49 protein-coding genes (1 of these 49 running past the window's edge) are annotated in these 57,671 nt (G+C 62.7%); 22 read left to right on the plus strand and 27 right to left on the minus strand.

What is annotated here, in order from left to right:
- From ABIE20_RS19005 to ABIE20_RS19015, 3 genes are all read left to right on the plus strand, one after another.
- On the plus strand, positions 1-218 hold a 218-nt coding region (locus ABIE20_RS19005), incomplete at its 5' end, for a hypothetical protein (protein ID WP_429506556.1).
- Between the two features lie 93 nt (positions 219-311).
- On the plus strand, positions 312-1,199 hold the full coding sequence (rhtA, locus tag ABIE20_RS19010) for a threonine/homoserine exporter RhtA (protein ID WP_429506557.1): 888 nt from the start codon (positions 312-314) through the stop codon (positions 1,197-1,199).
- Between the two features lie 185 nt (positions 1,200-1,384).
- Positions 1,385-1,666, plus strand: a complete 282-nt coding sequence (locus tag ABIE20_RS19015) for a hypothetical protein (protein WP_429506558.1) — start codon at positions 1,385-1,387, stop codon at positions 1,664-1,666.
- Between the two features lie 62 nt (positions 1,667-1,728).
- Here the strand turns inward: ABIE20_RS19015 and ABIE20_RS19020 are convergent, their stop codons facing one another.
- Together ABIE20_RS19020 and ABIE20_RS19025 are read right to left on the minus strand one after the other, a co-directional pair.
- Positions 1,729-3,540: an aminopeptidase P family protein gene (locus ABIE20_RS19020; RefSeq protein WP_429506560.1), complete on the minus strand. Its 1,812-nt coding sequence runs from the start codon at positions 3,538-3,540 to the stop codon at positions 1,729-1,731.
- A gap of 56 nt (positions 3,541-3,596) precedes the next feature.
- On the minus strand, positions 3,597-4,757 hold the full coding sequence (locus ABIE20_RS19025; protein WP_429506562.1) for an aminotransferase class V-fold PLP-dependent enzyme: 1,161 nt from the start codon (positions 4,755-4,757) through the stop codon (positions 3,597-3,599).
- A gap of 218 nt (positions 4,758-4,975) precedes the next feature.
- Between ABIE20_RS19025 and ABIE20_RS19030 the strand changes: the two genes are divergently transcribed.
- A complete protein-coding gene (locus tag ABIE20_RS19030) occupies positions 4,976-6,085 on the plus strand; it encodes a DUF3182 family protein (RefSeq protein WP_429506563.1) in 1,110 nt (369 codons plus the stop codon).
- The gene (locus ABIE20_RS19035; protein ID WP_429506564.1) at positions 6,072-6,842 is read left to right on the plus strand and encodes an alpha/beta hydrolase family protein; all 771 of its coding nucleotides are present in this window, start codon (positions 6,072-6,074) and stop codon (positions 6,840-6,842) included. Before ABIE20_RS19030 ends, ABIE20_RS19035 begins: the two co-directional genes overlap by 14 nt.
- On the opposite strand, the gene ABIE20_RS19040 is transcribed toward ABIE20_RS19035, so the two are convergent.
- The gene (locus tag ABIE20_RS19040; RefSeq protein ID WP_429506566.1) at positions 6,825-7,202 is read right to left on the minus strand and encodes an antibiotic biosynthesis monooxygenase; all 378 of its coding nucleotides are present in this window, start codon (positions 7,200-7,202) and stop codon (positions 6,825-6,827) included. The two genes, ABIE20_RS19035 and ABIE20_RS19040, sit on opposite strands and share 18 nt — an antisense overlap.
- 88 nt (positions 7,203-7,290) lie before the next feature.
- On the opposite strand from ABIE20_RS19040, the gene soxR reads away from it, so the two are divergent.
- Entirely contained in the window at positions 7,291-7,755 is a 465-nt protein-coding gene (soxR, locus tag ABIE20_RS19045) for a redox-sensitive transcriptional activator SoxR (RefSeq protein WP_429506568.1), read from the plus strand.
- Here soxR and ABIE20_RS19050 read toward each other — a convergent pair.
- Together ABIE20_RS19050 and ABIE20_RS19055 are read right to left on the minus strand one after the other, a co-directional pair.
- Entirely contained in the window at positions 7,752-9,176 is a 1,425-nt protein-coding gene (locus ABIE20_RS19050) for an FAD/NAD(P)-binding protein (RefSeq protein WP_429506569.1), read from the minus strand. The genes soxR and ABIE20_RS19050 overlap by 4 nt on opposite strands.
- Positions 9,177-9,254: 78 nt before the next feature.
- Positions 9,255-10,235, minus strand: coding sequence for a GlxA family transcriptional regulator (locus ABIE20_RS19055; RefSeq protein WP_429506571.1), 981 nt, complete (start codon positions 10,233-10,235; stop codon positions 9,255-9,257).
- Between the two features lie 107 nt (positions 10,236-10,342).
- Here ABIE20_RS19055 and ABIE20_RS19060 point away from each other — a divergent pair, with 107 nt between their 5' ends.
- Positions 10,343-10,900, plus strand: coding sequence for a cysteine hydrolase family protein (locus tag ABIE20_RS19060; RefSeq protein WP_429506573.1), 558 nt, complete (start codon positions 10,343-10,345; stop codon positions 10,898-10,900).
- A gap of 21 nt (positions 10,901-10,921) precedes the next feature.
- Here ABIE20_RS19060 and ABIE20_RS19065 read toward each other — a convergent pair whose 3' ends face one another.
- Positions 10,922-11,485, minus strand: coding sequence for a helix-turn-helix domain-containing protein (locus tag ABIE20_RS19065; protein WP_429506575.1), 564 nt, complete (start codon positions 11,483-11,485; stop codon positions 10,922-10,924).
- 84 nt (positions 11,486-11,569) lie between these two features.
- On the opposite strand from ABIE20_RS19065, the gene ABIE20_RS19070 reads away from it, so the two are divergent.
- The 7 genes from ABIE20_RS19070 to ABIE20_RS19100 all read left to right on the plus strand — a co-directional run bounded on the left by ABIE20_RS19070 (position 11,570) and on the right by ABIE20_RS19100 (position 18,726).
- Positions 11,570-12,514, plus strand: coding sequence for a DMT family transporter (locus ABIE20_RS19070; RefSeq protein WP_429506577.1), 945 nt, complete (start codon positions 11,570-11,572; stop codon positions 12,512-12,514).
- Between the two features lie 148 nt (positions 12,515-12,662).
- Positions 12,663-15,578, plus strand: coding sequence for a monovalent cation/H+ antiporter subunit A (locus tag ABIE20_RS19075; protein WP_429506578.1), 2,916 nt, complete (start codon positions 12,663-12,665; stop codon positions 15,576-15,578).
- On the plus strand, positions 15,578-15,922 hold the full coding sequence (locus ABIE20_RS19080) for a Na+/H+ antiporter subunit C (protein WP_010224297.1): 345 nt from the start codon (positions 15,578-15,580) through the stop codon (positions 15,920-15,922). Before ABIE20_RS19075 ends, ABIE20_RS19080 begins: the two co-directional genes overlap by 1 nt.
- Positions 15,919-17,604 carry a monovalent cation/H+ antiporter subunit D gene (locus ABIE20_RS19085; protein ID WP_429506579.1) on the plus strand — a complete coding sequence of 562 codons (1,686 nt, stop codon included), beginning with the start codon at positions 15,919-15,921 and terminating at the stop codon, positions 17,602-17,604. The genes ABIE20_RS19080 and ABIE20_RS19085 overlap by 4 nt, the downstream gene beginning before the upstream one ends.
- Entirely contained in the window at positions 17,601-18,089 is a 489-nt protein-coding gene (locus ABIE20_RS19090; protein ID WP_123568353.1) for a Na+/H+ antiporter subunit E, read from the plus strand. The genes ABIE20_RS19085 and ABIE20_RS19090 overlap by 4 nt, the downstream gene beginning before the upstream one ends.
- Positions 18,086-18,364, plus strand: a complete 279-nt coding sequence (locus tag ABIE20_RS19095; RefSeq protein WP_038996132.1) for a K+/H+ antiporter subunit F — start codon at positions 18,086-18,088, stop codon at positions 18,362-18,364. The genes ABIE20_RS19090 and ABIE20_RS19095 overlap by 4 nt, the downstream gene beginning before the upstream one ends.
- On the plus strand, positions 18,361-18,726 hold the full coding sequence (locus ABIE20_RS19100; protein WP_429506580.1) for a Na+/H+ antiporter subunit G: 366 nt from the start codon (positions 18,361-18,363) through the stop codon (positions 18,724-18,726). Before ABIE20_RS19095 ends, ABIE20_RS19100 begins: the two co-directional genes overlap by 4 nt.
- Before the next feature lie 2 nt (positions 18,727-18,728).
- Here ABIE20_RS19100 and ABIE20_RS19105 read toward each other — a convergent pair whose 3' ends face one another.
- The 9 genes from ABIE20_RS19105 to exaC form a co-directional block, all read right to left on the minus strand.
- Positions 18,729-18,935, minus strand: coding sequence for a hypothetical protein (locus ABIE20_RS19105; protein WP_429506582.1), 207 nt, complete (start codon positions 18,933-18,935; stop codon positions 18,729-18,731).
- Positions 18,932-19,402, minus strand: coding sequence for a hypothetical protein (locus tag ABIE20_RS19110; protein ID WP_045202070.1), 471 nt, complete (start codon positions 19,400-19,402; stop codon positions 18,932-18,934). The genes ABIE20_RS19105 and ABIE20_RS19110 overlap by 4 nt, the downstream gene beginning before the upstream one ends.
- Before the next feature lie 541 nt (positions 19,403-19,943).
- Entirely contained in the window at positions 19,944-20,159 is a 216-nt protein-coding gene (locus ABIE20_RS19115; RefSeq protein WP_429506584.1) for a hypothetical protein, read from the minus strand.
- A gap of 115 nt (positions 20,160-20,274) precedes the next feature.
- On the minus strand, positions 20,275-21,912 hold the full coding sequence (locus ABIE20_RS19120; RefSeq protein ID WP_429506586.1) for a methyl-accepting chemotaxis protein: 1,638 nt from the start codon (positions 21,910-21,912) through the stop codon (positions 20,275-20,277).
- A gap of 126 nt (positions 21,913-22,038) precedes the next feature.
- Positions 22,039-22,443, minus strand: a complete 405-nt coding sequence (locus tag ABIE20_RS19125) for a TraR/DksA family transcriptional regulator (RefSeq protein WP_429506588.1) — start codon at positions 22,441-22,443, stop codon at positions 22,039-22,041.
- Positions 22,444-22,726: 283 nt separating this feature from the next.
- A complete protein-coding gene (locus tag ABIE20_RS19130; protein WP_429506589.1) occupies positions 22,727-24,394 on the minus strand; it encodes a PAS domain-containing hybrid sensor histidine kinase/response regulator in 1,668 nt (555 codons plus the stop codon).
- Positions 24,378-25,541 carry an alcohol dehydrogenase-like regulatory protein ErcA gene (gene ercA, locus ABIE20_RS19135; RefSeq protein ID WP_429506590.1) on the minus strand — a complete coding sequence of 388 codons (1,164 nt, stop codon included), beginning with the start codon at positions 25,539-25,541 and terminating at the stop codon, positions 24,378-24,380. The genes ABIE20_RS19130 and ercA overlap by 17 nt, the downstream gene beginning before the upstream one ends.
- 124 nt (positions 25,542-25,665) lie before the next feature.
- The gene (gene pqqA / locus ABIE20_RS19140) at positions 25,666-25,737 is read right to left on the minus strand and encodes a pyrroloquinoline quinone precursor peptide PqqA (RefSeq protein WP_009394664.1); all 72 of its coding nucleotides are present in this window, start codon (positions 25,735-25,737) and stop codon (positions 25,666-25,668) included.
- Positions 25,738-25,847: 110 nt separating this feature from the next.
- Positions 25,848-27,368, minus strand: a complete 1,521-nt coding sequence (exaC, locus tag ABIE20_RS19145) for an acetaldehyde dehydrogenase ExaC (RefSeq protein ID WP_429506592.1) — start codon at positions 27,366-27,368, stop codon at positions 25,848-25,850.
- Between the two features lie 202 nt (positions 27,369-27,570).
- Between exaC and ABIE20_RS19150 the strand changes: the two genes are divergently transcribed.
- The gene (locus tag ABIE20_RS19150) at positions 27,571-32,115 is read left to right on the plus strand and encodes a hypothetical protein (protein WP_429506594.1); all 4,545 of its coding nucleotides are present in this window, start codon (positions 27,571-27,573) and stop codon (positions 32,113-32,115) included.
- A 38-nt stretch (positions 32,116-32,153) separates the two neighbouring features.
- On the opposite strand, the gene ABIE20_RS19155 is transcribed toward ABIE20_RS19150, so the two are convergent.
- The 7 genes from ABIE20_RS19155 to ABIE20_RS19185 form a co-directional block, all read right to left on the minus strand.
- Entirely contained in the window at positions 32,154-32,927 is a 774-nt protein-coding gene (locus ABIE20_RS19155) for an enoyl-CoA hydratase (RefSeq protein ID WP_123568331.1), read from the minus strand.
- 14 nt (positions 32,928-32,941) lie between these two features.
- Positions 32,942-34,069 carry an acyl-CoA dehydrogenase gene (locus tag ABIE20_RS19160; protein WP_429506596.1) on the minus strand — a complete coding sequence of 376 codons (1,128 nt, stop codon included), beginning with the start codon at positions 34,067-34,069 and terminating at the stop codon, positions 32,942-32,944.
- A gap of 8 nt (positions 34,070-34,077) precedes the next feature.
- The gene (locus ABIE20_RS19165) at positions 34,078-35,271 is read right to left on the minus strand and encodes an acetyl-CoA C-acyltransferase (protein WP_429506598.1); all 1,194 of its coding nucleotides are present in this window, start codon (positions 35,269-35,271) and stop codon (positions 34,078-34,080) included.
- A gap of 18 nt (positions 35,272-35,289) precedes the next feature.
- The gene (locus tag ABIE20_RS19170; RefSeq protein WP_429506599.1) at positions 35,290-36,057 is read right to left on the minus strand and encodes an SDR family NAD(P)-dependent oxidoreductase; all 768 of its coding nucleotides are present in this window, start codon (positions 36,055-36,057) and stop codon (positions 35,290-35,292) included.
- 12 nt (positions 36,058-36,069) lie between these two features.
- Complete coding sequence (locus ABIE20_RS19175) at positions 36,070-37,722, minus strand: AMP-binding protein (RefSeq protein ID WP_429506600.1); 1,653 nt, start codon at positions 37,720-37,722, stop codon at positions 36,070-36,072.
- A gap of 90 nt (positions 37,723-37,812) precedes the next feature.
- On the minus strand, positions 37,813-38,856 hold the full coding sequence (locus ABIE20_RS19180; RefSeq protein ID WP_429506602.1) for an AraC family transcriptional regulator: 1,044 nt from the start codon (positions 38,854-38,856) through the stop codon (positions 37,813-37,815).
- Positions 38,857-38,929: 73 nt separating this feature from the next.
- Entirely contained in the window at positions 38,930-39,793 is an 864-nt protein-coding gene (locus tag ABIE20_RS19185; RefSeq protein WP_429506603.1) for a LysR substrate-binding domain-containing protein, read from the minus strand.
- A gap of 112 nt (positions 39,794-39,905) precedes the next feature.
- Here ABIE20_RS19185 and ABIE20_RS19190 point away from each other — a divergent pair, with 112 nt between their 5' ends.
- The 3 genes from ABIE20_RS19190 (at position 39,906) to ABIE20_RS19200 (ending at position 47,988) form a co-directional block, all read left to right on the plus strand.
- The gene (locus ABIE20_RS19190) at positions 39,906-41,012 is read left to right on the plus strand and encodes a 2-aminoethylphosphonate--pyruvate transaminase (RefSeq protein WP_429506604.1); all 1,107 of its coding nucleotides are present in this window, start codon (positions 39,906-39,908) and stop codon (positions 41,010-41,012) included.
- 55 nt (positions 41,013-41,067) lie between these two features.
- On the plus strand, positions 41,068-41,895 hold the full coding sequence (phnX, locus tag ABIE20_RS19195; protein WP_429506606.1) for a phosphonoacetaldehyde hydrolase: 828 nt from the start codon (positions 41,068-41,070) through the stop codon (positions 41,893-41,895).
- 222 nt (positions 41,896-42,117) lie between these two features.
- Positions 42,118-47,988: an NEL-type E3 ubiquitin ligase domain-containing protein gene (locus ABIE20_RS19200; protein ID WP_429506608.1), complete on the plus strand. Its 5,871-nt coding sequence runs from the start codon at positions 42,118-42,120 to the stop codon at positions 47,986-47,988.
- A 49-nt stretch (positions 47,989-48,037) separates the two neighbouring features.
- On the opposite strand, the gene ABIE20_RS19205 is transcribed toward ABIE20_RS19200, so the two are convergent.
- Complete coding sequence (locus tag ABIE20_RS19205; protein ID WP_429506610.1) at positions 48,038-48,592, minus strand: NADPH-dependent FMN reductase; 555 nt, start codon at positions 48,590-48,592, stop codon at positions 48,038-48,040.
- Positions 48,593-48,743: 151 nt separating this feature from the next.
- On the opposite strand from ABIE20_RS19205, the gene ABIE20_RS19210 reads away from it, so the two are divergent.
- Positions 48,744-48,962, plus strand: coding sequence for a hypothetical protein (locus tag ABIE20_RS19210; protein ID WP_038996154.1), 219 nt, complete (start codon positions 48,744-48,746; stop codon positions 48,960-48,962).
- A 6-nt stretch (positions 48,963-48,968) separates the two neighbouring features.
- On the opposite strand, the gene ABIE20_RS19215 is transcribed toward ABIE20_RS19210, so the two are convergent.
- The 4 genes from ABIE20_RS19215 to ABIE20_RS19230 all read right to left on the minus strand — a co-directional run bounded on the left by ABIE20_RS19215 (position 48,969) and on the right by ABIE20_RS19230 (position 53,394).
- Positions 48,969-51,224 (minus strand): Orn/Lys/Arg decarboxylase N-terminal domain-containing protein, encoded by a 2,256-nt coding sequence (locus ABIE20_RS19215; RefSeq protein ID WP_429506611.1) that lies wholly within the window; start codon positions 51,222-51,224, stop codon positions 48,969-48,971.
- Between the two features lie 78 nt (positions 51,225-51,302).
- A complete protein-coding gene (gene dnaQ, locus ABIE20_RS19220) occupies positions 51,303-52,049 on the minus strand; it encodes a DNA polymerase III subunit epsilon (protein WP_429506693.1) in 747 nt (248 codons plus the stop codon).
- A gap of 88 nt (positions 52,050-52,137) precedes the next feature.
- Positions 52,138-52,584 carry a ribonuclease HI gene (gene rnhA, locus ABIE20_RS19225; RefSeq protein ID WP_045202106.1) on the minus strand — a complete coding sequence of 149 codons (447 nt, stop codon included), beginning with the start codon at positions 52,582-52,584 and terminating at the stop codon, positions 52,138-52,140.
- Between the two features lie 51 nt (positions 52,585-52,635).
- Positions 52,636-53,394 (minus strand): class I SAM-dependent methyltransferase, encoded by a 759-nt coding sequence (locus tag ABIE20_RS19230; protein ID WP_115087894.1) that lies wholly within the window; start codon positions 53,392-53,394, stop codon positions 52,636-52,638.
- 79 nt (positions 53,395-53,473) lie between these two features.
- On the opposite strand from ABIE20_RS19230, the gene gloB reads away from it, so the two are divergent.
- The 3 genes from gloB to ABIE20_RS19245 form a co-directional block, all read left to right on the plus strand.
- Positions 53,474-54,253 carry a hydroxyacylglutathione hydrolase gene (gloB, locus tag ABIE20_RS19235; protein ID WP_429506613.1) on the plus strand — a complete coding sequence of 260 codons (780 nt, stop codon included), beginning with the start codon at positions 53,474-53,476 and terminating at the stop codon, positions 54,251-54,253.
- Positions 54,254-54,352: 99 nt separating this feature from the next.
- Complete coding sequence (locus tag ABIE20_RS19240; RefSeq protein WP_429506614.1) at positions 54,353-55,777, plus strand: LysM peptidoglycan-binding domain-containing protein; 1,425 nt, start codon at positions 54,353-54,355, stop codon at positions 55,775-55,777.
- 126 nt (positions 55,778-55,903) lie between these two features.
- Positions 55,904-57,671, plus strand: the 5' portion of a protein-coding gene (locus ABIE20_RS19245) for an extracellular solute-binding protein (RefSeq protein WP_429506694.1). 62 nt of this gene lie beyond the right edge of the window; 1,768 of the gene's 1,830 nt are visible here — the first part of the coding sequence; the start codon lies at positions 55,904-55,906; its stop codon lies beyond the right edge, outside the window.

The following is a 57,671-nucleotide window of genomic DNA, read 5'->3' on the forward strand; positions in this document are numbered from 1 at the left end:
TCTCTCGTAGCGGGAGGCGAATTCTACAGCGTTTCAAACCGCTGTCAACTGCCTTTTTCACCGCTGCCGATCTTTCGATCGAAGCCCTTCCGGATCACTCTGGAACTGCCAACTCTTTGAAACTCAAGGAGTTTTCAGTTCCGACTGCGCCGGAAGTGGGGCGAATTATAGAGAGATTAAATGGCGCGTCAAGGGTTAATTCAAAATGGCCCAAATAAAAGAATAATGCGCAGTATATTGCTCATTTTTTACCCTTTGCGCATCATAGGCAGCCCGTGCCTCTTCTTATATATAAGGATTGTCCTTTCGCAATGAACAACCAACCCCGCAGCCTGGCCGCCACGCTCTTCCCTATCGGCTTGCTGCTGATCGCCATGGCCTCGATCCAGTCCGGTGCCTCGCTGGCCAAGAGCATGTTCCCGGTTGTGGGCGCACAAGGCACCACCACCCTGCGCCTGATATTCGCCAGCGTCATCATGCTGTTGCTGCTGCGCCCCTGGCGCGCCAAGCTCAGCGCCAGCACGCTACGCACCGTGATCATCTACGGCATGGCTTTGGGCGGAATGAACTTCCTCTTCTATATGTCGCTGCGCACCGTGCCTCTGGGCATTGCCGTCGCCCTGGAGTTTACCGGCCCGCTGGCCGTGGCCCTCTATGCCTCGCGGCGGGCTGTAGACTTTCTGTGGATCGGCCTGGCGGTGATTGGCTTGCTGTTGCTGATTCCAATCGGCCAGACCAGCGCTGGCATCGACCTGGTTGGTGCCAGTTATGCACTGGGCGCCGGCGTGTGCTGGGCACTGTACATTCTATATGGGCAAAAAGCCGGCGCCGAGAACGGCATCCAGACCGCCGCCCTGGGCGTTATGATTGCCGCGCTGTTCGTCGCCCCCATCGGCATCGTCCATGCCGGTAGTGCGCTGCTGACCCCGTCACTGCTGCCTATTGCCCTGGGTGTGGCAATACTCTCCACGGCTCTGCCCTATAGCCTGGAGATGGTCGCCCTGACGCGCATCCCGGCCCGTACTTTCGGCACCCTTATGAGCATCGAACCCGCATTCGGTGCGCTATCAGGCTTGCTGTTCCTCGGTGAAGTACTCACCGTGGCGCAGTGGCTGGCTATCGCTGCAATTATCACCGCCTCTGTCGGCGCCACCCTGTCACTGCGCAAGGAAAGCCCGGCGCTGGTTCCTGCCGACTGATTTGAGAAATATTTGCATTTAAATAGACGCTGGTCATTGTGCCGGGCATCCACCATCTTTAAGCTGTCATCTAACATCAACCTTAAAGATATCTAATTGACAAGACAGGGACGCGAAGAGGCATCAGGGACGAGGCACGGGAAATTAGACACGGGCGATAGACCCGGTACGCATTAAGGACAGGAATGAAACGAATTTTGCTCATCCTAGCCATTTTGGCCATCGCAGGGTGTGCGGCGACGGCGAACACCGAAGTCAAACGAGGCAAGAAAGGCCTGCATATCAACTGCTCGGGCCTGTCTTCATCCTGGGACAAATGCTATGCCAAGGCCGAAGCCTCCTGCGGCAGCAAAGGCTACAAAGTCATTGCCCGCTCAGGTGATGGCGATGCCGAGCCCGGGGACTATCCGTTTGGTCTCAACCCGGCTGGCTACACCAGCCGCAGCATGATCGTCATCTGCAAGTGACCCCATCCAAAAACAAGGGCAGCCCGAGGGCTGCCCTTGTTGTCAGTGCCTGATTTCCTGCATCAGACCGGCTCGGTACGAACCTGTAGCCACTGCAGCGCAGCCCCTTCCAGCAACGGTGAAAGGCGCTCGCGCACCTGAGCATGGTAGCCATTGAGCCAGTCACGTTCCTCGAGGCTCAGACGCTCCGCCAGCAGGCAACGGGTGTCGATCGGACATAACGTCAAGGTTTCAAACTCGAGGAAATCGCCAAACGCACTGTTGCCTGCCTCACGGTTGAACACCAGGTTCTCGATGCGCACCCCCCACTCGCCTGGACGATAGGTACCCGGTTCGATCGAGGTGATCATACCCGACTGCATAGCTGTCTGCGGCGCGGCGGCGGCCTGGTAGGCAATCACCTGCGGCCCTTCGTGCACATTCATGAAGTAACCGACGCCATGCCCTGTGCCATGACCATAGTCGACCCGCTCCGCCCAGATTGGCGCGCGGGCAATGGCATCGAGCAGTGGTGACAGGATACCCCGTGGAAAGCGCGCCCGGGACAACGCGATAACACCCTTGAGCACCCGCGTGCAGTCCTGCTTCTGTTCACCAGTGGGGCTGCCGATCGGCACCATTCGGGTGATGTCGGTAGTCCCACCCAGGTACTGGCCGCCGGAATCGATCAGCAACAACCCATCGCCTTCAATGCGTGCGTGGGACTCCTCGGTCGCCCGGTAGTGCGGCATGGCGCCATTGGCATTGAAAGCGGCAATGGTCGAGAAGCTCAACGACACGAACCCCGGGCGCCGCGCTCGTGCGGCACTGAGCTGTTCATCCACCGTCAACTCGGTGATCGGCTCGCCACGCTCCTGAGCCGCCTCGAACCAGGCGAAGAACTCGCACAGTGCCGCGCCATCCTGCTCCATGGCCTTGCGGATATGCGCAAGGTCGGCTTGGCTTTTCTGCGATTTGGCCAGTGTGGTCGGGTTCAACCCTTCGACCAGGCGAACCCCCTTGGTAACGTTGGCCAACAAGCCACTGGTAACCCGCGCCGGATCGATCAACAGACGCTCGCTGGCGGGAATGGCGGCCAGGGCCGAAGCAATCTCGGCATAATCGCGCAAGCTGATGCCATCGACTTCCAGCACATGGCGCAAATGCTCGTCAATCTTGCTCATGGCAACGAACAGGGTGGCTTGATGCTGGCTGACCAGGGCAAAAGCGACGAACACCGGGTTATAGGAAACGTCGCTGCCGCGCAGATTGAACAGCCAGGCAATGTCGTCCAGGGTAGCGATGAAGTGCCAATCGGCGCCGCGCTCGTGCAGGGCCTGACGCAGGTTGGCCAGCTTTTCGGCGCGACTGACCGTAGCCTCGGGCGGCAGGTGCTGATACACCGGGTTGTCGGGCAGCGCAGGCCGGTCAGCCCATACCTGGTCGAGCAGATCCTTCTCGGTGAGCAAGCGCACGTTGCGCGCCTTGAGCCGTTCGCCCAGCTGGCGTGCAGACGCCAGGGCCATCACCGCGCCATCCACTGCGACCACAGCGCCTTCAGGTACCTGATCGGCGAGCCAGTCCAGCGGGCCCGGCTTGCCTGGCTGCAACTTCACCAACTCGATGGTGCTGCCTGCCAGCTCCTTTTCTGCCTGCTCCCAATAGCGACTGTCAGCCCACAGGCCGGCAAAGTCGGCGGTAACGATCAAGGTGCCCACCGAACCGTGGAACCCTGACAACCATTGCCTGGCCTGCCAGTAACCAGGCAGGTATTCGGAAAGGTGCGGGTCGGCCGACGGCACCAAGAGGGCGTCGACACCTTCGCGCTGCATTACTTCACGAATACGTGCCAGGCGCGTATTCACCGCTTCCTGCGTTGAAGACTGAGTGTTCATGCTGACTCCTGCTACCACGGCATCCATTGTTATTGGCGCAGATAATGGAACAGGTGTCAGCCATGGGCAACCGCCCAGAAGGGTTGCGACTGTAACGAGGCTTTGATTGCCCGCACTGCCTGGTCGATATCCTGCGCCTGGGTGTAACGACCCAGGCTCAGGCGAATGGTCTGGCGCGCGGCGTGCGGCTCGAGCCCGAGCGCCAGCAACACGTGCGAAGCGGCATTGGCCGCAGAGTTGCACGCGGAGGTGGAGGAAAACGCCAGGGACCGGGCAAGTTGGGTAAAGTCAGGGTGATCGGCGCCGAACGTGAGGCTGAGCGTGTGCGCAATCCGCTGCCCCGCACTGCCATTAAGACGCACACCCGGTATTGGCAGCAACTGCTCAAGCAGGCGCTGTTGCAACTGGCAGATGCGTGCGGTTTCTTCCTCGAACAATGCCTGGGCCACGGCAAATGCCTCACCCATGCCGACGATCTGATGGGTCGCCAGGGTCCCGGAGCGCAGCCCGCCTTCGTGCCCGCCGCCATGTATCTGAGCTTGCAACAAGGGCCTGGCGCGCTCACCGACATACAAGGCGCCTATGCCTTTGGGCCCATAGACCTTATGCGCGGAAAAGGACATCAGATCGACCGGCCAGCGGGCCAGGTCGATCGGCAGTTTGCCCGCCCCTTGCGCCGCATCCACATGCAGCAAGGCACCATGCTGGCGAACCACCTCGGCCAACGCCGGGATGTCGTTGACGGTTCCCAGTTCATTGTTCACCAGCATCAGTGAAACCAGGAAGGTATCTTCACGCAGCGCAGTACGTAGCGCCTTGGCAGTGATCAGACCCTGGTCGTCGGGTGCGAGCAAGGTCACGCTAAAGCCGTTCTGCTCCAGCTGGCGAACAGTATCAAGCACCGCCTTGTGTTCGATCTGGCTGGTGATGATGTGCCCACCCTGGCGGCCCTGGGCAAGGCCCTTGAGCGCCAGGTTGTTCGATTCGGTGGCCCCCGACGTCCAGACGATCTGCCCGGCCTGCGCGCCAACCAGTCCGGCGACCTGGGCACGGGCATGCTCAACGGCCGTACGCGCGCTCTGCCCGTAACAGTGCGAGCTGGAGGCCGGATTGCCGAAGTTGCCTGAGGCCCCCAGACACCTGACCATGGCCTGGATGACTCGCTCGTCGACCGGTGTCGTGGCGGCGTAGTCGAAATACAGCGGAAGATCATTCATGACAGCAGGCTCTCTGGTTGTCGTCGCCTTGCAAAGCAGGCGCTTCCTTAATCCGTGTAAGAAAAGTGCAGTGCCATAGTGCACCACCCCGAATAGAACTATAAATTATCAATTTTCATATTTATATAACTTAAAAACCATCCTTCAGTCGCTCGCACTGAACTTCTGCCAATGAAGGACTTCACACTCAGTACAGCCCAGCAAGGGAGGATCCGCCCATGGTCCGATCGACTGACCGCAAGCAAGGCGTGGTGCTGCTGGATACCCGTCAGAGCACACCCGAACATGAACACACTGTGCACCTCAAGCTGGCCGAACGGCTGGCACAGTTGTTCCACACCGAGGTGGTATCCCCTGCCCAGCCGCCGACGGCCAAAGAAAACTTCTACTACCTGCCCACCGAAACCCTGATCGGCGTCGAGCGCTATCGGGCAATGGGCATTGGCGCGCCGACGGATCTGTTTGGCGGCCTGGTCAGCCAGCCCTATATGGCCACCAAGGCGATTTCCCATCCGCTACCCGCCGATGCGCGTTTTCCGCTGGGCTGGACCGATGATTTCGCCCGCCTGGCCCACGATGCGTTGTTGCGCGGCTATAGCGTCTTCAGTATTGACGATGCGGTTCGCGCCGCGGGTCTGCTGTTGCGCGAGGGGCCGCTGCGACTCAAACCGGTGCGCGCTACAGCAGGTCGCGGGCAGACCGTGATCGACAGCATGAAAAGCCTGGAGCAGGCGCTAGGCAGCATGGATGAGCAGGAAATTGCCGTTTGGGGCCTGACCCTTGAGGAGAACCTCAGCCAGGTGCAAACCTTCAGCGTCGGCCAGGCCCTGGTGGCCGGCATCCTTTGCAGCTATTACGGCACCCAGCAACTGACCCGCGACCACTGCGGCGAGGAAATCTACGGTGGTTCCGACCTGGTGCTGGTGCGCGGCGACTACGATGCCCTGCTGCAATTGCAACTGGAAGATCACCTGCGCTTGGCCATCACCCAGGCCCGAGCCTACGAACAGGCGGCGCTGCGGGCCTTTCCCGGCTTTATTGCCTCGCGGCGCAACTATGACGTCGCCCGCGGCCTGAACAGCCAGGACAAGCTGCGCAGCGGCGTACTCGAACAATCCTGGCGCATCGGCGGTGCCAGCAGTGCCGAGGTTCTTGCCCTGCAGGCATTTGCCGCCGACCCTGCGCTCAAACGCGTACGCGCCTCCACCCACGAAGCCTTCGACGCGCCAGAACTGCCCGCCGATGCGACGATTTTCTATCAGGGGGACGACAGTGAAATCGGACGAGTCTGCAAATACGCACGGATCCGCGACTATGACCATCCATAGCGAACCGATCGAGATCCCGGTCGGCGGCGAAAGCATCGCCGGGACCATCGTCAGCCCGGGCTCCAAAGTGCCGGGGATCCTTTTTGTCCACGGCTGGGGCGGTAGCCAGCAACGCGACCTGGCCCGGGCCAAGCAGATCACCGGCCTTGGCTGCGTGTGCATGACCTTCGACCTGCGTGGCCACGAGAAGACCGAAAGCCAGCGCCTGAGCGTCACCCGCGAGCAGAACCTGGCCGACCTGGTTGCCGCTTATGATCGGCTGGTCAGCCACCCGGCGGTCGACACCAGCGCCATTGCCCTGATCGGCAGCAGCTATGGTGGCTACCTGGCAACCCTGCTCACCGCCTTGCGCCCGGTCAAATGGCTGGCACTGCGGGTGCCGGCGCTGTACTGGGACGATGAATGGACCCTGCCCAAGCAAGCGCTCAACCGTCAACGCCTGACCGACTACCGCCAGCGCCCGCTGGGCCCGGGGGACAACCGTGCACTGGGCGCCTGCGCCGAATTTGCCGGTGATGTGCTGCTGGTGGAGTCGGAACAGGATGACTACGTACCGCACAGCACCTTGATGAGTTACCGCTCAGCCTTCGTCAGCGTTCATTCGCTGACCCACCGGATCGTCGACGGCGCCGACCACGCGCTGTCCAGCGACAGAAGCCAGAAGGCCTACAGCTCGATCCTCAGTGCCTGGATCAGCGAAATGGTCATTGGCGCGCGGCTCGACCGCTACCCGCACCATTCACCCTGGTACTCCTGAACTCAGCGGCAGGTGACAGTGCAGCCCGTGCTCTGCTGTACGGGCCAGGCTGCTGAGGGTCTGAAAGGCATTGAAGTTCACGCCTCTGGCTTGATGCTGGTGAATCAGCTGGAGAAACGGCTCCTGCTCGAAGCTGCTGACAGCGGCCTCCCAGGCCGAGCGCGATTGCCATTGCAAATACTGCAGGACCCGACTGCCATCGTCGCTGGCCTGGATGCTGGCGGCGAGCAAACCACTGTGCAACCGGGCCAGGTGCTCGCTGCGCAGCGCCAGCGCCTTTGCCAGCGCGCGCTGACGCTCCGGCGCCACCTCGAACTCGATCATCTGGGTAAAGCACAGGCTGTTGTGTGAAACGGGCATGAACATGTTCCTTCTGCCATTGCACTTGCGGTGCGATGGCAGGCAGGGTAAAACCTCTAGTTAACTAGAGGTCAAGGACTATTCTTGCATGCCTGATTCAGCCCAGAGCGTTCTCAGCGTTGGCCAACTGTCGGCGCGCAGCGGCGTTGCCGTCACCGCCCTGCACTTCTACGAGAGCAAAGGCCTGATCCACAGCACGCGCAGCGCCGGCAACCAGCGACGCTACCCGCGCGATACCTTGCGCCGGGTGGCGGTAATCAAGATGGCTCAACGCCTGGGTATCCCCCTGGCGACTATTCATGCCGCGCTGCAGACGTTACCGGTGGGACGCGCACCGAGCGTGAAGGACTGGCAACGGCTATCGGAGCAATGGCGCCAGGACCTCACCCGGCGTATCGACAAGCTGATGGTGCTGCGCGACCAGCTCGATAGCTGCATCGGCTGCGGCTGCATGTCGCTGCAAAGCTGCCCGTTGCGCAACTGTGACGATCAACTCAGCGAAAACGGCCCCGGCCCGCAACTGCTCGAGCCGGGCCCCGAAATTCACGACTAGCGGCCACATTCGGCCAGGTGCTGGGCCAGCGCCTTGGCCTGCAAGGCAACGTCGGTCACCGAGGTGCTTTCCCACCACAGTCCGCGCAACGGCGGGCCCATGGCAAACAGGCGCCCGCTGTATCGGCCCTCGGCATCCTGCACCGCCCCCTGCGCATCCGCGGCGATGCCCAGAGCCAGGGGGCCCGGCTTGATCAGCCGGCGTTGCAGCAAGTTCTGCGGCAATGGCCGGGCTACCCGGCGCCAGTCGTATTCAATACCGGTGGAATTGATCAAAGCATCAGCGCTGATCCGCTCGACCTGGGTTTGACCGCGAAAACGCAGCTTTACCACTGGCAGCCCGTTGGCATCGATCTCAATGCCTTGGAACGACGCCGCATGAATCCGCAACCGCCCCGCTTCGACCAGCTGCGCCAGCAACGCTGCACCCTGCGGCGGCGAACGGTGATGATGACTCTCCCACCAAGGCCGGACGTGACGTACGAACTGGCGTTTGTGACGCTCGCTGGCCTGGCTCCAGAGCCTGCCGATATGCACGCGCACGGTATCCAGTGGCGCCTGCCAGTCGATGCCCTGCTGCTGGGCGGACCGGCACTGAGCGCGCAAGGCCCGCAACAGTTGCAATGGGCTGCGAAGTGACAGGTCAGCCGCGAGAAAATCCTCCCATGCCGGCGGCTGGCGGCGAACGTGCGGCAGCAGGCCGTGGCGCGAAAACACCTCGATCGGCCCGCGATGGCCGGCGGCCTGCAGCGACACCACGGCATCGACCATGGTCAACCCGGAGCCGATGATGACGACCTGACCATTCGGGTCGATCGAGCGCATGGCCTGAATGTTCCAGGGATCAACGCAGGCGTTGTTAAAGGTATTGTCGCTGAGCTGGGCGGTCCGCGCGGCGGCAAACATGCCGGTAGCCAGGACGGCCCGGCTGGCGCGAAAGATACGCCCATCGGCCAGGCTGACCCTGACGCCCTGATCGTCCACCGCCAGATCAACGGCTTCGGCCTGTAAATGCTCAAGCCCCGCGCCTTGTCGCGCGCCCTGCTCCTGCGCTTCTGCCAGGCGCTGGCGGGCGTACATGCCAAACAGCCCGCGAGGCGCAAACAGCTCCGCCACCGGCACCCGTTGCGTGGCCGACTCCGGCCAGCCGCCTGCGGCGATACACTGGCCGAGCCACTCGGTCAGGTCATTGGCGTTGTCCGGATCGACACTCATGCGCGCGGCATTGCCGTTGAGGGTGTGTCCCAGGTGCGTGGCACTGTAGGCTTCGCCGCGCCCCAGCTCATTGCGCGGCTCGACGATCAGCACACGGCGCTGGCCCGCTTGGCGCAGCAGCTGCGCCGCGAGCAGGGTTCCGCTCAAGCCACCACCGATGATCAACACATCAGCAGCAGGGTTGTTGGGGTGTTCAGGGGCGCTCATGGCGTTCTCCGTCTTTTTTGCAACGGATAATAGGCAACAAAACGCCAGGTGCGCAGCCCGACCTGTACCAAAGTAGGATCAAGCCACCGGGGCCGCGAGTCGGCGCCGGTAGTCGCTGGGTGCAAGCCCGGTCACCTTGAAGAACACTTTGCGAAAGGCTCCAGGGTCCTGATAGCCAACGCCCCAGGCGATCTGGTCGATGGAGCGATTGGTGAATTCAAGCATCCGGCAGGCTCGGCCGACCCTGACCTGCTGGCAGTATTCGGTAGGTTTGAGGCCGGTGGCGCTGCGAAACCGGCGCAGAAAGGTGCGCTGCTCGAGGCCGGCACAAGCGGCCATCGCAGCCAGCGAAACCTCGCGCGCGCCACTGCCCTGCAACCAGTGCTGCACCTTGAGCACCGCCTCATCGCCGTGATCCAGCCGTGGGCTGAAGACGCTGCCGGGGTGTTGCCCGCCGCTGACCCGTTCGACCGCCAGAAACCGCGCGGTTTCCGCCGCCAGGGTTTCGCCCAGGTAACGCTCGACCAGTTTCAGACCCAGGTCGGTCCAGGCCATCAGCCCGGCCGAGGTAATGATGTCGCCGTCATCGAGCAGTGGCAGGTTGGCTTCGACCTGAACCTGTGGAAAGCGCTCGGCCAGTGATTGCGCGAAATTCCAGTGAGTAGTCGCCGGACGCCCGTCGAGCAAACCGCTGGCGGCAATGAAGAACACCCCGACGCAGACCGACACCAGCAACGCGCCGTCCGCATGCCATTGGCGCAGGTTGGCGCAGTAACGATCGAGTAATTGCGGCGCCGGGGCCTGGGTCAGGCTCGGCGGCACAATCATGGCCCGCACCTGGTGATGGCTGCCTGGGTGCGTGTCGAACGTTACCTGCAAGTGCTCGTCAGGCGTCTCGCTCCAATGGCAGACGCGCAACGGCGGTCGCTCCAGCGCCCCCAGTTCAAAACGCAGACGGTTGGCCACGGCAAACAGGTCGGTCAGGCCATGCACGGCGGCCAGTTGCGCGCCGGGATAAACCAGCACGCCAATTTCTATAGGGAATTGCGCCGTTGCCATTGTCAGTTTTTCCCGCCAATTTGTCGTTCGCGCCAATCCGCAAGCACATCGCTCAAGCCTATAACTATCACCACGCCACAACCACTCCCCCACACGAGGCTTTTGACATGAGCAAACAGGCACTGATCGTCATCGACATCCAGAACGATTACTTCCCCGGCGGCAAATGGACCCTGGACGGCGCCGATGCGGCAGCCGACAACGCCGCCAGCATCCTTGAGGCTGCCCGTGCGCGCGGCGACCTAGTGGTGCATGTGCGCCATGAGTTCGAGTCCAGTGATGCGCCGTTCTTCACCCCGGGCTCGCAAGGCGCGCAGATTCACCCCAAGGCTGCCAACCGCACAGGCGAGCCGGTGCTGCTCAAGCACAAGGTCAATTCCTTTCTCGGTACCGGGCTCAAGCAATTACTGGATGACGGGGAAATCAGCGAGGTCACGGTGATCGGCAGCATGAGCCACATGTGCATCGATGCGGTCAGCCGCGCGGCTGCCGATTATGGTTATGGCGTCACGGTGATCCACGATGCCTGCGCGACCCGCGCCCTGGAATTCAATGGTGTTATCGTACCGGCGGCGCAGGTGCATGCAGCCTACATGGCGTCGCTGGCTTTCGCCTATGCCCAGGTGATTTCCACCGAGGACTACCTGACCGGCGCCAGGCGCTGAGTGCAGTGACCCGTCGCGTGCTCAGATCACCACGTTGCGCACGAAGCGGGTCGCCACCTCGCCATCATTGCGGTAGGCGTAGCGGCGGTTGCTGGCAAAGGTGAAAAACTCGCCGGCATTGAGCAGGTGCCGGTGCCCTTCGATGTCCAGGGTCAGGCAACCTTCGAACACGAACAACTGCTCGCTCCAGCCCTCGGCATCGGGCTCGCAGGGGTAGACCTCACCGGGCTCCAGGCGCCACTCCCAGAGCTCGACTTCGCGGGTGGCGGCGGAGCTTGCCAGCAGCACGGCCTTGCTGCCGGGATGCACACCGGCCCAGGCCAGCTCGTTGATGCGGCTCGGGTCGCGGTTGTCCGGCGCCTTGATCAAATCACTGAACGCCACTTGCAGGGCTTCGGCAATCAGGTCCAGCGTGGTCAGGCTGACATTCTTTTCGCCGGCTTCAATCGCCACCAGCATGCGCCGGCTGACCCCGGACTGTTCTGCCAGGGCAGCCTGGCTCAATTCAGCGGCATGGCGCAGGCGGCGAATGTTCTGGCTGACGTGCTGGAGCACCGACGCGCGTTGAGTGGAATCTTTGTGCACTATATTGCTCATCAATAGGGGTTGCGCAGTATACTGCCCACTTTCGCCGCAATTGTGCGTCGACCTTCTCCCGTGTGCAAGGCCATGACCCCAACGAACTCCGCTGAACGCCCTTCCGTTTCCTTCCGGCTGAGCAAGGCCGAACTGGTGCTGGTGTTTATCACCATGCTCTGGGGCGGCACCTTTTTGCTGGTGCACAACGTGATGACGGTCAGCGGGCCGATGTTTTTCGTCGGCTTGCGCTTTGCCGCGGCGGCCTTGTTCGTTGGCCTGGTCACAGCCCGTTCGTTGCCTGGCCTGACCGCCACCGAATTGAAGGCCGGGGTGTTGATCGGTGTATCGATCATGCTTGGCTACGGCCTGCAGACAGTCGGCCTGCAAACCATCAGCAGCAGCCAGTCGGCATTCATCACCGCCCTGTACGTACCCTTCGTGCCCTTGCTGCAATGGCTGGTGCTGGGCCGCCGCCCAGGGCTGATGCCGAGCCTGGGCATCGGCCTGGCGTTTGCCGGCCTGATGCTGCTGGCAGGCCCCGGTGGTGGTTCGCTGCAGTTCAGTCCGGGGGAAATCGCCACCCTGGTCAGCGCCGTAGCCATTGCCGCAGAAATCATCCTGATCAGCCGCTACGCCGGCCAGGTGGACGTTCGCCGTGTGACTGTGGTGCAACTGGCCACTGCCTCGGCGCTGTCGTTCATGATGGTGGTGCCGACCCAGGAGCGCCTGCCGGACTTCTCCTGGCTGTTGCTGCTTAGCGCCGTGGGCCTGGGGGCGATGAGCGCGGTGATCCAGGTGGCGATGAACTGGGCGCAAAAGTCGGTCTCGCCGACTCGCGCTACCTTGATCTACGCCGGTGAACCGGTATGGGCCGGCATCGTCGGGCGCATCGCCGGCGAGCGGCTACCGGGCGTAGCCTTGCTCGGTGGCGTGCTGATCGTTGTCGCAGTGGTGGTCAGTGAACTGAAGATTCGCCGCCGCAGCGAAGAGCAGCCACTGGCGGTGGACGCCGATGAACGGGAAGCGGGGCTCTGATCGGCAAATGCAGGCTATCCTTTGAAAAAAACTGTTATAAAAAAAGGATTGATACAGCGCTCTTGTAGGATTCTGCGACAGCTTGCGGGTTGGTGATCGACCAGTCGCCACGTATGATCCCTTACAAACTCCTGCAGATTAGAAATCTATGTCCTTGATAGTGCTACTGCTTCTGCCGTTTGTCGGCAGCTGCCTGGCGGCTGTCTTGCCGCACAACGCACGCAACAGCGAATCGCTGCTGGCCGGACTGGTCGCCCTGGTGGGCACTGTCCAGGTCGCTTTGATGTACCCGCAGATCGCCCATGGCGGCGTGATCCGTGAAGAATTCCTGTGGCTGCCGAGCCTGGGCCTGAACCTGGTCCTGCGCATGGACGGCTTCGCCTGGCTGTTCTCCTTGCTGGTGCTGGGCATCGGCACCCTGGTGTCGCTGTACGCGCGCTACTACATGTCGCCGCAAGACCCGGTGCCGCGCTTCTTTGCCTTCTTCCTGGCGTTCATGGGTGCCATGCTCGGCCTGGTGATTTCCGGCAACCTGATCCAGATCGTGTTTTTCTGGGAACTGACCAGTCTGTTCTCGTTCCTGCTGATCGGCTACTGGCACCATCGCGCCGATGCCCGGCGCGGTGCCTACATGGCCCTGATGGTCACCGGCGCGGGCGGACTATGCCTGCTGGCGGGGGTACTGCTGCTCGGCCATGTGGTCGGCAGCTACGACCTGGACAAGGTCCTCGCTGCCGGTGAGCAGATTCGCAACCATGCCCTGTATCCCGTCCTGTTACCCCTGATCCTGCTCGGCGCGCTGAGCAAAAGCGCGCAATTCCCCTTCCACTTCTGGCTGCCCCATGCCATGGCGGCGCCCACCCCGGTCTCGGCCTATTTGCACTCGGCGACCATGGTCAAGGCCGGGGTATTCCTCCTGGCGCGGCTGTGGCCGGCGCTCTCCGGCACCGAGGAATGGTTCTGGATCGTCAGCGGCGCCGGCGCCGCCACCCTGGTGCTCGGCGCCTTCGCAGCGATGTTCCAGAACGACCTCAAGGGCCTGCTGGCCTACTCGACCATCAGTCATCTGGGCCTGATCACCCTGCTGCTGGGCCTGAACAGCCCGCTGGCAGCGGTCGCGGCGGTGTTTCACATCCTCAACCACGCCACCTTCAAGGCTTCGCTGTTCATGGCTGCGGGGATCATCGACCACGAAAGCGGCACCCGTGACATTCGCCGTCTCAGCGGTCTGTTCCGGCTCATACCCTTCACCGCGACCCTGGCCATGGTGGCCAGCGCCTCGATGGCCGGGGTGCCGTTGATGAACGGCTTCCTGTCCAAAGAGATGTTCTTCGCCGAAACCGTGTTCATCAGCTCCACCGCCTGGGTCGAAGCGGCCCTGCCGGTCATCGCCACCCTCGCTGGCACCTTCAGCGTCGCCTATGCCTTGCGCTTTACCGTCGACGTGTTCTTCGGCCCGCCGGCCACCGACCTGCCGCACACGCCCCACGAGCCGCCGCGCTGGATGCGCGCGCCGGTCGAATTGCTGGTGATGACCTGCCTGGTGGTCGGCATCTTCCCGGCGCAATCGGTCGGCCCGCTGCTGGCCGCTGCCGCATTGCCGGTGGTGGGCGGCACCCTGCCCGAGTACAGCCTGGCGATCTGGCACGGCTGGAACGCGCCGCTGATCATGAGCCTGATCGCCATGAGCGGCGGCATCATCCTTTACTTGCTGCTGCGCAACCAGCTCAAGCTCGGGCGCTTCCCGTCGCCGCCGCTGATCGAGCGTTTCAATGGCAAGCGCCTGTTCGAACACGGCCAGGTGCTGATCATGCGCACCGCCCGGCGTTTCGAACGGGTGTTCACCACCCGGCGCCTGCAGAAGCAGCTGTTCATGCTGGTGCTGATCGCCCTTCTCGCGGGCTTGCTGCCCATGCTGCACAGCGGGCTGAGCTGGGGTGACCGGCCGAAAATCCCGGGCTCGGGTGTGTTCGTCATGCTCTGGCTGATCGCCATTGCCTGCGCCCTGGGCGCCGCCTGGCAGGCCAAGTACCACCGGCTGGCGGCGCTGACCATGGTCAGTGTCTGCGGCCTGATGACCTGCATCACCTTCGTCTGGTTCTCGGCCCCGGACCTGGCCCTGACCCAACTGGTGGTCGAGGTGGTCACCACGGTGCTGATTCTGCTCGGCCTGCGCTGGTTGCCACGGCGGATCGAAGGCGTCTCGCCGCTGCCAGGCACCCAGGAGCGCGCGCGCCTGCGCCGCCTGCGCGACCTGCTGCTGGCGGTCGGCGTCGGTGGCGGCATGGCGCTACTGTCCTATGCCATGCTGACCCGCCCGACGCCCAACGACATCTCTTCATTCTACCTGAGCCGGGCCCTGCCCGAAGGTGGCGGCAGCAACGTGGTCAACGTCATGCTGGTGGACTTCCGCGGCTTCGATACCCTGGGCGAAATTACCGTGCTGGTGGCCGTGGCCCTGGCGGTGTTCGCCCTGCTGCGGCGCTTCCGCCCGCCCAAGGAGAGCATGCAGTTGCCGGCCCAGCAGCGCCTGCTGGCCCCGGACGTGGTCACCGACCTGGTCAACCCGCGCCATGCGGCCGACACCGCCCTGGGCTTCATGATGGTGCCGGCGGCGCTGGTGCGCCTGCTGCTGCCGGTTGCCCTGGTGGTGTCGATGTACCTGTTCATGCGCGGCCACAACCAGCCAGGTGGCGGGTTTGCTGCCGGTCTGGTGATGTCGGTGGCGTTCATCCTCCAGTACATGGTGGCCGGCACCCAGTGGGTCGAGGCACAGATGAGCCTGCGACCGCTGCGCTGGATGGGCACCGGGTTGCTCTGCGCCACGCTCACCGGGGTCGGCGCGATGCTGCTCGGCTACCCGTTCCTGACCACCCATACCGCGCACCTGCACCTGCCGCTGCTGGGTGACATGCACCTGGCCAGTGCGCTGTTCTTCGATATCGGCGTGTTCACCGTGGTGGTCGGTTCGACCTTGCTGATCCTCACCGCGCTGGCTCACCAGTCGGTTCGCGGCCATCGCCCGGGCAGCCAACAGAAACCCACCCAAGCAGGAGCCGCCTGATGGAAGAAGTCATTGCAATCGCCATTGGCGTGCTCGCCGCCTCCGGGGTCTGGCTGATCCTGCGGCCACGGACCTTCCAGGTGGTGATGGGCCTGTGCCTGTTGTCGTACGGGGTCAACCTGTTCATCTTCAGCATGGGCAGCCTGTTCATCGGCAAGGAGCCGATCATCAAGGACGGCGTGCCCCAGGACCTGCTCAACTACACCGACCCGCTGCCCCAGGCGCTGGTGCTCACCGCGATCGTCATCAGCTTCGCCATGACCGCGCTGTTCCTGGTGGTGTTGCTGGCTTCGCGCGGCCTGACCGGGACCGACCATGTCGATGGCCGGGAGCCTAACGAATGAGTGCGATGAACCAACTGATCGTCGCGCCCATCCTGCTGCCGCTGCTGACCGCAGCGCTGATGCTGCTGCTCGGGGAAAAACGCCGGCCGCTCAAGGCCCGCATCAACCTGATCTCCAGCCTGCTCGGGCTGGGCATCGCCATCACCCTGTTGCTGTGGGTGCAGGGTCAGGGCCAGGCCAGTTCGATTGGCGTGTACCTGCCCGGCAACTGGCCGGCGCCGTTCGGCATCGTGCTGGTGGTCGACCGCCTTTCGGCCTTGATGCTGGTGCTGACCGGCATCGTCGGGGTCAGCGCCCTGGTGTTCGCCATGGCCCGCTGGGATCGCGCTGGCGCGAGCTTCCACGCGCTGTTCCAGATCCAGCTGATGGGCTTGTATGGCGCCTTCCTGACCGCCGACCTGTTTAACCTGTTCGTGTTCTTCGAAGTGCTGCTGGCGGCCTCCTACGGCTTGATCCTGCATGGTTCGGGGCGTGCCCGGGTCAAGGCCGGCCTGCACTACATCGCCATCAACCTGCTGGCCTCGTCATTGTTCTTGATTGGCGCGGCGATGCTCTATGGCGTCACCGGCACCCTGAACATGGCTGACCTGGCGCTGAAGATCCCGCTGGTACCGGAAGCCGATCGCGGCCTGCTGCACGCCGGCGCGGCAATCCTGGCCACCGCGTTCCTGGCCAAGGCCGGGATCTGGCCGCTGAACTTCTGGCTGGTGCCGGCCTACTCCTCGGCCAGCGCACCGGTAGCCGCGTTGTTCGCGATCATGACCAAGGTCGGTTTCTATACCGTACTGCGCCTGTGGACCTTGCTGTTTTCCGGCCAGGCCGGTGCTTCGGCGTTCTTTGGCGGCGACTGGCTGATCTACGGCGGCCTGGCCACCCTGGGTTGCGCGGCGGTGTCGATACTCGCCGCGCAGCGCCTGGAGCGCATGGCCAGCCTGAGCATCCTGGTCTCGGCCGGCACCTTGCTGGCGGCCATCGGCTTCGGCCAGGCAACCCTGACCGCCGCCGCGCTGTTCTACCTGGTCAGTTCGACCCTGGCGCTGTGCGCGCTGTTTTTGCTGGCCGAACTGATCGAGCGCTCGCGCTCGGCCAATGAAATCCCCCTGGACGATGAAGGCGACGGCCTGCCCTCGCCCGTCGAGTCGCTGCACCCGCCCAAAGGCATCAACCTCGATGACGAGCAGAAGGCGGTGATCGGCCAGGTCATCCCCTGGACCATGGCCTTCCTCGGCTTGAGTTTTATCGCCTGCGCCCTGCTGATCATCGGCATGCCGCCGCTGTCGGGCTTTATCGGCAAACTCAGCCTGATCAGCGCATTGTTCAACCCGCAAGGGCTGGGTGTGGCGCCGCAGCAGCCACTGAGCGTCGCGGGCTGGATGTTGGTGGCGTTGCTGGTGCTCTCCGGCATGGCTTCGCTGATCGCCCTGACCCGCGTCGGCATCCAGCGCTTCTGGACCCCGCAGGAGCGCCCTTCGCCACTGCTGCGCCGCTTTGAGTGCATCCCCATCGTGGTACTGCTGGGCTTGTGCGTACTGCTCAGCCTGCGCGCAGAGCCGTTGCTGCGTTATACCCAGGACACCGCCGCCAGCCTGCAGGACCCCGAGCAATACGTCAGCGCCGTATTGGGTACCCGGCCGGTTCCGGGGCCGACCAGCCTGGCGGCCAGCGCCGGGGGGCAGCCATGAAACGTCTGTTCCCTGCTCCGCTGTTATCCCTGTCACTGTGGCTGCTGTGGCTAGTGCTGAACCTCTCGGTCAGCCCCGGCAACCTGCTGCTGGGCGCCGTGCTGGGCATTGTCGCGCCGCTGCTGATGGCGCCGCTGCGGCCACTGCCGGTACGCATTCGCCGCCCGGGCACCATCGTGCGCCTGATCCTGCGGGTCGGCATCGATGTACTGGTGTCCAACCTGCAGGTCGCCCGTGGCGTGTGGTCGGCCAAGCGCCGTCCGCCGCGCTCACGCTTCGTGCACATCCCCCTGGAACTGCGTGACGCCCACGGCCTGGCCGCCTTGTCGATGATCACCACGGTGGTCCCAGGGACGATCTGGTCTGAGCTGGCGCTGGATCGCAGCGTGCTCTTGCTGCATGTGTTCGATCTGGATGACGAGGCGCAGTTCATCGAGCACTTCAAGCACACCTATGAACGCCCGCTGATGGAGATCTTCGAATGACTGGCCTGCTTGCCAACGCCATTCTCGCCAGCCTGTTCATCTTTGCCCTGGCCATGGCCCTGACACTGTGGCGGCTGTTTCGTGGCCCTTCGGCGCAGGACCGGGTCCTGGCGCTGGATTACCTGTATATCCTGGCCATGCTGATGATGCTGGTGCTGGGTATCCGCTACGCCAGTGACACCTATTTCGAAGGGGCGCTGCTGATCGCGCTGTTCGGCTTTGTCGGCTCCTTCGCCCTGGCCAAATTCCTCCTGCGTGGCGAGGTAATCGAATGATCAATGCCAATGAACTGCCGCTCTGGGTCGAGGTGCTGGTGGCCGTATTGCTGCTGCTCAGCAGCCTGTTCGCCCTGAGCGGAGCGGTCGGCCTGATTCGCCTGAAGGACTTCTTTCAGCGCATGCACCCGCCGGCACTGGCCTCGACCCTGGGCGCCTGGTGCGTCGCCCTGGCCTCGATCCTGTACTTCTCGATGCTCAAGGAGTCGCCGGTGCTGCATGCCTGGCTGATTCCGATCCTGCTGTCGATCACCGTGCCGGTCACCACCCTGCTGCTGGCCCGTGCGGCGCTGTTTCGCAAGCGCATGGCCGGTGATGATGTACCTGAAGAGGTCAGCAGTGGCCGCGACCGCGGCAACTGAAATCAGCCACTGAGCTGCTGCAGTTCGCGGCGGACCATAGCCGCGTACTCGGGCGGGCTCAGCTGATAGAGCTGGGTGGCGACCCAGTCGAACCACGCCGCCTGCAGGCGTGGGCGTTCGGCAAGCCACTGCTCGGCCAAGGCACGAGCCTGCGCCTGATGCAGGGCATGAAAGTCGGCACGGCTGGCGCGCTCGACAGGCGCGCTCACTCGCTGGCCTTGAAGGTGGTCAGCTCACCCTTCTGCCATTTGGCAACCTTGCGGGTCACGGCCTTGAGGGTTTTGCTCAGGCCTTCCTGCAGCTGTTCATGGGCGGCAAACACCAGCACCACACCCTGGCCTTCCTTGAAGACAATGCCTTCACCTTCAGGCACTGAAACAAAGGCGTAGTCGCCCAGGCCATACACAGTCAGTTTGATTTCGCGAAAACGGATTTCCAGCTTGCCACCTTCACGGCTGGGCAACACCGCCGCGCGAAAATGATCGCCGACTTTGAGTTCCAGACGCTGTTTGTCATCCACCACCAATGCGGTTTCAGTATCGATCTCGGCCATGTACAGGCCTTCCGCATTCTGCTCGGTGACATACACAAAACGCGATTGAAACTGTTTGACCAGTTTCGCCCTGAGGTCGCCCAGAACAAACAGGGCATGGGTATCCAGATTGCTGACTGCCAAAGAAGAATTCCTCAAAAACCGATTACACGCCGCTCCCCCAGCGGGCCGCGAGGCAGCCGCAAGGCAACGGTACTTCAATTCGAAGTCTGAAAGACTAGTGGATTTGTGCATGAAAAGTCTGTGCAGACTGGCAAAGCAACCCGCAGGAATCTTTACCCATTACTGCAAGCTTTAGTCAGTTTGCAGATTTTCAGCAGATTTCCTTAAACGGGGACGCTTTTTCTGACAGCACTACCGCAACAAAAGTGCGATAGATGAGAGCAAGCCCTTCAGCAGGACGGGCTCCTGCAAATCATCCACAGTACACAGGGAAGCGAATATGCACGAAAACACTGAATTCCGTCGAGAGCCTAAAGGCGTTTCCTACAGAGAATATGCTGCACACTCACACAACAGTACGCCGCGCTTTGTAGTGGTGCCAGCCGGAATCGGTTTCTTTCATATCACAGAACAGGCCACCGGACGCGTCAGAGGCTTTCGCCGTGAGCATACCGAAGCCTGTGCCCTGGCCCGTCACCTGGAAAACTGAACAGCGCCTGGCTCAACCGGCCTGCCGCGCAACGGCGGGCCGATCACCCCCGTGCAACTGCTCCATCCAGGCCGTCTGGCACTCCTGGGCTTCATTGCGGCTGGCGAAGGCCGTGCCACGTCGCTCACCGTTAACCAGCACCACCCAGCACACGCGTTTGCCCAGTGCCTGTAACGACGCAGGTACGCCGCTGCCTATCATGACCGCAACATCGACTTGGCTCTTCATCATTCCCTCCGGAATTTATTAGCAACCTAACGATGTGCGCATGATAAGTCCTGCCCGGCCGCGGAAAAAGCTATCCCCGGCATAGCTGTTTTACATCACCGGTAACAAAGCCCGGTCAAACCTGCTGCGGCCGGTAGCCCAGGCGCAAACCACCCCAATGTCTGCCCTGCACCTGGATCGGTACCGACAGATCATGCATCAGCTCGCCGGTATCGCGGGTATAGGTTTGCAGCAGCACCGGCTGCTGATGGCTGCCGCAGCGAATACCGGTGCGGTCGTCGAACTTGCGCTTGCTGCGGTTGTGCGCGGTATCCACGGCCGGGTCGCCGGTCAACGGCTGATTGAAGGCAGTGTTATGGGTAGGCACATAGCCTTGCTGGGTGCAGGCAATGGCGAACACCAGGCCCTCATGCTGCTTGAGCAGAGGCTCCTGGAGCGCCGGCAGGACCTGATCGGTGTAGTGGTCGAAGCGGGTGCGAAAACGTGCCGGCGAAGTGCCTGGCAGTTGCTGGTAGTGGCGGTCGAACAAGTCCTCGAGGCTGATGCGGCCCTGGGCAATATCGTTCTCGAACTGTTCGCCAATCTGCTGCGCGCCTTTACGTGCCAGGTCATAGACGCGCTGATGATAGTCATCCAGGCCGACCTCGGCCAGGCGCTCACTGATCGTTTCTGCCTGCCCTTCCAGCTGCACGGCGGCCTGGGCAAGGCGCTGGGTTTGCTGGTCGCTGACCTGCAGGTCGCCGCGCATGCGCGCCACCGCCGCGAACAGGCTGTCCAGTTGCAGCCGATTGGTCTCGGTGCCCTCGGCGATCTCGCCGATCTGCTGCTCGACGCCAGCGGCCAGCCCGGCGATGCAGTCCAGTTGTTCACCGGTGTGCTCGACCTGGTCAACGCCACTGCGCAGGTCATCCGAGAGTTCACGAATCTGCTCGACCACCTGCGCTGTGCGCTGCTGGATATCGGCGACCATCTGCCCGACTTCCTCGGTGGCGCTGGCGGTGCGCCCGGCCAGGCCGCGCACCTCATCGGCCACCACGGCAAAGCCACGCCCGTGGTCACCCGCCCGGGCCGCTTCGATTGCCGCGTTAAGGGCCAGCAGGTTGGTCTGGCTGGCGATGGTCTGGATTACCAGGGTTACCCGGGCGATATCCTCGCTGCGCTGATGCAGCGCCTCAATCAGCTCGCGGCTGGCGGTAGCCCGCGCACTCAAGTGATGCATGCGCTGGATTGATTCGGCCAGCACCGTGCGCCCGGCGGCACTGCTTTCATGGGCACTGCGGGCAGCGACCAGGGCTTGCTGGCTCAACTGCGAGGTGGCTTTCTCGGTACCGATCATCACTTCGGCGCTGCTGACGATCTGCGCTGCGGAATCCAGTTGCGATTGCAGCTTGTCTGCCAGCTGTTGCACCGAGAACGCCACGCCGGCGGCCGACAGGGCATTGTGGCTGGTGGTGCGTGACAGGTCGCGGGTCAACTCGGCCAACGGCTCGCGGGTATCCTGCACGACAACCACCGCCTTGCGCAGGCGCGGGAGCCACAGCGCCAGCAAGGCCAGCGGCAGGCCGATATAGAACGAAAGCCCGGCAAACGCCATGGCTGCCAGCAACCCTGCCAGTACCAGGCTTTGCAAAACCGTGTCTGACCACGGCGCAACGGCGAACGGCGCAGATTGCCCTTCGACCCCGGCGCCAGGCAGAGATCCTTCTCGCATCATGTTTTGGCTCCATCGCAACACGTGTTGTTGTGCGGCCATTAAACGCCACTATTAGGCCATTAGCCATGCTTCCTTGGGTGTAAGACCGGGGCCTTTGATACAGGGCAAGAAAAACAAAACCCCCGAAGATCGCTCTTCGGGGGTTTGCACTGACACCTGCGCGGGTTAAGCCTGACGCTGGTGTTTGTCGATCTGCTCGTGACGCTCTTGGGCTTCGATGCAGTACTTGGTGGTCGGGCTGATCAGCAGACGCTTGAGGCCGATCGGCTCGCCGCTGTCGTCGCACCAGCCGAAGCTCTCGTCAGCAATCCGGCCCAGGGCCATTTCCAGCTGTGGCAGCAGACGCTGGTCACGGTCGATGGTGTTGACCAACCAGTGGCGCTCTTCTTCGACCGAGGCGGCGTCGGCAGGATCGGCAGGCGTGTCCAGGCTTTCGATGGTTACACGGCTTTGCTCGATGCGCTCATGGATCTCGACCTTCATCTGCTGCAGCAGCTCGGTGAAGAAAGCCAATTGCTCAGCGTTCATGTAGTCATCGGCCGGCATGGCCAGCAACTTTTCCTTTGTCATTGATTTCTCTATAAAAAATACGTGCATTAAGGCGAATCGGGTGCTCCTGGCGAACAGCTCGCCAGCAGCGGAATTCTTCAAGCACCATCCGGCACTCAATTTACAGGGGGCGGCAGTCTAAGGCCGAGATTCACACTGGGCAACAGAAATGACGGTGCAATTGACCGAAAAGGCGCTACAGGCCCTCCACCGGCGCTGGTTTATAACAAAAAAAGCCCGGCACAGGCGCTTTCCCGGGGACAAACGGTCATTCTCCGACAAAAACCTTGTAACAAAGATCCACTTAACCGAGCAACTGGCTCAACACCGCGCGCAACTTGCCGGGCTTCACCGGCTTGTTCAGCAAGGGTGCGCCCAAGCGCTGCATGGCTCGACGGCTGTGGTCGCTGCGATCGGCGGTGATCATCACGGCAAAAATGTCCTGATTAAAATGCCGGCGTAAATCCCGCACCACTTCACAGCCGGTAACCCCGTGATCAAGGTGATAGTCGGCGAGAATCAGCTCCGGCGCCCGGCCTTCAAGCACCATCAGGGCGTCGGCATAGTCGCAGGCGGTCAGCACTTCACAGCCCCACTGTTGCAGCAACGCTGCCATGCTTTGCTGGATGCTCAGCTCGTTGTCCAGCACCAGCAGGCGGCGCCCGGGCAACGGGTCACCGACACTGGGCAACACCATCGTCGACAGAGGCAACTCATTGGGCAACTCATTCGACAACGGCACATCGATGCTGAACACCGAGCCGCGCCCCGGCCATGAACGGACCTGCACCGGGTAATCAAGAATGCGCGCGATCCGTTCGACAATCGCCAGCCCCAGCCCGACACCTTTGCGATCAGCGGCACGACCAACGTCCAGCTGGTTGAATTCAAGAAAGATCGACTCGAGACGGTCGGCGGCAATCCCCCGGCCGCTGTCCCAGACTTCCAGGCGTACACTGTCGCCACGGCGCCGGGCGCCAAGCAGGATGCGCCCGTGCCCGGTGTAGCGGCAGGCATTGCTGAGAAAGTTACGCAGTATGCGCGTGAGCAGCCGCAGGTCGGTGCGCACCGCCAGGCGCCCGCTGCGCACTCGCAGGCTCAGCCCAGCCGCTTCGGCCACTGGTTGGAACTCCGAGGCCAGTGGCCCCAGCACTTCATCCAGGCGGTACAGGTCGAGGTCGGGCTTGATCGCCGCCTGGTCCAGCCGCGAGATATCCAGCAGGTCGGTGAGCAGATCTTCGGCGCCTTCCAGGGCCTGATGCGCGCGCTCGACCAATTGCTGTTCACTGGCGGGCAATTGCCGCTCGCGCAGCGTTGAGATCAGCAATCGCGCAGCGTTGAGCGGTTGCAAAAGATCGTGGCTGGCCGCCGCCAGGTACTTGTCCTTGCTGCGGTTGGCCGCCTGGGCGGCGTCACGGGCTTCGATCAGTTCATTGGTACGTTCGGCGACCCGCTGTTCGAGCTGGTCGTTGAGTTGCTGCAGGCGCTCCTGGGCCAGCTTGCGTTCGGTGATGTCGGCCACAAAGCCTTCGACCACGCCCTCTTCGTCGGGGCGCAGCAACAGGTTCATCAGCACGTCGATATGACTGCCATCACGCCGGCGCAGCTGGGTCTCGTAGCCAATCAGCGCCTGCTCGCGCTGCAGCACCTGGGCAATGGCCAGCAGTTCATCCTGGCCGCCGGCGAATAGATGGCTGGCCAGGTCGTTGCGCGACAACACCAGGGCCTGGGCGTCGACATACCCGAGCATGCGCGCCAGCGCCGGGTTGGCCGCGCGCATGCCATCTTCAAGGCTGGCTTGAAAGATACCGTGTACGGCATGCTCGAACAGCCACTTGTAGCGATTGCGCTCGGCCTCCAGCTCTTCCAGGCGCACCGCCAGCTCCGGGTAATGACTCTTGCGTACGGTGTGGTTGCTCAGCCCCAGCAGCCCGGCCAGGGCATCGCCCGCCGGCTCAGAGGGCCTCGCCATAGACTACCTCGACGTCGCGCTGGCTGGAGCTGCGCGGGTTGGTGAGGATGCACGGGTCATCCATGGCGTGCTCGGACAAGAACGGAATGTCGCTCATGCCGACCCCATGCAGGCCGAGGGTTTCATGAAAGCCCACGGCGCGCTTGAGGGCAATCAGGTGCTCGACCAGGCGCTGGCTGATCTGCTTGTGGCCCAGGCCCCGGCAGTCGATGCCCAGGGTTTGCGCAATCACCTTGAAGCGCTCGGGCGCGGCGCTGTAGTTGAACGCCACCACATGCTCGACCAGTACCGCGTTGCACAGCCCATGGGGCAAGTCGAGAAAGCCGCCCAGGCTGTGCGACATGGCATGCACGGCGCCGAGAATCGCGTTGGAGAACGCCAGCCCCGCCTGCATGCTGCCGAGCATGATCTTCTCGCGCAGGGCGATGTCGCCCGGGTTGGCGATCATCTGCACCAGGTTGCCGTTGATCAGGCGCATGGCTTCCAGCGCGTGGGGGTCGGTCAGCGGCCCGTGGCCGGTCGACACGAACGCCTCGATGGCATGCACCAGGGCATCGATGCCGGTACAGGCGGAGAGGAACGGGTCCATGCTCAGGGTAGTTTCTGGGTCAATCAGCGACACATCCGGCACCACCGCCTTGCTGACGATGGAGAACTTCATGCGTTCCTGTTGATTGGAGATGATCACGAACTGGGAAACGTCGGCGGAGGTGCCGGCAGTGGTCGGGATCAGGATCAACGGCGGGCTCGGCACACGAATGGTGTCGACCCCTTCGAATTCGAGAATATGCCGGCCATGGGCAACCACGATGCCGATGCCCTTGGCGCAATCCATGGGGCTGCCACCACCGACGGCGACGATCACGTCGCACTGTTCGCTGCGGTAGCGCTCGGCGCCAGCCATCACCTCTTCAACCCGAGGGTTGGGCGACACCTCGGTGTACAGGCAGTAATCGATGCCCTGGCCCTGCAGGCTGGCTTCGATATCGCCGACCCAGCCGGCGGCGATCACCCCGGGGTCGCTGACCAGCAGGACCTTGCGCGCACCAAAGGTTTTGGCGTAGTTGGCGACATGATGCCGGCAACCGGCGCCGAAGATGATTTCCGGGGAGACGAACTTGCGCAACTGGCTCAGCTTCGGGCTCATGGGACGCCTCTGTTCTTGTTGTAATAGCGCCAGCCTAAAGCATCCCGCATCGATTGCAATCAGACCATCGGCGGGCAGAAACAGAAGCGCCGACCGCTGCAAGCAGCGACCGGCGCAAGAGGGATCAGCGATTGGCGAAGTACATGGTCACTTCAAAACCGATTCGCAGATCAGTGAACGCAGGCTTTTTCCACATAGGTCCATCCTCTTCTGGCACCACAGGATTGCGGTGCATCTATTAATACACCGTTGCCGGTGCGGGTCGAATGCTACTTTGGAACCGTTTCTTACAGCTTATCCGGGCCCTCAAAAGAACCCCAGCGGATTGACGTCGTAACTCACCAGCAAGTTCTTGGTCTGCTGGTAGTGATCGAGCATCATCTTGTGGGTCTCGCGACCGACCCCGGATTTCTTGTAGCCACCGAACGCGGCATGGGCCGGGTACAGGTGGTAGCAGTTGGTCCACACACGCCCGGCCTGGATACCGCGGCCCATGCGGTAGGCGCGGTTGATGTCGCGGGTCCAGACCCCGGCGCCCAGGCCGAACTCGGTGTCGTTGGCAATGGCCAGGGCTTCGGCTTCGTCCTTGAAAGTGGTCACGCCGACCACCGGGCCGAAGATTTCTTCCTGGAATACACGCATCTGGTTGTGCCCCTTGAGCAGCGTCGGCTGGATGTAATAGCCGCTGGCAAGGTCGCCACCCAGGCGCTCGCAGTCACCGCCGGTGAGCACCTGCGCGCCCTCTTCGCGGGCGATCTGCAGGTAGGAAAGGATCTTGTCGTATTGCTGCTCGGATGCCTGGGCGCCGACCATGGTCTCGGTGTCCAGCGGGTTGCCGCGCTTGATCTGGCTGATCTTTTTCAGAACCTGGGCCATGAACGGCTCGTAGATCGACTCCTGGATCAGCGCACGCGACGGGCAGGTACATACTTCGCCCTGGTTGAAGAACGCCAGCACCAGGCCTTCGGCGGCTTTTTCGATGAAAGCGGGCTCGGCCTGCATGATGTCTTCGAAGAAGATGTTCGGCGACTTGCCGCCCAGCTCGACGGTACTGGGGATGATGTTCTGGGCGGCGCACTTCATGATGTGCGAGCCCACCGGGGTGGAGCCGGTGAAGGCGATCTTGGCGATACGCTTGCTGGTGGCCAGGGCTTCACCGGCTTCGCGGCCAAAGCCGTGGACGATGTTGAGTACCCCTGCCGGCAACAGGTCACCGACCAGTTCGGCGAACACGGTAATCGACAGCGGCGTCTGCTCGGCCGGCTTGAGCACCACGCAGTTGCCCGCGGCCAGGGCCGGGGCGAGTTTCCAGGCGGCCATCAGCAGCGGGAAGTTCCATGGAATGATCTGCCCGACGACCCCGAGCGGCTCATGAAAATGGTAGGCCGCGGTGTGCTCGTTGATCTCGGCGGCACTGCCTTCCTGGGCGCGGATGCAGCCGGCGAAGTAACGGAAGTGGTCGGCGGCCAGTGGCACGTCGGCATTGAGGGTTTCGCGGATGGCCTTGCCGTTGTCCCAGGTTTCACTCAGGGCCAGCACTTCGAGGTGCTGCTCGATGCGATCGGCGATTTTCAACAGGATGCGCGAACGTTCCTGCACCGAGGTACGGCCCCAGGCAGCGGCGGCGCCATGGGCGGCGTCCAGCGCCAGGTCGATGTCGGCCGCGCCCGAGCGCGGGAACTCGGCAATCGTCTGGCCATTGACTGGCGAACCGTTGCTAAAGTACTGGCCGGTCAGCGGCGCGACGAATTCGCCGCCGATGTAGTTACCGTAAACGGCCTTGAAGCTGATCAGGGCATCAGCGGTGCCAGGGGCTGCGTAGATCATCGGGACCTCTTGTGCGGTGCGAGCCTGTCGGCATGACAGGCAGCTGGCTCGATGGTAAGCAGGCGCACGGCAGGCGCGAATCGGTCCTTGGCAGGTACCGTCTCGTCAATTGGTAGTAACGGCTGGGTGCTACCCGAATACCGCCCGCTCATGCGCGTGCGCACGTCATATGGAGCCTCCCTCTTTTTGGAAGCCTCGCCAGATGACCGAATCGTCCCCCCATCAGTCCATCGCCGAACAGGCCACCTTGAGCTGCGCGGTAGCCAAGCGTTTCGTCAAGCGCCCCGCCCTGCTCGAAGTCGCCGGTCAGATCCTGCTTGAGCACTGGACCCAACGGGGGTTGCCGCTGCAGCACAATCCGTTGACGCTGTACCTGATCAGCCACGGTGCAAACCACGTGCATATCCGTCAATTGCCGCAAGTGCTGATCGAGCGCTATTGCCTGGGCAGTACCTTGAACCTGGACAGCAACGAAGATTATCTGAGCCGGTATCCGCAACAAGGCCACGACGTGCTGCTCGATGTCGACCTGCACGCCCTTGAGCTGCTGATCAACGATTGTGGCCCGTTGATCCTTGAAGCCTTCCTGCAGGCGCTGGTCGAGTTCTGGAGCCAGAGCGACAAACGCGGTGAAACGCCCTGGGCCTGGTACGCCGGCTACCTGCGAGGGCTGATGAAAAACGCCATCGAAGTCGACCTCATTGCCGGCAAACTGACCCCGGCGCAGGCAGCCGCCGCCGGCGTCGTCCCGGCGTTTCCAACGCTGCAGCAGCGCAACCGCTTTGCCAATCTGGACGGATTTACGGTGCAGCAGGTAACGGTAGACCTGACCCCGGCGAAAGTCATCGATGCCGACCTGTCCAGCGCCTTGCTGATCGAGGACTTTCCAGATCCGCCGAAAGCCCGCACGGTGGTTCTGTTCACCCTGGTGGGCGCGCTGGCGCCTTACCAATCCCCCCAGGGCTTCCTCGACATGCTCGCCAGCAACTGGCCCAGGTCGCTGTTGTCCACCCCACCACAGGCCCAGTTCAGTGAGCCGGATATTTCGGCGTTTGAAGCCCAGGCGCTCGGTTTCCTCAAGCAGCAGTTGCAGTTGATCGGGGTTATTGCCGGATCAGCGAGAACGCTCGCACAGGCGGTCACGCTCAACGCAATCATTGACCGCTCGACCTCGATGCTGGACTTGTGTACCGCCCAGGAGCTGGAGCGGCAAAGCAAGATCGCCTTACTGCTGCCCTCCTGGCTACTCGACAGTGAGCTGGCCATTCGCTACAGCACCTTGCTGGTCAATCAGGCCCAGGCCCACAGGGATGCCGAAGGCAAATCCTGGCATGACGGCATCGACAACGCCGCGGATTTCGCCTGCAAGGTGCTGGATGCGAGGATCCAGCGCGATCATCCCGGCGCAGGCTTCAGTGCCGCCGAGGTGATGATCAGCAATCACCAGGTCATCGCCGGTGCCATTCCCGGCCAAGGCAGCGTGATCACCGATGGCGCCATCAAGGTCGTCAATTTCTCCCTGGCACAACTGGCCATCGACAACCTCGGCGTACTGGCCGCAGGTGCTGTGGAGCTGTATCTGCTCAGCGGCGCTCCGTTGCCCGCCTGGATGGATGAATCCTACATGCGCAGGCTAGTGGCCGAGCTGGACATCGGCGGCAACTATCCGCCTACCCTGCAACGGCAACTGCTCGGCGAACCGGCGCGGATGCAGTCACGGCGTAACCTGTTCAAGGCGCAACTCAAAACCCAGCTGCCATTGCTGGCGCTGGAGCTGCATCTGCGCGACAAGTGCATCAGCCTCGCGGCCTGCCAGGCGGTCGATGAGCTGTTTGGCGACGCGGGCCCCAGCACTTTCGTGCTGAGGCCCCTTGCGCTGTTACGTTCAAGTGGCGCCGCTGCCGATACGCTGCTCAATGCCTGGCTGATCGAGCCGATCGATGCCAGGCAAGGCCCCTGCCTGTTGTATCGCCCACTGCAAGCGGAGCCCTTGCTCGAGTTCCATGACCGGATCGCGCTGTTCGATGCGCTGGCCAGCGCCGGCCCCTTGCAGGATGAGCTACTCGATCGCCTGCCGGCCCACACCCGCCCGATCTACGCCAAAGGCGGCCTGCGCGAACCGCACATTCATCGTTTTGTGCCAGGAGCCGAGTTCGAACGGCTGCCGACGCCGTCTCCCGCGACCCTGGGCCTGGCCGAGGCTGACGGGCCGCTGCACGACCTGATCTACCAGGCCAGCGCCGAAGAGCTGGTAGAGCGAGCCAGGCGCAACTCGACGAGCACCGTACAAACGCGTTGGGACTCCTGGAAACAACTGGGCTGGCTGATGTTCAACACCCTGCTGCCGTTGTTCGAAGGCAACGTGGCCAAGGTCGCCTGGATGGTCCAGGTACTCGACAGTGCCAAGCGCTTGCTTGAAAGTGATGAAACCCACAGCCCCGGTGCCCACCACCAGGCCTTCGCTGATCTGCTGATCAACATCGCCATGATCTTGTTCGTCCATGCCACCCGACGCCTGGGCATCCGCCCTGAGGCAAGCCCCGAGCCTGAGACCCTGCGGCCACGACCCGTACCGCCCAGCAACCCGAAGGAGCCCGCGCCAAGGCCGCAGCTGAGCTTCAGTTGGGCGCGCCCCGACCATCAGCTCACCGCCCGGCAGAGCGCCCGCCTGGAGCGCCTGGCCAGCCCGCTGGCGGTCTCGCGCCTGGGCTCCCCCATCGCTGACGGCGTGCTCCAGGGCCTGTACCTGTTCGAAGACACACTCTATGTCGCCCAGGCCTCACGGGTTTATCCCGTGCGCTTCGACGCCGATGTCGGGCAGCCGCGCATCATCGCCAGCGACGGATCCGAGCCTGACGGCCCTTGGCTGAGAAGAGATGAGGCGCGGCGCTGGATGCTCGATCTGCGTTTGCGCCTGCGCGGTGGCCAGCCGTTGCGCAATCGCCTCACGTCTGCCGACCTGCAGCAGTCGATCGACAACCTGGATCAGGCACTGCGCACCCAGCAAAGCGCCGCCCTGGCCAGCCAACAGCGGCTGCACAATTTTGCCCGGCAGATCAGCGACGACACCGACCCGCGCATCCTGCAAGGCTACCTGGACAAGATGGAAGCACTGTCACAGGATTTTGAACAACACCTGCGGACACTGCACGAGCGCAATGAAAAGCGCCCGCTCAATCAATACAAGACCCTGCGGGCAAAAGCCCTGTTTGAACGGGCGCGTTGCGAGCTGTCCGTGATTGCGACCCTGGGCAAACTGTACAAACCGTTGCGCCAGCGCTTTGTCCAGACGGTAAAAGACGCCGAAAGCGCCTTGCCTGAGGCAGGTACGCACGAACATTCATTGCAAACCAGCCTGCTCGACCAGGTTGATCCCTTGATCGGCAAGTTGATCAACCATCACCAAACCCTTACTGCCACCCGCGAGCATCTGCACAAGCTGTCCAGCATTCGCCAACCCACAATTCAGATGATGGAACTGAGCCTCGACGAACCGGCCATCCGCCCCGCATCGCGGCTGTACTGGTACACCCTGCGCAGCGAAGTGCTGAGCAATCGCTTGCGGCTGGTGGAGACAGACAAAGACTCCAGCGAAAGTGATTACTGGCTCGAGCATAGTTGGCGCAATATCGAGCAGGGCATGCTGCAGCGCATGAACCTGCTGAGTCTGAACAGCGAGCAGGCCGAGGTTCACGCCCGGGTCCTGGACAACATCCAGCGCCACTTCACCACTGCCCTGCGCCAGCTAGACAATCTCAAGCCCTTGCTGCCCGGACAGCAGGCCGCCAACAGCCTGCTGTCCAGGCTTGAAACCGACCTGATGCTGATGCTCAAGGAAACCCGCGCCGATCTTGAAGAGTATCCGCAGCCACTGCTGGAGCGCAGCAGCCTGCGGCAGTTGCATCGGCAAGTACCGGGGTTGATCGAAACCCGTGATGAAGGCGTGCTGCTGGGCCAGCAACGACGCGACAGTGAAGGCATCGTCGACATTCATAACCCGCAGGATGACCGCGTCAGCGCCTCCTACCGTGAAGATCCGCTCACCGGCACCTGGGAGCCGATCCCCCCCGAGCAGCCACTCCCCGCACAGGTCGCGGACGCAGGACTCAGCGACCTGCTGCGCGAAGGCATGCGCCTTGCCACACTCGCCCGGCAAGACATCGAGCGCCTGGTAAGCCGGGGTAAAAGCACCTACCTGCCGATTGAAATCGAGGAAATTGCCGCTCGTCGCCAACGGGCCCTGATCGCGCAGCGCCAGGCCATCGAACGGGCCCTGACCCGGGACAACCAGACGGATGAGGCTGCAGGCAATACCGATGCCGCCTTGCAGATCAAGCAACTGGACGACATCGCCGCACAATTGCAGCGCAGGGGCGAGCAGCTCAGAATCGATGCGGCCCTGGCCCAGCCACCGAGCATGCGTGAGCTCGAGTTTCTGCTGCGCAAAGGTCAGGTCAAGCTCAAGCCGACCGGGCGGCGCAAATCATTGGCACGGACCCGGGACTGGGCCCAGGATTACCTGGATGAATACGTGGTTCTGCATGCCAACAAACCCTTGTGGTATGCCCATTTCCATTACGCTGCCGAGAACACCGCAAAAGACGAGTTCAAGGCCGGCCACCTCAAGTTGGCCAGCCAGCGCTACGACCGCGGGCAATACACCGAAAGCGACAAGGGCCAGCGCGTGATGGTCCATCGCGGCCCCATCAGCCTGGCCGCAGCACGCCAGTGGTTCTTCACGGATTGATAACCCGCGCGGGCGCTGCTGACAGCGCCCGCTCAATCTCAACGATCCTTGAACTGCGCCTCACGCTTGGCGATGAACGCCGCCATGCCTTCCTTCTGGTCTTCGGTGGCGAAGGCTGCATGGAACACCCGACGCTCGAAACGCACACCCTCGGCCAAATTGACCTCGAATGCACGGTTGACGCTTTCCTTGACCATCATGGTCATCGGGATCGACTTGCTGGCGATGGTCGCCGCCACTTTCAGCGCTTCTTCAAGCAGCTCGGCCTGCGGCACCACGCGCGCCACCAGGCCAGCACGCTCGGCTTCTTCGGCGCCCATCAGACGCCCGCTCAGGCACAGTTCCATGGCCTTGGCCTTGCCCACCGCGCGGGTCAAACGCTGGGTGCCGCCCATGCCGGGCAACACGCCGAGGTTGATTTCCGGCTGACCGAACTTGGCATTGTCGCCCGCAAGAATGAAGTCGCACATCATCGCCAGCTCGCAACCGCCGCCCAGGGCAAAGCCGGATACCGCAGCGATGATCGGCTTGCGCCGGTTGGCAATCCGATCGGCGTCGCTGAACAGGTCATCGACGTAGATCTGCGGGTAGCGCAGGTCGGCCATTTCCTTGATGTCGGCGCCAGCGGCGAAGGCCTTGGCGGAGCCTGTCAGCACCACGCAACCGATGTTGGGGTCGGCTTCAAGCTGATCCAGGGCCTGGTTGATCTCGCCTACGATCTGCGCGTTCAGGGCGTTGAGCGCCTGCGGGCGGTTGAGGGTGATCAGGCCGACCTTGCCGTGGATGTCCAACAGAATGGTTTCAAATGACATGCAAGCTGCTCCCTTCAAAGATTGCGCGCAATGACCATGCGCTGAATATCGCTGGTGCCTTCGTAGATCTGGCAGACCCGCACATCGCGGTAAATGCGCTCCAGCGGAAAGTCGCTCAGATAGCCATATCCGCCGAGGGTCTGCAAGGCATCCGAACAGACCTTTTCGGCCATTTCCGAGGCGAAAAGCTTGGCCATCGAGGCTTCGACCAGCGCCGGACGCCCGGCATCGCGCAGCGCCGCGGCATGCAGCACCATCTGCCGGGCCACGGCGACACGGGTGGCCATGTCGGCCAGGCGGAAGGCCACGGCCTGGTGATCGATCAACGGCTTGCCGAAGCTTTCGCGCTCGCGGGCATAGTCACGGGCCACTTCAAAAGCGGCGCGGGCCATGCCTACCGACTGCGAGGCAATGCCGATACGCCCGCCTTCAAGGTTGGCCAGGGCGATCTTGTAGCCTTGGCCCTCCTCACCGAGGCGGTTGGCCACCGGCACGCGCAGGTTTTCAAAGACAATCTGGCAGGTGTCGGAGGCGTGCTGGCCGAGTTTGTCCTCGACCCGCGCCACTTGGTAACCCGGCGAATCAGTGGGCACGATGAAGGCGCTGATGCCGCGCTTGCCGGCCTCGGGGTCGGTCACCGCAAACACGATCACCACCCCGGCGTTCTGCCCGGAAGTGATGAACTGCTTGCAGCCGTTGAGCACGTAGTGATCGCCATCGCGGCGGGCACGGGTCTTCAGGCTGCTGGCATCGGAACCGGCCTGCGGCTCGGTCAGGGCGAAGGCGCCAAGCATGGCGCCACTGGCCAGGGGGGTGAGGAACTGCTGCTTCTGTTGCTCGGTGCCGAACTTGAGGATCGGTACACAGCCCACCGAATTGTGCACGCTCATGATGGTTGAGCAGGCGCCATCGCCCGCGGCGATTTCTTCCAGGGCCATGGCGTAGGCGACATAGCCGGTATCGCTACCGCCCCACTGCTCCGGCACCAGCATGCCGAACAGGCCCAGTTCGGCCATCTCCTGGATGGCTTCCTTGGGGAAGCGGTGCTCGCGATCCCACTGCTCGGCAAACGGGCGCAGGCGTTCCTGGGCGAACTGGCGCACCGCGTCGCTGATTTGCTGTTGTTCGTCATTGATTAGCATGGTGCACCTCAGTACAGACACTCGACGGCCATGGCCGTGGCTTCACCGCCGCCAATGCAGATGGCGGCAATGCCGCGATGCAGGCCTTTCTGGCGCAGGGCCGCCAGCAAGGTGACCAGGATGCGTGCGCCCGAAGCGCCGATCGGGTGGCCCAGGGCGCAAGCGCCGCCATGCACGTTGACCTTGTCGTGCGGCAGGTCCAGGTGCTTCATCGCCGCCAGGGTGACCACGGCAAAGGCTTCGTTGATTTCGAACAGATCGACCTCGGCCAGGTTCCAGCCGGTGCGTTTGATCAGTTTGTCGATCGCGCCGATCGGTGCGCTGGGGAACAGCGCCGGTGTGTCGGCGAACGCCGCGTGACCATGGATCACCGCCAACGGCTTCAGGCCTTGCTTCTCGGCCTGCGAGCGACGCATCAGCACCAGCGCTGCCGCGCCATCGGAGATTGAGCTTGAGTTGGCCGCAGTCACCGTGCCGCCCTCGCGGAAGGCCGGCTTGAGTTGCGGGATCTTGTCCAGACGGGCCTTGGGTGGCTGTTCGTCGTCGCTGATCAGGCGCTGGGTCTTGCCCTCGGTGACTTCGACCGGGACGATCTCGCTGGCGAAGCTGCCGTCCTTGATGGCCTGCTGGGCGCGGGTCAGCGAGGCAATGGCGAAATCGTCCTGCTGCTGGCGGGTAAAGCCATTGCTCTGGGCGCAGTCCTCGGCAAAGGTGCCCATCAGGCGTCCCTTGTCGTAGGCGTCTTCAAGGCCGTCGAAGAACATGTGGTCGATGATCTTGCCATGGCCCATGCGGTAGCCGCTGCGCGCCTTGTCCAGCAGGTAGGGAGCGTTGGACATGCTCTCCATGCCGCCAGCCACGACCACATCGGCGCTGCCGGCCAGCAGCAGGTCGTGGGCCATGATTGCCGCCTGCATGCCCGAGCCGCACATCTTGTTCAGGGTGGTGCAGGTGGTGCCCTTGTTCAGGCCGGCGCCCAGCGCCGCCTGGCGTGCCGGGGCCTGGCCCAGACCTGCCGGCAGTACGCAGCCGAACAGCACTTGTTCGACGCTGTCCGGGGCAACACCTGCGCGCTCGACGGCCGCGCGAATGGCGGCAGCGCCCAGTTGCGGCGCGGTGAGGCTTTTCAGGTCGCCCTGCAGGCCGCCCATGGGCGTGCGCACGGCGCTGACGATTACGATCGGATCATTGGCGAGGGTCATGATTGAGTGCTCCTGAAATTACTTGGCAGCCATGCGCAAGGCGCCGTCGAGACGGATCACCTCACCGTTGAGCATGCTGTTTTCGATAATGTGGCGGGCCAGCGCGGCGTATTCCTGCGGGCGGCCCAGGCGTGGCGGAAACGGTACTCCGGCGGCCAGCGAGTCGCGCACTTCCTGGGTCATGCCGGCCATCATCGGGGTTTCGAAAATGCCTGGGGCGATGGTCATCACGCGGATGCCGAAGCGCGCCAGTTCACGGGCCGCCGGCAGGGTCAGGCTGGCAATCGCGCCCTTGGAGGCGGCGTAGGCGGCCTGGCCGATCTGGCCGTCGTAGGCGGCAATCGAGGCGGTATTGATGATCACCCCCCGTTCGCCGTCAGCGCCCGCCTCGCCTTCGGCCATGGCCGCAGCGGCCAGGCGCAACAGGTTGAAGCTGCCAATCAGGTTGACATTGATGACCCGGCTGAAGCTTTCCAGGCCATGCGGGCCGTTCTTGCCCAGGACCTTTTCAGCACCGACGATACCCGCGCAGTTGATCAGCCCGTGCAGGCTGCCGAACGCAGCAGCGGCGGCATCGACTGCAGCCTTGGCGGCAGCTTCCTGGCTGATATCGGCCACCGCGAAGTGCGCCTTGGCGCCCAGCTCGCGGGCTTTGGCGGCAACTGCCTCGGCATTGAGGTCGACCAGCATCACCTGGGCACCAGCCTCGATGAGCATCTGCGCGGTAGCGGCGCCCAGCCCGGACGCTGCGCCGCTGACGATAAAGTTCTTGTTGGCAATCTGCATGATGGTGATTCCTCAGGCGCTGGTGGTAGTAGCCAGCGCGGCGTGTTGTTTGGCTATTTCCTGATTGCGCAGGATGAAACGCTGCAGCTTGCCGCTCGGGGTCTTGGGCAGCTCGCTGACGAATTCGATTTCCCGTGGGTAGGCGTGGGCGTACAGGCGCTGACGCACGTGCTGTTTGAGCGCCTCTGCCAGTTCTTCGCTGGGCTGTTTGCCTTGGGCCAGCACCACGAACGCCTTGATCAATTCGGTACGCTCAGGGTCCGGTTTACCCACCACCGCAGCTTCGATCACCGCCGGGTGTTCGATCAGCGCGCTCTCGACATCGAACGGCCCGACCCGGTAACCGGAGGTGGTGATCACGTCGTCACTGCGGCCAACGAAGCTGATGCTGCCGTCGTTGTTGAGCTCGACGGTGTCGCCGCTCAGGTAGTACTTGCCGACGAACGCCTTGGTCGGCAAACCGTGATAGCCGGCAAACCAGCACAGCGGCGACTGCTCGCGATCGACGGCGAGAATGCCCGGCTGCCCGGCCGGCAGTTCGTTGTACTGTTCATCGAGCACCACGATGCGGTGGCCGGGGATGGCAAAGCCGGCCGAGCCCAGGTGCACAGGGTGCTGCAAGCCGTGGTGGTTGCACAGGACCATGCCCAGCTCAGTCTGCCCGTAGTGGTCGTGGATGGTCACGGCCAGCTCGTCGGCAAACCAGCGGATCACCTCTGGGTTGAGCGGCTCGCCGGCGCTGCTGAGCACCCGCAGGCGGCCCTTGATCGGTGCGCTGAACTCGCTGCCAGCGGCGATCAGCAGGCGATAGGCAGTTGGCGACCCTGCCAGGTTGCTGATGGCGTACTTGTTGATGACCCGGCAGGTGCTTTCGACACTGAACGGCCCATCGAAAAAGGTCGTGGCATGGCCCAGGGCCAGCGGCCCGGTCACAGCGTAATAAAGCCCGTAGGCCCAACCCGGGTCGGCAAGGTTCCAGAAATTGTCTTCAGGGCGCAGGTCAATGGCATCGCGCATGTAGCCCTGAAAGGCGACGATGGCCCGCAGCGGCACTTCCAGCGGCTTGGCCGGGCCGGTGGTGCCGGAAGTGAACATCAGCAGGAACGGTGCATCAGCGCCCAGCATCACCGGTTCGCAGTGGTCACTGGCCGCCGCCAGTGCACTGTGAAAATCGATATCACTCGAGCCTGGCGCCGCGCCAACGCAGATGATCGCCGGGCAGCCATGGACCTCGTCGAGCTTGCTGCGATTAAGCGGTTCGGTGACCACCACCTTGGCCCCCGACTGCTCCAGCCGGTGCTCAATGGCCTTGGGCCCGAATGCGGTAAACAGCGGTTGGTAAACGGCACCCAGGCGCCAGGTGGCCAGCACGGTGATCAGCAACTCGGCAGTACGCGGCATCAACCCGGCAACCCGGTCGCCGACGCCAACTCCCTGAGCCCTGAGCACATTGGCCAGGCGCGCGGCAGAATGTTGCAGTTGCTCGAAGCTGTACTGGGCGCTGCGGCCATCGCGGCCTTCCCAGTTCAGGGCAATACGATTGCCGCCGACATGCCGGTCGCAGCATTCGACGCAGGCATTGAGTGCTTCAAGGCTGCCTTGCAGGGCTGCTGCGGCGGTGTGCAGGTAGTTGAACCCTTGCGCCGCGGCACGGTAATCACGCATCGCCAGACTCCTCGTTTTTTATTGTTGGAATAAAACGATTGGTCTGAAGATAGTCGCGCCAGAGCCCTGCCGGGACAATGGTCAAAGCTGTCAATGTCGATGACTGGTTTGGCCACTCGGGTGTCGGGGGGGCAGGATCAGGCTGCGGTAGTGACCCGGGTTGGAACCGGTCCACTTGCGAAACGCCTTGTAGAACGAGCTGCTGTCAGCAAAACCCAGGCGCTCGGCGATGTCGGCAAAGCTCATCTGCTCCTGGGCCAGCCAGGTGATTGCCAGCTCCTTGCGCACGCTGTCCTTGAGGCCCTGATAGGTCGCGCCCTCTTCGGCCAGGCGCCGACGCAAGGTCGAGGCGGAGATGCACAATTGCTGGGCCTGGGCCTCAGTTTCCGGCCATTCGCCGGCAGGGAGCTGGCGCAGCGACTCCTTGATACGTCGGGCCAGGCTCGCCGGGTCGCGGTATTTGACCAGAATGTTGGCCGGGGCCTCAGCCAGAAAGCGTTGTAGTTCTTGCGGCGTTCGCCTGAGCGGCAGGTCCAGGCAATCGGCGGCGAAGATCATCCGCGTGCGTGGGCGGCCGAACTGCAGGTTCTCCGAGAACATCACCCGGTAATCGTCGCAAAACGGCGGTTCGGCGCAGCGCAGCTCAATGGCCAGGATCGGGATGCGCCGCCCGGCCAGCCAGCAGGCCACACCATGCACGATCATCCAGAAGGTGAAGTAGGTGAAGGCCCGGCGCGGCGGGTCCTGCGGCTCGCCAATGACGATCTCCGCCAGGCTTTGCTGGCGCACCAGCGCCGGCTGCAGGTGCTCTAGCATCAGCCCCAGAAACGCCAGGGCACTTTCAAGCCCGGCGCCCAAAGTGGGCTGGGCCATGGACGAACGGCACACAAAGGCCAGGCTGCCGGTACGCAGGCCGCGCGGGTCCATGCAGAAGAACTCATCGTGGCAACGGCGGGCCAGCAGGCGCCAGAGTTGCGCGTAGGCACTGGCGGGAACCCGCGCATCGGCCTGCTGCAATTGCTCCGGGTCGATACCCACGCGACTGAGCAGGGCCTGGCTCGCGGCGCCTGGTGCGCAGCTCTGCAACAGCGCCTCGCGCACCAGTTGCATGGAGATGGTGTCTTTCTCCGCCATCAGCTGTCGTTCGCCTTGCCTGTAGTGTTTGACCGCCATCTTAGGGGCCCGCCGGGAAAAAACCAGCCCCGCCTCATACGGCCGGCGCCAGGCTGAGGAAGGCCTGGATCAGGCGCAGCTCGCGGCGCCGCTCCAGGCAGCCGATCATGTGCTGGTTGATCAGCCCCGCCGCAGCGATGGGCCGCGCTACCACCCGCGGGTCATGGCTGATTTCCACCGAAGACACGATGCCGATACCCAGTTCGGCCGCCACCGCTTCGGTCACCGCTTCGCGGCTGTCGAGCTCCAGCAGCACCCGTGGCTGCACTGCGGCATCCCGGCAGGCCTGGTCGAAGGTGCGCCGGGTAATCGAGCTGGGTTCGCGCAGCACCATGATCTGCCGGTCAAGATCGCCCAGTTGCAACTCATCGGCGCTGGCCGCCCAGGCATGTCCGGCCGGCAGCAAGGCGCAGATCCGTGAATCGCCCAGGCGTTGCAGGTGCAGGCCCTTGCGCGCTTCGACCTCTGTCAGCACCGCTACGTCGGCATGCTCAGAGAGCAGCGCCGCCAAGGTTTCCTGGGCATTGCCCAGGCGCAGGTTGACGGTGATGCCCGGATAACGCGCGCGCAATTGCGCCAGCATCGGCATGACCCGGTGGGGGCCGTCAGCTGCCACCTCAAGGCGCCCAGTAAGCAACTGTCGGTTGGCCTCGAGCATCGCCTGCGCTTCTTCGGCAAGGCCAAACATGGCCCGGGTGATCGCCGCCAGGCGAATGCCCTCCTCGGTCAGCTCGACCCGCCGGGCGGTGCGGCGCAGCAAGGTGATCTGGTAATGCTCCTCCAGCGCCTTGACATGCCCGGTCACTGCCGGCTGGCTGATGAACAGGCGGTTGGCGGCGCGGGTGAAGCTGCCCTCACGGGCCACCGCATCGAAAGCGCGGAGCTGGAACAGGTTCATATCTATCGGCCTGACTTATGGCTGGCATAACAACAAACAATTTGATTGATGACGCACGGAATTGCAACTTAGGCCCCGTAGATTCAGCCCACCGCTTGCGAGGACTACCGGAATGAGTAACGCCCCTATCCTGCTGACCCCCGGCCCCCTGACCACCTCGGCCCGTACCCGCCAAGCGATGATGGTCGACTGGGGTTCATGGGACCGCGACTTCAACCAGCTGACCGCGAGCCTCTGCGAGCAACTGCTGGCCATCGTCAACGGTGCCGACAGCCACCATTGCGTGCCCCTGCAAGGCAGCGGCACCTTTGCTGTGGAAGCTGCCATCGGCACCCTGGTGCCTCGCGATGGCAAGGTCCTTGTGCTGATCAACGGCGCCTATGGCCAGCGCCTGGCAAAAATCTGCAAGGTGCTGGGCCGCGCCTACAGCACCTTCGAAACCGCTGAAGACCAGCCGACCACTGCCGCTGACGTCGACCGCCTGCTGGCCGCCGACAGCAGCATTACCCACGTTGCGCTGATTCACTGCGAAACCAGCACCGGCATTCTCAACCCGCTGGCAGAAATCGCCGCGGTTATTGCCGGCCACGGCAAGCGCCTGATCATCGATGCCATGAGCTCGTTCGGCGCCTTGCCGATCGATGCCCGTCAGGTGCCATTCGATGCCCTCATCGCCGCCTCCGGAAAATGCCTGGAAGGCGTGCCTGGCATGGGCTTCGTCTTTGCCAATAAACAGTCGCTGGCCGCCGCCGAAGGCAACTCGCCGTCGCTGGCCATGGACCTGCACGACCAGCACGCCTACATGGCCAAGACCGGCCAGTGGCGCTTCACCCCGCCAACTCATGTGGTGGCGGCGCTGCACGAGGCCTTGCTGCAGTACAACGAAGAAGGCGGCCTGCCCGCCCGTCATCAGCGCTATGCCAGCAACTGCAAGACCCTGCTCGACGGCATGGCCGCCATTGGCCTGCGCAGCTTCCTGCCTGCCGAGATCCAGGCACCGATCATCGTCACCTTTCATGCCCCTAACGATCCGCGCTACCAGTTCAAGGACTTCTACGAGCGGGTCAAGGCCAAGGGTTTCATCCTCTACCCGGGCAAGTTGACCCAGGTTGAAACCTTCCGCGTCGGCTGCATCGGCTGCGTCGGCCCGGACGGCATGCAGGCCGCGGTCAATGCCGTGGCCCAGGTGCTGCAGGAAATGGAAGTACTGGACATCTGATACCCCGAAGTTTTTTACCTGATCAGCGCAACCATCCGCTCAAGGAACCCTGAACATGAACTACCGCAACCCGACGCAACTGCAAGCCGCGATCCTCGACTGGGCAGGCACCGTGGTCGACTTCGGCTCCTTCGCCCCGACCCAGATTTTCGTCGAGGCCTTCGCCGAGTTCGACGTCGAAGTGTCTATCGAAGAAGCCCGCGGGCCGATGGGCATGGGCAAGTGGGACCATATCCGCACCCTGTGTGACCAGCCGCAGATCGCCGAGCGTTATCGCAAGGTGTTCGGCCGCACGCCGACTGACGCGGACGTCACCGCCATCTATGAGCGCTTCATGCCGCTGCAGATCGAGAAGATCGCCGTGCACTCGGCGCTGATCCCCGGTGCCCTCGACACCCTCACCGGGCTGCGCCAGGACGGTCTGAAGATCGGCTCGTGCTCGGGCTATCCGAAAGTGGTGATGGACAAGGTGGTGGCGCTGGCCGCACAGAACGGTTATGTGGCCGATCATGTGGTAGCCACCGATGAAACCCCGAACGGCCGCCCATGGCCGGCCCAGGCCCTGGCCAACGTCATCGCCTTGGGAATCGATGATGTCGCCGCCTGCGTCAAGGTCGACGACACTGTGCCAGGCATCCTCGAAGGCCGGCGTGCCGGCATGTGGACGGTAGCGCTGGTGTGCTCGGGCAACGCCCTGGGGCTGACCTATGAAGGCTACCGCGCCCTGGCCTCGGACACCCTCGACAGCGAACGCAAGCGCATTCATGCGTTGTTCGCAGGCTCGCGCCCGCACTACCTGATCGACACCATCAACGAACTGCCAGAGGTGATCGCTGATATCAACCAGCGCCTGGCTCGTGGGGAAATGCCGCAGGCCGTGTAAGCGCCTTGCATAGCAATTGAACGGGCAGGACAAGTTATCCGACTTGACCTGCCTGTTTGCCCAGGCCACCCCAGGCAAATGACAGAAGGTGTTAGATATAGTCGTTATTGCCGCAAAATTACGATATTTTCGCCGACATTCTTAACCAACATTCAAACTTTTTCCCTTGAGCTTTGCACCGTACGCTCAGCGTTCATACCTCAAGGAAGAAGGTTTCTACTGATGACTGTTGACCTCAGTTCCCCCACCCGACCAACCGATCTCACACCCATCTCAAGCAAGTTACCCGCGTGGCTGATCAACGCTCCCGCCGCCACTCATGCTGCACTGCGCAAAGTCGATGTGCAGACGTTGCCCTGGCTCAGCGGCGCGCGGGAAACCGATGCGCAAACCCTAGAGCAACTGCAAAAGGTCTATGTCCGCCATCGGCGCCATGAGCAACGAATCCAGCAGGTACTTGCTGCACTCCCGGCCATCGAGACCTATGCCGAGCCTTTGTTGAAAGCCAAGCTACAGGAGCGTTTCGGCCTGGACGTCGATGTGCGCAACAGCTATCTGTTCCACGCCCGGCGTGTGGTCTTCGACGGCTCCTTCCTGACGGTTTCACAAGATCCGGCGGTCAAGGCTGGCGCCGCGATAAAAGCCGCTACCCAGTCACTGCTGGCCTGTGCCCTGCAGAACTTCGAAGCCTGGGAAGCCGTGCCGGGCGCCATGACTGACGATCGCGGGCGGACATCGATCGCCTCGCGCATCTATTACTCCGACCCGGCACTCAACCGGCCCGGGCGCTACCCCGACGAGTCGCCGCTGAATATCGTTCCCGAGCAGTTTGCCGCCCTGTGCCGCGAACTTGACCTGGGCGGCACCTACCAACAGTTGATACAGCGCGTACTCAACCCGGTGTCCGCTGCGGGTGACGCTGCCGACGCCACCAGCGCCAACCTGCGCGCCGACTTCAAACAGCTCGAGCAATCGACGTTCCTCCTGCACACGCACATTGCGCGATTGAAAAAAACCATTAGCCCGCAAATGCATGGCGTCCTGGTGGATATCGCCCGCAACAAACCGGCAACCCTGGAGGGCGTTGCGGTAACGCGTAACTTTCTCAAACTCTGGGATGTCGAACTCAGCGCAATCGTTGTCTTCGGCAAGGACCGCAGTGCGAGCCAGCACAGCGAAAAGGTCGTGGTCTACATTCCCGATGACCCCTACGACCCGCTCAGGGAATACCCCTCGCTCGCGCACTTTTTCGCGTCTCTGCGCGACAGTTTTCTGAAGCCGGATTATCAGCAGTTTTTTGCCCGATTTGTTCCAGCACGACAGCGCGCTCAGCTCTTTGCTCGCCTGCGCCAGGCGTTTTATCCCAAAGTCTGGAACAGTGCCGCCGGTTACTTTGAAGAAAAACTCGACCGCAATGCCTCACTGCATCTGCGCGAAGGAACGTTCTTCGGCAACCTGCTCAATGCCCTGTACCAGCAAAAAATCGCCCAGCTCAAGGATGATGCGCTGTTTCACGGCGTACCCACAGCCGCTGAAGACCACAAGTCGCTGCAGGACAAGCTGCTGTACTTTGTCCAGACCACGTTCAACGTGCTCAATATCGCCGCATTCGTGGTGCCGGTGCTCGGCGAGGTGATGCTGGCCGTCACCGCCGTACAACTGTGCAACGAAGTCTATGAAGGCATCGAGAGCCTGGCCAAGGGCGAGAGCCAGCAAGCCTGGGGCTACCTGATGGATGTAGTCGAAAACCTGGCGATGATCGCCGCCCTGGGAGGCCTCTCGGCCGCAGGGGGCGGCGCTGTGGTACAAGCCCCTGAGCTGGTCAGGCAGATGCATACCGTGCAACTGGCTGATGGCAGCACCCGCCTGTGGAAGCCCGACCTGCAGCCATTCGCCCATGACCTGCGGCTACCCGCTGGCCTAAAGCCCAATGTTTCCGGGCTCTACGACTACCAGGGCCGACAATGGCTGGTGCTCGAAGGCCGCACCTACACGGTCAAGCCGCCCGCTGGCAGCGCGCCCTACCGGCTTGAACATCCGTGGCGCATGGGCGCCTACGAGCCGCCTTTGCGCCATAACCAGGCAGGCGCCTGGCTGCAGATTACCGACCAGCCGCTTGAGTGGGAAGGCATCCGCCTGTTCCGACGGCTCGGACATGTCGGCGCCGAGTTCTCCGATGAAGTCGCCAGCACTATCATGCGCGTCAGCGAAACCCATCAGGCACAATTGCGCCACGCATTGAGCGAAGGCCTGCGCCCGCCGGCGCTGTTCACTGACACACTACAACGCTTCCAGCTGGAACAAGACCTCGACCACTTCAGCCGCCAACTGCAAGCACAAGACCCAGGCGCAGATCCGGCCCTGCAACTGCAGCTCCTCACCGAGGCGCCCGGGTGGCCGAACAGTCGCGCGCTGACCGTGCTCGACGAGCAGGGTAAGGTGCTTGCGCAGTATCACAGCCAGAGTGGCAATGCGCTGTCCCGCCCCCTGCAGGTACAGCTCGATGGTGGTGACGCCCTCGAAGCGCTGATGCGGCAAATGAGCAAGGCAGAACTCGAAGGACTGCTGCAACACCCGTTGGGTTCAGGCGAGCCCAACTTCACCACAGCCAAACGCCAGTTACAGCAACAACTGGCGACTGAGGTAAAAACACACAAACCCCGACTGTTCAATGAACGCTACCAGGCACTGCAAAAAACCGACGCTGGCCCGGTGCTGCAGATCCAGCAAGCCTTCAGCGGCCTGCCCACGGTGGTGGTCGAGGAACTGCTACGCCACGCCACCCCGGCGGAGCTTGAGCAACTGCACGTCACCGCACGCGTGCCCATCCGCCTTGGCGAAGAAGCCCGTGCCTACCAGCATAAGCTGCGTCTGAATCGTGCGTATGAAGGGCTGTATCTGGACGCTGGCAGCAGTCCCGACAGCGAGCGTCTGGTGCTGCACACCCTGAGCACCCTGCACGGCTGGCCCACCGACCTGCGCCTGAAGGTACGCGAGGGGTCAATCCAGGGGGCGCTACTCGACAGCATCGGCAGCAGCGAAGCGAGCATTGGCAATGTCCTGGTCAGCGATGGCACCACCTACCGCACCTACGATGCCGACGGGCGCCAGTTACATGGCCGTGACAACCTCTATGCGGCAGTCCTGCATGCGCTACCGGACGCCCAGCGCTCCGCCTTGGGCTTTGCCGATGTCAGCCAGCATGCGGCGCTCAAGCAGGCCGTACAGGCACAACCGTTACTGCCCCGGCACAGCTTGCGAGCCGTGCTGAAGATGCAAGCGCTCAAGCCCGGTGCCCGCTCCCCGATGCGCCTGGCCGATGGCAGGCTTGGTTTCCCGTTGAGCGGACGCGGCAGGCTGGCGGGCTTCATCCTCGAAGAGACGCTGCTGGACAAGATCCGTCTGCTTGAATTCGAGCACGCCTTTCCCGAGCAGATCCTGCAGATGTTCTACGACGCGCAGTGGAGCCGTGCCGACATCGACCAGCGCCTGGATCAACTGCTTGCAGAGCAACAGAGCCTGCGCAATCACCTTTCCAACTGGACCGATGCCGCCAGTTCAATGCCGCCCTTGAGCGCTGCGCGCATGAACAGCCGCACACGCATCGCCGAGGCGTTATGGCGTCACTGGCGCGCCAACAACCTGCCCGAGCTGAGTCAAGCCACCACCCCGTTGCAACTGGCAGACGTTTACCTGAGCGACTTCCCAGCGCAATTGCCCGACTTTATCCAGCAGCGCGTGCAGGGCCTGGAATTGTGGAACGTGAACCATGACGAAACGCCGATCAATCCGTTCATCACCCTGGACAACGAGCGTAACGGGCTGGGCAGGTTCTTCGGACGCTTTCCCCAGGTAAGGTCATTGGTCTATGGCCAGAGTCTTGGCCAATCCAGCTATCCCTTTGTTGGCCAGATCGTGCTGGAACATTACCCACAGCTGCGCGAACTGAGCCTGATCGATACCCGGCTGTACATCGGCCAGGCCGAAATCAACCTCTACCGTGGTTTCAGCCAGCTTCAACGCCTGGACCTGAGCGGCAACACCCTCAACATTCTCGGCAACATCGACCTCAGCGGCTTGAACCTGCAGTACCTGGGGCTGAACCGCACCAACCTTCGCGGCTGGCCACAGTGGCTCGACAGCGCCAACCTGAATGCAATTGCCGAAGTTTCCCTGGCCGACAACCAGATCACCACGGTACCCGCCGCCGTGCTGGAAAACCCCATCGGTAGCGGGCATCACACCCGGGTTTCGTTACGGAACAACGAGCTTTCGCGGGACACCCTGATCCGCATGCGCCTGAGTGAAGGTGAAGGCAGGCGTTTCAGCTTTGAACTGACCATTGCAGAGAATCTTCGCACCATCCTGGATGTCATGACCCAGGAACGCGCCGCGCTGGATGAAGCCTTTGTGCAGTGGGCCGAAGCGTCCCACTCTGGCGCACCGCTACGCGATGAACAGATTGCCTCCAGGCGCCGCCTGGGCCGCCTGGTGCACGACTTGTGGAGCCACGAACCAACACATGGCCACGTTGGCGCCTTGCGCCTCGAGGCAATTGCCTTGAACGACTTCCCCAGGCGATTGCCGGCGTTTTTCTATCATCGCCTGCGCAGGCTGCAGCTGCTGCGCGTGGGGACCCATGCCAGTGAATTGCACCAGTTTCTCAGTGACTTTCCTTACCTGGACAGTTTGCACATCGAGGGGCATGTCACCCCGCTGGGCAGCTTGAATGCGGCGGTGCCGCAATTGCGGATGCTGGAACACCTGAGCCTGATCGACCTGGGCTTGAACATCGATCAGTCGGCGCTGGCAACGCTGCAACTCATGCCAGGGCTGACTGAGCTGCAACTTGACGGAAATGTTATCGGCGAGATTAGCGATGCCTCTGCATTGCGTAACATCGAACAGTTGAGCCTCAACAATGTCGGCCTGCAAGCCTGGCCGCAATGGCTGGACACGCTGCTGCCGGGGCCGATGCAGCGCTTGTCGCTGGCTGGCAACCAGATCCGCGAATTGCCCGAGCGCATTCTCGCCAACCCACGCACTGAAGTACATCACACTGAAATTTCCCTGACCGGCAACCCGCTGTCCGATGAAACCATGCGCACCGCATATCTGTCCGAAGGCTACAATCGCGCTTACGACTTCTACATGGACTTGCCCCCCGATATCCTTGCCCTGGAGCGTGCGCGACATTATTCAAGCGGATCTTCCCCCTCTTCCCCTGAAGAAACTGAATCCGGTGTTGATGTATGGCTAAGCGGTGCCGAGGACCGCAGTACGATACGCCGAGGTATCTGGCAACAGATCGAAGACGGTGCAGACGCCAGCGACCTGCTGGGGGTGATCAGCCATCTGGAGCACAGCGCCGACTATCGCGATGCCAGCAGCCGCAGCGGCCTTACTGAACGGGTTTGGGGCGTGCTTGAGGTAGCCGCCAACGACACAGAACTGCGCCTGGTTCTCAACGGCATGGGTGCCGAACCCCTGCAGCAGATCAGGCAGCGCGACACTTGCCCCGATGGTATACGCCTGGCGTTCAACCAGATGGAAATCCAGGTGTTCATTCGTCAATCGCTGCAGGGCGTTGCCGCCGAACAGCGGGGCAGCTCCCTGTATGCCCTCACCCGCCGTCTGTACCGGCTGGAGGCGCTGGATAACGCTGCCCGCGAACAAGCCGGTAGCCGCGACGAAGCCGAAGTGCGCCTGGCCTATCGCCTGCAATGGGCCCGTGAGATGGACTTGCCGGTGCCGCCGAGCAACATGCTGTACCGAACGGCCGCCAACATTCGCCCCGCAGAGCTGGATGCGGCGTTGAACCTGGTACGCCAGGGCGAAGGCGGCCAGGCCTTTCTCGACTTTGCCAGGGGACGGGACTTCTGGGTGGATTACCTGCGCGAGAGCCACGCCGATCGTTTCATGGCGCTAAAATCTGCCTACGAGGCCGAGGTACTGGATTTGTACGACCTGTATCCGGATGACAACCCCGAGCAGATTGCCGCTCGTATCACCGTGCTTGAGCAACAGTTCAAGCGCAATGAGAGCAACCTGATCGAGGCGCTGACCAACTTGGCAGGGCAACAGCAACGCTGAACCTGCCTTTGCACTGGCCAGCCTTGATCAGGGTGGCCGGTGCAATGCCTCAGTTCTGGTGGCGCGCGACCCACACGGCGAACTTGTCGATAAAGGTCTGCAGGAACGGCCGGGTTTTCTCCGACAGCTTGCCGTTGTCATCGAACAATGTACCCGCCCCGCCGATGTAGGCTTCAGGCTGCTGCATGCACGGCACATCAAGGAACACCAGCGACTGGCGCAAGTGATGGTTGGCACCAAAGCCGCCCACCGCCCCCGGCGACACACTGATCACCGCCCCGGGCTTGCCGCTCCAGGCACTCTGGCCATAAGGCCGCGAGCCCACATCGATGGCATTCTTCAGTACGCCCGGTACCGAGCGGTTGTACTCGGGGGTAACGAACAGCACCGCATCACTGCTGCGAATCTGCTCGCGGAAGGTCTTGTAGGCCTGCGGCGGATTGGCGTCGATATCTTCGTTGTACAAGGCCAGCTCACCGATTTCGACGATGTGCAGCTTGAGGTTGGAGGGCGCGAGCTCGGCCAGCGCGCGGGCGACCTTGCGATTGAGGGATTCCTTGCGCAAGCTGCCGACGACGACGGCGACTGAATACACCTGGCTCATGGCAATTTCCTGATGTGGAAGAACAAAGGGAGTTTTAGGTATAGATGATCCGCTACTACCCTGAAGTTTTTTTCCAAGCGGGCAAAACTTACCAGGCAAAACAGTGGTCTATGCCTGACAGATACTTATTTCTTCAGAGGTTGTACGGTAAATGACAGCAGTACTGGTCGGACAGTTTCATGCACGGGACGCAGAGGGCCGCATCTATCCCGTTCATGAGTTCCAGGAAGCCACCCTGCAGGCCGACGGTAGTGCCGCATCCCTGCCGATCACCACCTACAAGCTGGCAATCGGTGACCGGGTCAACCACCTGGGTGAAGATCGCTTCGAGCTGGTCCAGAGTGGCGTGGAAATCATCCGTATCCCCTGACTCTCCTCACACCTTGATGCAATCGACGGTATAGACCCGCCCCTGCGCGGCGGTTTCATGCTGCAGCCCATGGACATCGGCGACAAACCCTGGAAAACCGCTGTCGAAGGCGGCAGCAAAGGCCAGGTAGTCGATGATCGAACGGGTTGCCTCGGTAAACCGCTCCCCCGGCATGATCAACGGAATGCCCGGCGGATAGGGCACCAGCATCACCGCAGCGATACGCCCGAGCAACTGCTCGATCGGCACCGCCTCGACCTCCCCGCGCACCATCCGGTCATAGGCATCGGCTGGCTTCATCACCACCTCAGGCAAGCGCGTGAACAGGCGTTTTAGCTGCTTGGCCGTGGCATTGCTGCGGTAGCAGGCATGCAATTGATCACACAGGTCGCGCAGGCCCAGGCCCTGGTAACGACCAGGATCGAGCTGGGCGACACACGGCAGGCATTCGAGCAGGATGGTATTGGCATCGTAATTGCGCTTGAACTCGAGCAACTCGGTCAACAGCGTGCTCCATTTGCCCTTGGTGATGCCCATCGAGAACAACACCAGGAAGGTATACAGCCCGGTCTTTTCCACCACCAGGCCGCGCTCCCAGAGAAACTTGCTGACCACCGCGGCCGGGATGCCGTGTTCGCTCAAGGCGCCGCCAGCGCTGAGGCCGGGCATCACCAGGGTGACCTTGATCGGGTCGAGCAGCACATAGTCGTCGCTGACATCACCGAAACCGTGCCACTCGGCCTGGGGCTGCAGCAGCCAGTCTTCGGTCTTGACCTGCCTTGCGCCCTCGTCCAGCGGCGGTTGCCAGATGCTGAACCACCAGTCATCGGCGGCCATATGCTCGCGCAGGTTGGCCATGGCCCGGCGAAAACTCAGCGCCTCGTCGAACATCTCCTGTAGCAGGGAGCGCCCTGCCGGGCCTTCCATCATCGCCGAAGAGACATCCAGCGAGGCGAGGATGCTGTACTGCGGCGAGGTGGAAATATGCATCATGAAGGCTTCGTTGAAGCGATCGCGGTCCAGTTGCCGCGCGCCGCCGTCCTGCACATGGATCATCGAGGCCTGGCTGAAGGCTGCCAGCAGCTTGTGGGTCGAGTGAGTGCTAAACACCAGCGGGCTGTCGGCACTGCGCGAAGTGCCCATGGCATAGCGCCCGCGAAAGAACTCGTGAAACGCCGCGTAGGCATACCAGGCCTCGTCAAAATGCAGCACCTCGACACTGTTGCCCAGTTCTTGCTTGATCAGCTCGGCGTTGTAGCACAAGCCGTCATAGGTGGAATTGGTCACCACCGCCAGCTTGACCCTGGGCGGACGGCCGTGGGCCAGGGGGTTGGCGTGGATCTTGGCGGCGATCGAGGCCGGGCTGAATTCGCTCAAAGGGATCGGCCCGATGATCCCCAGCTCGTTGCGCTCCGGACACAGGTACAGAGGGATGGCCCCGGTCATGATGATCGCGTGGACCACCGACTTGTGGCAGTTGCGGTCCACCAGCACCAGATCATCACGGCCGACCATCGAGTGCCAGACAATCTTGTTGGCAGTTGAGGTGCCGTTGATCACGAAGAAGGTATGGTCGGCGCCGAAATTCTTTGCCGCCCGCGCCTCGGCAGCCGCCAGCGGCCCGGTGTGGTCAAGCAGCGAACCCAGTTCCGGGACCGACACCGACAGGTCCGAGCGCAGGGTGTTTTCCCCGAAGAACTGATGGAAGGCCTGGCCGACCGGACTTTTGCGATAGGCCACGCCACCGCCATGGCCGGGGGTGTGCCATGAATAATTCGATTGCGCGGTGTGCTGCACCAGCGCCTTGAAGAACGGCGGCAGCAGGCCATCCAGATAACTGTGCGCGGCCCGCGCCACCTGGCGGGCGAGAAAAGGTACGGTGTCTTCGAACAGGTAGAGGATGCCGCGCAACTGGTTCAGCTCGCTCATGACATCGGCGGGAGCATTCTCCAGGGTCACCTGCTCGCCCAGGGCAAAGATTGGCAAATGTGGCGCGCGCACCCGGGCCAGGCGAATCAGCTCGACCATGTTCTGTAAAAGATGGGTGTTTTCGCCAGCCCCTTCGGCGGCAATCAGCATGCACGCCAGGCCGTGATGGGTGGCGGCGACCAACCGGCCTTCGGCGTAATCGACAGCCGGCAGGATGGTAAATCCGTCCTGGGCCAGCTCCTGGGCAATACCGCGAACACGCTCGCCTGCGACCGTGTCGGCTTTGATATCGCGATGCACGATCAGGACGGGGAACTTGAGGTCCTTGTACATGGGCGCACGCTTCCTCCGGGTGACAGCTTTGTCACCTCAGGGTAGAAGGTCGCCAGCGCCCCTGCGCGGCAAATTGCCTCAGTTTGCTTCGGACAGTTGCTGCCAGAGCGCCGGGCCACCGGCGGACTTGGCGATGGCCTCCAGACGCGCCATGTGCAGTTCGAGCTCCTGCTCGGTAGCGCGAATAATCCGCCCCGGCTGGCGGCTGGCGGGCAGCCTGCGGATCTCGCTGCCGCGGTTGTCGTCGCCCTCTTCTTCACCATCGGCACCGTGGCCGGCCAGCGACAGGCTGGTCTGGCCACCGGTCATGCTCAGGTAAACGTCGGCCAGCAGCTCGGAGTCGAGCAGTGCGCCGTGCAGTTCACGGCCGGAGTTGTCGACGCCATAGCGTTTGCACAGCGCATCGAGGCTGTTGCGCTGCCCCGGATGGCGCGAACGAGCCATCATCAGGGTGTCGAGAATGGTGCAGTACTGGGAGATGTCGGCGCGGTCGTGCTGGCCGAGCAAGGCAAATTCGTTGTTGATGAAGCCAACGTCGAACGCCGCGTTGTGAATGATCAGCTGGGCGCCCTGGATGAACTCGAAAAATTCATCGGCGACTTCGGCAAATCGCGGCTTGTCGAGCAGGAAGGAATCGGTAATGCCGTGGACGCCGATGGCGCCCTCGTCGCTTTCGCGGTCCGGTTGCAGGTAGACATGGAAGTGCCGCCCGGTCAGGCGCCGCCCCATCAGCTCGACACAACCGATCTCGATGACCCGGTGGCCGTCAGTCACCGGCATACCGGTGGTTTCGGTGTCGAGGACGACCGACCTGTTGTTCTGAATCTCCACGCCGATGGTCTCCTGCCGCGTACAGTCTGGTGAAAAGCCGGCCATTCTACCTCAGCTCAAGGGTGAGTGGCGGCCGGTATGCTCAACGCAGACCACGGACCTCATCAACACCACGGTTGGCCAGCTGGTCGGCACGCTCGTTGCCATGATGGCCAATGTGCCCGCGTACCCATTTCCAGGTCACCTTGTGCCGGCCCACCTGTTCATCGAGCAACTGCCAGAGGTCGGCGTTCTTTACCGGCTCTTTGGCGGCGGTTTTCCAGCCGCGTTTTTTCCAGTTGACCATCCACTCGGTGATGCCTTTCATCACGTACTGGGAGTCGGTAACCAGCAGCACTTCGCACTCGCGCTTGAGGGCTTCCAGGCCTTTGATCGCCGCCATCAGTTCCATGCGGTTGTTGGTGGTCTCGCGCTCGCCGCCCCACAGTTCCTTTTCGACGCCCTTGCACACCATCAGCACGCCCCAGCCGCCCGGGCCGGGGTTACCCTTGCAGGCACCATCGGTGAAGATCTCGACGCTATCGCTCATTTACAGCCTTTTTCATCAATGATTTGGCCCCGCGCCCAAGGGGCCCGGAACTCAGGGTTCGGAATGGCGCCGGTTGACCTTGGCCATCGGCAGCGGCAGCAGCTTGCCCATCGGCTCGCGGCGTTCCAGGCGCAGGGGCCGCAGGCCTACCACCATCTTGCGCGCCACCAGCAGGTAGACACCGCCGCCGGCGCTCTGCCAGCCACCGGCAATCCGCTCCCAACCGGCCAGGCGCTGTTGCCAGGCGGGGGATGCGAGCGGCGGACGATAGCACCCGAAGCGGCGTTTCTCCAGCGCGAAGCCCAGCAGGTTGAGCCAGTCGCCAACCCGCGACGGGGAAATGCAGCGTGCCTTGCGCAAGGCATCATGGGCGAACACCCGGCGCACGCCCCAACTGCTCCAGGGGTTGATGCCGACGATCAGCAGATGACCGCCCGGGCGCACACTGCTGGCGGCCTCGCGCAAGAGGCCATGGGGCGACAGGCTGAAGTCCAGGCCATGTTGCAGCACCACGACATCGGCGGCATGTTCGCTCAGTGGCCAGGCCTGTTCTTCACAAACGATCTCGACCCCGGGCAGCGGCGCGCCGAGGCGCACGTTGCGCTGCACCTGCGGGGCCTTTGGCGGTGCTTCGGCGCAGGGGCCGTAATGCACCAGGTAACCGCCGAAGTAACGCCCCAGCTCTTCTTCGAGCAGGCGTTGTTCTTCCTTGAGCATCAATTGCCCAAGGGGGCCGGCGAACCAGTCGCGGGCCAGGCTGATCAGCTCCAGCCACTGCGGATCGGCCTGGGCGAAGGCTTGATCGGTCATTGCAGTCTCCCTTGAAGGTTCTCGACAGCGCGCATAGCTACTAAGATGCACCCATGTCCACCGTTTGGCGAATCGCACCATGATACAGATCGATGCCCTGCCCGCTTTCACCGATAACTACATCTGGTTGTTGCAAGATGCTGCCAACCAGCGTTGTGCGGTGGTCGATCCGGGCGATGCCGCGCCGGTCCTGGCCTGGCTTGAGCGCCATCCCGGCTGGCAGCTGAGTGATATCCTCATCACTCATCATCACCACGATCACGTCGGTGGCGTCGAGCAGCTCAAGGCGCGCACCGGCGCAACGGTCTACGGCCCGGCCCATGAACAGATCCCCGGCCGCGACAAAGCACTGGAAGACAACGCCAGCGTGCGCGTTCTGGGTCTGGATTTCCAGATCATCGCCGTACCCGGACACACCCTGGGACACATTGCCTATTATTGCCCGCAGACCACCACCCCGGTGCTGTTCTGTGGCGACACGCTTTTCGCCGCCGGTTGCGGCCGCTTGTTCGAGGGCACACCGGAGCAAATGCACCATTCCCTCCAGCGTCTGGCCGCGCTGCCCGCGGCAACCCTGGTGTACTGCACACATGAGTACACCCTTAGCAACCTGCGTTTCGCCCAGGCGGTGGAGCCAGAAAACCCGCACATTGCCCAACGCTTCTCCGACGTTACCCGGCTAAGGGCAGAAGATCGCATCACGTTGCCATCAACCCTGGCGCTGGAAAAACTCACCAACCCTTTCCTGCGGACCACCGAAACATCCGTTAAAGAAAAACTAGACGAACGGATTGACCACTTAAACCCTACGCCAAGTGCTGTTTTTGCTGGGTTGCGTGCTTGGAAAGATACGTTCTAAACAGTCGCTGCTGGTGACGGAAAGTTCTGAAAGGTTGACCGTTGGGGGGCCGCTTTCTAGAATCCCCCGACATTTTTGCCCGGAACTTCGTCCCAGCCAATGTCGTCCACTAGCCGCAGAACCTTCAATTCCGTCGCCCTGACGCGCCTGGCCCAAGCCAGTGCGCTGGCCCTGGCCGCCACCCTCGTGGGCTGCCAGAGCACCCGTCAAGTCGACGAATCCGACAGCGTTCGCGCGCACAACTACCAGGCCCGGGCCAAGCAGAAGCCGCTGATCGTACCGGTCAAGCCGGTCGTCGAGCAGGCCCCCCAGGACGTCTGGGAGCGCATGCGCCAGGGCTTCGTGCTGCAGGACGGGGTAGCAGTCAACCCGCGCATCGAACAGCAACGCCTGTGGTTCGCCAGCAATCCTTCGTTCCTCGAGAACGCCGGCGACCGTGGCAGCCTGTACATCCACTACATCGTCGAACGCCTTGAAGAGCGCAACATGCCGCTGGAGCTGGCGCTGCTGCCGGCGATCGAGAGCGCCTACAACCCCATGGCCTACTCCCGGGCCCATGCGGTGGGCCTGTGGCAGTTCATCCCGTCCACCGGGCGTTACTTCAACCTGCGCCAGACCCGTTTCTACGATGGCCGTCGCGACATCACCGCCTCGACCAACGCCGCGCTGGACTACCTGACCCGCCTGCACGACATGTTCAACGGCGACTGGCTGCTGGCCCTGGCCGCCTACAACGCCGGTGAAGGCACGGTCAGCCGTGCCATCGAGCGCAACGAGAAACTCGGCCTGCCAACTGACTACTGGAACCTGCCGCTGCCGCAGGAAACCCGCGACTACGTGCCCAAGCTGCTGGCCCTGTCGCAGGTGGTAATGACGCCGCAGGCCTATGGCGTCAACCTCAACCCGATTGCCAACGAGCCCTACTTCGAAGCCGTGGCGATCAAGGACCGCCTCGACCTGTCGCGAGTCGCAGCACTGGCCGAGATCGACGAAGACGAGCTGTTCCAGCTCAACCCGGCCTTCAAGAAGCGCATGACCGTCGACGGCCCGCAGCAACTGCTGGTGCCAACCGCCAAGGCGCAATTGCTGACTGCCTCGCTGTCGAACATGAAGCCTGAAGAGCTGCTGACCCTGCAGCCGAAAAAGGCCGTGTTCGAAGCGGCCATGGCCGAAGCCGCGCCGCGCACCACCACAACCCGCAACAGCCGTTACCGGGTCAAGCGTGGCGACAACCTTGCCAGCATCGCCAAGGCCAACAAGGTCAGCGTCAAGGACCTGCAGCGCTGGAACAAGCTTTCCGGCAAAAACCTCAAGGCCGGCCAGACCCTGGTGATGCAGAACGCCCAGCCGGTTGGCGCCAGGAACCAGAAGAAATCCACCCAGTACAAGGTCCGCAAAGGCGACTCGCTGTACCTGGTGGCCAAGCGCTTCAACGTCGAGATGCAGCACCTCAAGCGCTGGAACCCACGCAGCGGCCACGCCCTCAAGCCAGGCCAGACCCTGACCGTCTACCTCAACCATTGAGGTCCGTGCTCCGGTCACTGACCGGAGCCGCCTGCCCCGCCCCACGTGGCACTCTTTTTCCAGTCGATACAAGCTGTTACTGTAGCCGGAATAAAGCCCAAGCCGCCTGGATCGGATCTCGACTTGATACGTCCCCTCCTGTTGCTGTCACTCAGCCTGGCCTTGAGCTTTCCCGCGGGCGCGACAATCAGCGAAAGCCACGGTTACGCCCAGTTCGGCACGCTCAAGTATCCAGCCAAATTCACCCACTTCGACTGGGTCAATCCGCAAGCGCCCAAGGGCGGCACCTTGCGCGCCATGGCATTTGGCACCTTCGATACCCTCAACCCCTATACTTTCAAGGGCTCAAGCCCGGTCACCACGCCGAACTTTTTGCAGTACGGGGTGAGCGAGCTGAATGAAACCCTGATGGTCGGCACCGGCCAGTACGACCCCTCCGGTGATGAGCCCACCTCAAGCTACGGCCTGATCGCAGGCTCGGTCGAATACAGCGACGACCGCAGTTGGGTGGTGTTCAACTTGCGCCCCGAGGCACGCTTTCACGACGGCAAGCCGATTACCGCCAGCGACGTGGCGTTCTCCTATCGCACCCTGCTCAAGGAAGGCCATCCGATCTACCGGACCAACTTGCAGGAAGTAAAGCGCGTCGACATTCTCAACCCGCGACGCATCCGCTTCGTCTTCAAGCGCGCCGGTAATCCGCTGCTGATCCTGCGCCTGGGCGAGATGCCGGTGCTGCCGGCGCACTACTGGAAAGGCCGCGACTTCAAGGCCACCACCTTCGAGCCACCGCTGGGCAGTGGCCCTTACCGCATCACACAGGTGCAGCCCGGGCGACGCCTGGTGTTCGAGCGGGTGAAGAACTATTGGGGCAAGGACCTCGCAGTCAACCGCGGCAAGTACAACGTCGACCGCGTCGAGTACGAGTTCTATCGCGACAGTGCGGTGGCCTTCGAAGCCTTCAAGGCCGGCGAGTTCGACATCTACATTGAGCACCAGGCGAAGAACTGGGCCAACGGCTACAACTTCCCGGCGGTGCGCCGCGGCGAGGTGATCAAGGCACAGATCCCGCACAAGATCCCGACCCAGACCCAGGGCTTGTTCATGAACAGCCGCCGGGCGACCTTCAGCGATGCGCGGGTGCGCCAGGCACTGGGGCTAATGCTCGACTTCGAGTGGACCAACCGTGCCCTGTTCAGCAGCGCCTACCAGCGCGCCAGCAGTTATTACCCCAACAGCGATTTCGCTGCCAGCGGCCTGCCGGTGGGCAAGGAGTGGCTGCTGCTGGCCCCTTACCGCAAGCAACTGCCTGCGGCGCTGTTCACCGAGCCCTACAAGGTCAGCCACACCGACGGCCGTGGCATCAACCGCCAGACCTTGCGCCAGGCCCTCGACCTGCTCGGCCAGGCCGGCTGGAAGCTCAATGGCCAACGCCTGCTCAACAGCGCCGGGCAACCCTTGAAGCTGGAATTGTTACTGGTCAATCCGAACCTTGAACGGATCCTGCAACCTTATGTCGAAAATCTCGCCAGCATTGGCATCGAAGCGCGCTTGCGCACCGTAGACCGGGCCCAGTACAAACAACGCCTGGACCAGTTCGATTTCGACATGATTCTGATGACCCTGAACCAGACCCTGAGCCCGGGCCTTGAGCAATGGCTGTACTTTCACTCAAGCCAGGCCTCGACCAAGGGCAGCAAGAACTATGCTGGCGTGAAAGACCCGGTGGTCGATCACCTGCTCGACACCCTGCTGGCCGCCCAGAGTCGTGAAGACCAAGTGGCCGCAGCCCGCGCCCTGGACCGGGTGCTGCTGTGGCAGTACTACATGATTCCCAACTGGTATCTCGACAACCACCGCCTGGCGTACCGCAATCGCTTTGCCTTTGTGGCCA

The sequence above is a fragment of the Pseudomonas sp. 2835 genome (assembly GCF_050435905.1).
GTDB lineage: Bacteria > Pseudomonadota > Gammaproteobacteria > Pseudomonadales > Pseudomonadaceae > Aquipseudomonas.

Bases quoted from the DNA above. Each gene is read 5' to 3' on its own strand.
- rhtA (WP_429506557.1), top strand. From the start codon at position 312: ATGAACAACCAACCCCGCAGCCTGGCCGCCACGCTCTTCCCTATCGGC.
- ABIE20_RS19015 (WP_429506558.1), top strand. From the start codon at position 1,385: ATGAAACGAATTTTGCTCATCCTAGCCATTTTGGCCATCGCAGGGTGT.
- ABIE20_RS19020 (WP_429506560.1), bottom strand. From the start codon at position 3,540: ATGAACACTCAGTCTTCAACGCAGGAAGCGGTGAATACGCGCCTGGCA.
- ABIE20_RS19025 (WP_429506562.1), bottom strand. From the start codon at position 4,757: ATGAATGATCTTCCGCTGTATTTCGACTACGCCGCCACGACACCGGTC.
- ABIE20_RS19030 (WP_429506563.1), top strand. From the start codon at position 4,976: ATGGTCCGATCGACTGACCGCAAGCAAGGCGTGGTGCTGCTGGATACC.
- ABIE20_RS19035 (WP_429506564.1), top strand. From the start codon at position 6,072: ATGACCATCCATAGCGAACCGATCGAGATCCCGGTCGGCGGCGAAAGC.
- ABIE20_RS19040 (WP_429506566.1), bottom strand. From the start codon at position 7,202: ATGCCCGTTTCACACAACAGCCTGTGCTTTACCCAGATGATCGAGTTC.
- soxR (WP_429506568.1), top strand. From the start codon at position 7,291: ATGCCTGATTCAGCCCAGAGCGTTCTCAGCGTTGGCCAACTGTCGGCG.
- ABIE20_RS19050 (WP_429506569.1), bottom strand. From the start codon at position 9,176: ATGAGCGCCCCTGAACACCCCAACAACCCTGCTGCTGATGTGTTGATC.
- ABIE20_RS19055 (WP_429506571.1), bottom strand. From the start codon at position 10,235: ATGGCAACGGCGCAATTCCCTATAGAAATTGGCGTGCTGGTTTATCCC.
- ABIE20_RS19060 (WP_429506573.1), top strand. From the start codon at position 10,343: ATGAGCAAACAGGCACTGATCGTCATCGACATCCAGAACGATTACTTC.
- ABIE20_RS19070 (WP_429506577.1), top strand. From the start codon at position 11,570: ATGACCCCAACGAACTCCGCTGAACGCCCTTCCGTTTCCTTCCGGCTG.
- ABIE20_RS19075 (WP_429506578.1), top strand. From the start codon at position 12,663: ATGTCCTTGATAGTGCTACTGCTTCTGCCGTTTGTCGGCAGCTGCCTG.
- ABIE20_RS19080 (WP_010224297.1), top strand. From the start codon at position 15,578: ATGGAAGAAGTCATTGCAATCGCCATTGGCGTGCTCGCCGCCTCCGGG.
- ABIE20_RS19085 (WP_429506579.1), top strand. From the start codon at position 15,919: ATGAGTGCGATGAACCAACTGATCGTCGCGCCCATCCTGCTGCCGCTG.
- ABIE20_RS19090 (WP_123568353.1), top strand. From the start codon at position 17,601: ATGAAACGTCTGTTCCCTGCTCCGCTGTTATCCCTGTCACTGTGGCTG.
- ABIE20_RS19095 (WP_038996132.1), top strand. From the start codon at position 18,086: ATGACTGGCCTGCTTGCCAACGCCATTCTCGCCAGCCTGTTCATCTTT.
- ABIE20_RS19100 (WP_429506580.1), top strand. From the start codon at position 18,361: ATGATCAATGCCAATGAACTGCCGCTCTGGGTCGAGGTGCTGGTGGCC.
- ABIE20_RS19115 (WP_429506584.1), bottom strand. From the start codon at position 20,159: ATGAAGAGCCAAGTCGATGTTGCGGTCATGATAGGCAGCGGCGTACCT.
- ABIE20_RS19120 (WP_429506586.1), bottom strand. From the start codon at position 21,912: ATGGCCGCACAACAACACGTGTTGCGATGGAGCCAAAACATGATGCGA.
- ABIE20_RS19125 (WP_429506588.1), bottom strand. From the start codon at position 22,443: ATGACAAAGGAAAAGTTGCTGGCCATGCCGGCCGATGACTACATGAAC.
- ABIE20_RS19130 (WP_429506589.1), bottom strand. From the start codon at position 24,394: ATGGCGAGGCCCTCTGAGCCGGCGGGCGATGCCCTGGCCGGGCTGCTG.
- ercA (WP_429506590.1), bottom strand. From the start codon at position 25,541: ATGAGCCCGAAGCTGAGCCAGTTGCGCAAGTTCGTCTCCCCGGAAATC.
- exaC (WP_429506592.1), bottom strand. From the start codon at position 27,368: ATGATCTACGCAGCCCCTGGCACCGCTGATGCCCTGATCAGCTTCAAG.
- ABIE20_RS19150 (WP_429506594.1), top strand. From the start codon at position 27,571: ATGACCGAATCGTCCCCCCATCAGTCCATCGCCGAACAGGCCACCTTG.
- ABIE20_RS19155 (WP_123568331.1), bottom strand. From the start codon at position 32,927: ATGTCATTTGAAACCATTCTGTTGGACATCCACGGCAAGGTCGGCCTG.
- ABIE20_RS19160 (WP_429506596.1), bottom strand. From the start codon at position 34,069: ATGCTAATCAATGACGAACAACAGCAAATCAGCGACGCGGTGCGCCAG.
- ABIE20_RS19165 (WP_429506598.1), bottom strand. From the start codon at position 35,271: ATGACCCTCGCCAATGATCCGATCGTAATCGTCAGCGCCGTGCGCACG.
- ABIE20_RS19170 (WP_429506599.1), bottom strand. From the start codon at position 36,057: ATGCAGATTGCCAACAAGAACTTTATCGTCAGCGGCGCAGCGTCCGGG.
- ABIE20_RS19175 (WP_429506600.1), bottom strand. From the start codon at position 37,722: ATGCGTGATTACCGTGCCGCGGCGCAAGGGTTCAACTACCTGCACACC.
- ABIE20_RS19180 (WP_429506602.1), bottom strand. From the start codon at position 38,856: ATGGCGGAGAAAGACACCATCTCCATGCAACTGGTGCGCGAGGCGCTG.
- ABIE20_RS19185 (WP_429506603.1), bottom strand. From the start codon at position 39,793: ATGAACCTGTTCCAGCTCCGCGCTTTCGATGCGGTGGCCCGTGAGGGC.
- ABIE20_RS19190 (WP_429506604.1), top strand. From the start codon at position 39,906: ATGAGTAACGCCCCTATCCTGCTGACCCCCGGCCCCCTGACCACCTCG.
- phnX (WP_429506606.1), top strand. From the start codon at position 41,068: ATGAACTACCGCAACCCGACGCAACTGCAAGCCGCGATCCTCGACTGG.
- ABIE20_RS19200 (WP_429506608.1), top strand. From the start codon at position 42,118: ATGACTGTTGACCTCAGTTCCCCCACCCGACCAACCGATCTCACACCC.
- ABIE20_RS19205 (WP_429506610.1), bottom strand. From the start codon at position 48,592: ATGAGCCAGGTGTATTCAGTCGCCGTCGTCGTCGGCAGCTTGCGCAAG.
- ABIE20_RS19210 (WP_038996154.1), top strand. From the start codon at position 48,744: ATGACAGCAGTACTGGTCGGACAGTTTCATGCACGGGACGCAGAGGGC.
- ABIE20_RS19215 (WP_429506611.1), bottom strand. From the start codon at position 51,224: ATGTACAAGGACCTCAAGTTCCCCGTCCTGATCGTGCATCGCGATATC.
- rnhA (WP_045202106.1), bottom strand. From the start codon at position 52,584: ATGAGCGATAGCGTCGAGATCTTCACCGATGGTGCCTGCAAGGGTAAC.
- ABIE20_RS19230 (WP_115087894.1), bottom strand. From the start codon at position 53,394: ATGACCGATCAAGCCTTCGCCCAGGCCGATCCGCAGTGGCTGGAGCTG.
- gloB (WP_429506613.1), top strand. From the start codon at position 53,474: ATGATACAGATCGATGCCCTGCCCGCTTTCACCGATAACTACATCTGG.
- ABIE20_RS19240 (WP_429506614.1), top strand. From the start codon at position 54,353: ATGTCGTCCACTAGCCGCAGAACCTTCAATTCCGTCGCCCTGACGCGC.